This window comes from Streptomyces sp. NPDC043870 (genome assembly GCF_056435785.1).
Genome location: NZ_JBWKDT010000001.1, coordinates 388,085 through 445,755 on the forward strand (window position 1 = coordinate 388,085; position 57,671 = coordinate 445,755).

General features: G+C 71.2%; 46 protein-coding genes and 1 pseudogene (2 of these 47 running past the window's edge). 24 read left to right on the top strand and 23 right to left on the bottom strand.

The features are described 5' to 3' along the window. The 3 genes in view from hmgA to AC0699_RS01815 are tightly spaced (at most 24 nt apart) and all read left to right on the top strand, a layout consistent with a single transcriptional unit that may run on beyond the window. Positions 1–178, top strand: partial view of a homogentisate 1,2-dioxygenase gene (hmgA, locus tag AC0699_RS01805; RefSeq protein WP_478654377.1) — the final stretch only. It extends 1,151 nt beyond the left edge of the window; the window shows 178 of its 1,329 coding nt (coding positions 1,152–1,329); its start codon lies beyond the left edge, outside the window; the stop codon is at positions 176–178. A gap of 24 nt (positions 179–202) precedes the next feature. After that, positions 203–952: a GntR family transcriptional regulator gene (locus tag AC0699_RS01810; RefSeq protein WP_478654379.1), complete on the top strand. Its 750-nt coding sequence runs from the start codon at positions 203–205 to the stop codon at positions 950–952. A gap of 8 nt (positions 953–960) precedes the next feature. Beyond that, positions 961–2,148 (top strand): type ISP restriction/modification enzyme, encoded by a 1,188-nt coding sequence (locus AC0699_RS01815; protein ID WP_478654625.1) that lies wholly within the window; start codon positions 961–963, stop codon positions 2,146–2,148. Between the two features lie 173 nt (positions 2,149–2,321). Here AC0699_RS01815 and AC0699_RS01820 read toward each other — a convergent pair whose 3' ends face one another. After that, positions 2,322–3,029 carry a TetR/AcrR family transcriptional regulator gene (locus AC0699_RS01820; protein ID WP_478654381.1) on the bottom strand — a complete coding sequence of 236 codons (708 nt, stop codon included), beginning with the start codon at positions 3,027–3,029 and terminating at the stop codon, positions 2,322–2,324. Positions 3,030–3,093: 64 nt separating this feature from the next. On the opposite strand from AC0699_RS01820, the gene AC0699_RS01825 reads away from it, so the two are divergent. The 5 genes from AC0699_RS01825 (at position 3,094) to AC0699_RS01845 (ending at position 11,887) form a co-directional block, all read left to right on the top strand. Beyond that, positions 3,094–4,032 (top strand): ATP-binding cassette domain-containing protein, encoded by a 939-nt coding sequence (locus AC0699_RS01825; protein WP_478654383.1) that lies wholly within the window; start codon positions 3,094–3,096, stop codon positions 4,030–4,032. Further along, complete coding sequence (locus AC0699_RS01830) at positions 4,029–4,805, top strand: ABC transporter permease (protein WP_478654386.1); 777 nt, start codon at positions 4,029–4,031, stop codon at positions 4,803–4,805. Before AC0699_RS01825 ends, AC0699_RS01830 begins: the two co-directional genes overlap by 4 nt. Before the next feature lie 82 nt (positions 4,806–4,887). Beyond that, on the top strand, positions 4,888–6,114 hold the full coding sequence (locus AC0699_RS01835) for a CaiB/BaiF CoA transferase family protein (RefSeq protein WP_478654389.1): 1,227 nt from the start codon (positions 4,888–4,890) through the stop codon (positions 6,112–6,114). A 300-nt stretch (positions 6,115–6,414) separates the two neighbouring features. Further along, complete coding sequence (locus AC0699_RS01840; protein ID WP_478654391.1) at positions 6,415–10,503, top strand: Pls/PosA family non-ribosomal peptide synthetase; 4,089 nt, start codon at positions 6,415–6,417, stop codon at positions 10,501–10,503. A 76-nt stretch (positions 10,504–10,579) separates the two neighbouring features. After that, entirely contained in the window at positions 10,580–11,887 is a 1,308-nt protein-coding gene (locus tag AC0699_RS01845; protein ID WP_478654393.1) for a M1 family metallopeptidase, read from the top strand. 202 nt (positions 11,888–12,089) lie between these two features. On the opposite strand, the gene AC0699_RS01850 is transcribed toward AC0699_RS01845, so the two are convergent. Beyond that, entirely contained in the window at positions 12,090–12,356 is a 267-nt protein-coding gene (locus AC0699_RS01850; RefSeq protein WP_453666219.1) for a hypothetical protein, read from the bottom strand. A 244-nt stretch (positions 12,357–12,600) separates the two neighbouring features. On the opposite strand from AC0699_RS01850, the gene AC0699_RS01855 reads away from it, so the two are divergent. The 4 genes from AC0699_RS01855 to AC0699_RS01870 all read left to right on the top strand — a co-directional run bounded on the left by AC0699_RS01855 (position 12,601) and on the right by AC0699_RS01870 (position 19,337). Further along, complete coding sequence (locus tag AC0699_RS01855; RefSeq protein WP_478654396.1) at positions 12,601–14,127, top strand: DUF4331 domain-containing protein; 1,527 nt, start codon at positions 12,601–12,603, stop codon at positions 14,125–14,127. Beyond that, on the top strand, positions 14,124–15,431 hold the full coding sequence (locus tag AC0699_RS01860) for a tetratricopeptide repeat protein (RefSeq protein WP_478654398.1): 1,308 nt from the start codon (positions 14,124–14,126) through the stop codon (positions 15,429–15,431). The genes AC0699_RS01855 and AC0699_RS01860 overlap by 4 nt, the downstream gene beginning before the upstream one ends. A 449-nt stretch (positions 15,432–15,880) precedes the next feature. Next, positions 15,881–17,503, top strand: a complete 1,623-nt coding sequence (locus tag AC0699_RS01865) for a HoxN/HupN/NixA family nickel/cobalt transporter (protein ID WP_478654400.1) — start codon at positions 15,881–15,883, stop codon at positions 17,501–17,503. A gap of 58 nt (positions 17,504–17,561) precedes the next feature. Further along, positions 17,562–19,337, top strand: a complete 1,776-nt coding sequence (locus tag AC0699_RS01870) for a serine/threonine-protein kinase (protein WP_478654403.1) — start codon at positions 17,562–17,564, stop codon at positions 19,335–19,337. Here the strand turns inward: AC0699_RS01870 and AC0699_RS01875 are convergent. Then, complete coding sequence (locus AC0699_RS01875) at positions 19,321–20,127, bottom strand: SGNH/GDSL hydrolase family protein (protein WP_478654405.1); 807 nt, start codon at positions 20,125–20,127, stop codon at positions 19,321–19,323. The two genes, AC0699_RS01870 and AC0699_RS01875, sit on opposite strands and share 17 nt — an antisense overlap. Positions 20,128–20,377: 250 nt before the next feature. Between AC0699_RS01875 and AC0699_RS01880 the strand changes: the two genes are divergently transcribed. The 5 genes from AC0699_RS01880 to AC0699_RS01900 all read left to right on the top strand — a co-directional run bounded on the left by AC0699_RS01880 (position 20,378) and on the right by AC0699_RS01900 (position 25,015). Then, complete coding sequence (locus tag AC0699_RS01880; RefSeq protein WP_478654408.1) at positions 20,378–20,773, top strand: hypothetical protein; 396 nt, start codon at positions 20,378–20,380, stop codon at positions 20,771–20,773. 328 nt (positions 20,774–21,101) lie between these two features. Further along, entirely contained in the window at positions 21,102–21,980 is an 879-nt protein-coding gene (locus AC0699_RS01885; protein WP_478654411.1) for a glycosyltransferase family 2 protein, read from the top strand. A gap of 5 nt (positions 21,981–21,985) precedes the next feature. Then, positions 21,986–23,038 (top strand): glycosyltransferase family 2 protein, encoded by a 1,053-nt coding sequence (locus tag AC0699_RS01890; protein ID WP_469772708.1) that lies wholly within the window; start codon positions 21,986–21,988, stop codon positions 23,036–23,038. A gap of 44 nt (positions 23,039–23,082) precedes the next feature. Then, positions 23,083–23,847, top strand: coding sequence for a polysaccharide deacetylase family protein (locus AC0699_RS01895; RefSeq protein WP_478654628.1), 765 nt, complete (start codon positions 23,083–23,085; stop codon positions 23,845–23,847). Between the two features lie 73 nt (positions 23,848–23,920). Continuing rightward, a complete protein-coding gene (locus AC0699_RS01900; RefSeq protein WP_453661305.1) occupies positions 23,921–25,015 on the top strand; it encodes a DUF5925 domain-containing protein in 1,095 nt (364 codons plus the stop codon). A 79-nt stretch (positions 25,016–25,094) separates the two neighbouring features. Here the strand turns inward: AC0699_RS01900 and AC0699_RS01905 are convergent, their stop codons facing one another. After that, positions 25,095–25,469, bottom strand: coding sequence for a GntR family transcriptional regulator (locus tag AC0699_RS01905; protein ID WP_478654414.1), 375 nt, complete (start codon positions 25,467–25,469; stop codon positions 25,095–25,097). 81 nt (positions 25,470–25,550) lie between these two features. Between AC0699_RS01905 and AC0699_RS01910 the strand changes: the two genes are divergently transcribed. Next, positions 25,551–26,471 carry an N-acetyltransferase family protein gene (locus AC0699_RS01910; RefSeq protein WP_478654416.1) on the top strand — a complete coding sequence of 307 codons (921 nt, stop codon included), beginning with the start codon at positions 25,551–25,553 and terminating at the stop codon, positions 26,469–26,471. Then, complete coding sequence (locus tag AC0699_RS01915) at positions 26,452–26,943, top strand: ribonuclease FAU-1 family protein (protein WP_478654419.1); 492 nt, start codon at positions 26,452–26,454, stop codon at positions 26,941–26,943. Before AC0699_RS01910 ends, AC0699_RS01915 begins: the two co-directional genes overlap by 20 nt. Here the strand turns inward: AC0699_RS01915 and AC0699_RS01920 are convergent. From AC0699_RS01920 to AC0699_RS01940, 5 genes are read right to left on the bottom strand one after another with little or no spacing between them, the layout of a single operon-like run. Further along, positions 26,918–28,021: a methyltransferase domain-containing protein gene (locus AC0699_RS01920; RefSeq protein WP_478654421.1), complete on the bottom strand. Its 1,104-nt coding sequence runs from the start codon at positions 28,019–28,021 to the stop codon at positions 26,918–26,920. The genes AC0699_RS01915 and AC0699_RS01920 overlap by 26 nt on opposite strands. 38 nt (positions 28,022–28,059) lie before the next feature. Next, positions 28,060–28,506: a GNAT family N-acetyltransferase gene (locus tag AC0699_RS01925; RefSeq protein WP_478654423.1), complete on the bottom strand. Its 447-nt coding sequence runs from the start codon at positions 28,504–28,506 to the stop codon at positions 28,060–28,062. Next, complete coding sequence (locus AC0699_RS01930; protein ID WP_478654426.1) at positions 28,503–29,999, bottom strand: tripartite tricarboxylate transporter permease; 1,497 nt, start codon at positions 29,997–29,999, stop codon at positions 28,503–28,505. Before AC0699_RS01930 ends, AC0699_RS01925 begins: the two co-directional genes overlap by 4 nt. 3 nt (positions 30,000–30,002) lie before the next feature. Beyond that, on the bottom strand, positions 30,003–30,551 hold the full coding sequence (locus tag AC0699_RS01935) for a tripartite tricarboxylate transporter TctB family protein (RefSeq protein WP_478654428.1): 549 nt from the start codon (positions 30,549–30,551) through the stop codon (positions 30,003–30,005). Continuing rightward, positions 30,548–31,531: a Bug family tripartite tricarboxylate transporter substrate binding protein gene (locus AC0699_RS01940; RefSeq protein WP_478654430.1), complete on the bottom strand. Its 984-nt coding sequence runs from the start codon at positions 31,529–31,531 to the stop codon at positions 30,548–30,550. The genes AC0699_RS01935 and AC0699_RS01940 overlap by 4 nt, the downstream gene beginning before the upstream one ends. 231 nt (positions 31,532–31,762) lie before the next feature. Here AC0699_RS01940 and AC0699_RS01945 point away from each other — a divergent pair, with 231 nt between their 5' ends. Next, the gene (locus AC0699_RS01945) at positions 31,763–32,440 is read left to right on the top strand and encodes a response regulator (RefSeq protein WP_478654630.1); all 678 of its coding nucleotides are present in this window, start codon (positions 31,763–31,765) and stop codon (positions 32,438–32,440) included. Positions 32,441–32,724: 284 nt separating this feature from the next. Here the strand turns inward: AC0699_RS01945 and AC0699_RS01950 are convergent, their stop codons facing one another. The 4 genes from AC0699_RS01950 to AC0699_RS01965 form a co-directional block, all read right to left on the bottom strand. Further along, positions 32,725–33,186, bottom strand: a complete 462-nt coding sequence (locus AC0699_RS01950) for a hypothetical protein (protein ID WP_478654433.1) — start codon at positions 33,184–33,186, stop codon at positions 32,725–32,727. 81 nt (positions 33,187–33,267) lie between these two features. After that, entirely contained in the window at positions 33,268–35,091 is a 1,824-nt protein-coding gene (locus AC0699_RS01955) for an alpha/beta hydrolase (protein ID WP_478654436.1), read from the bottom strand. A 7-nt stretch (positions 35,092–35,098) separates the two neighbouring features. Next, positions 35,099–35,554, bottom strand: a complete 456-nt coding sequence (locus AC0699_RS01960; RefSeq protein ID WP_478654438.1) for a hypothetical protein — start codon at positions 35,552–35,554, stop codon at positions 35,099–35,101. 144 nt (positions 35,555–35,698) lie between these two features. Continuing rightward, the gene (locus AC0699_RS01965; RefSeq protein WP_478654441.1) at positions 35,699–35,842 is read right to left on the bottom strand and encodes a hypothetical protein; all 144 of its coding nucleotides are present in this window, start codon (positions 35,840–35,842) and stop codon (positions 35,699–35,701) included. 711 nt (positions 35,843–36,553) lie between these two features. On the opposite strand from AC0699_RS01965, the gene AC0699_RS01970 reads away from it, so the two are divergent. Beyond that, the gene (locus AC0699_RS01970) at positions 36,554–37,558 is read left to right on the top strand and encodes a lytic polysaccharide monooxygenase auxiliary activity family 9 protein (RefSeq protein ID WP_478654444.1); all 1,005 of its coding nucleotides are present in this window, start codon (positions 36,554–36,556) and stop codon (positions 37,556–37,558) included. A gap of 41 nt (positions 37,559–37,599) precedes the next feature. Here the strand turns inward: AC0699_RS01970 and AC0699_RS01975 are convergent, their stop codons facing one another. From AC0699_RS01975 to AC0699_RS01995, 5 genes are all read right to left on the bottom strand, one after another. Beyond that, a complete protein-coding gene (locus tag AC0699_RS01975) occupies positions 37,600–38,466 on the bottom strand; it encodes a hypothetical protein (protein WP_478654447.1) in 867 nt (288 codons plus the stop codon). 119 nt (positions 38,467–38,585) lie between these two features. Then, positions 38,586–39,206: a hypothetical protein gene (locus AC0699_RS01980; RefSeq protein WP_478654450.1), complete on the bottom strand. Its 621-nt coding sequence runs from the start codon at positions 39,204–39,206 to the stop codon at positions 38,586–38,588. A 117-nt stretch (positions 39,207–39,323) separates the two neighbouring features. Next, positions 39,324–40,187, bottom strand: a complete 864-nt coding sequence (locus AC0699_RS01985; RefSeq protein WP_478654452.1) for an esterase/lipase family protein — start codon at positions 40,185–40,187, stop codon at positions 39,324–39,326. Between the two features lie 315 nt (positions 40,188–40,502). Next, positions 40,503–41,486, bottom strand: coding sequence for a DNA polymerase Y family protein (locus AC0699_RS01990; RefSeq protein WP_478654455.1), 984 nt, complete (start codon positions 41,484–41,486; stop codon positions 40,503–40,505). Beyond that, positions 41,483–45,034, bottom strand: a complete 3,552-nt coding sequence (locus AC0699_RS01995; protein WP_478654457.1) for a DNA polymerase III subunit alpha — start codon at positions 45,032–45,034, stop codon at positions 41,483–41,485. The genes AC0699_RS01990 and AC0699_RS01995 overlap by 4 nt, the downstream gene beginning before the upstream one ends. A 288-nt stretch (positions 45,035–45,322) precedes the next feature. Between AC0699_RS01995 and AC0699_RS02000 the strand changes: the two are divergent. Then, a pseudogene (locus tag AC0699_RS02000) lies at positions 45,323–45,538 on the top strand (TetR family transcriptional regulator C-terminal domain-containing protein); the annotation flags it as partial. A gap of 133 nt (positions 45,539–45,671) precedes the next feature. Continuing rightward, entirely contained in the window at positions 45,672–46,862 is a 1,191-nt protein-coding gene (locus AC0699_RS02005; RefSeq protein WP_478654459.1) for an AI-2E family transporter, read from the top strand. 81 nt (positions 46,863–46,943) lie between these two features. Here the strand turns inward: AC0699_RS02005 and AC0699_RS02010 are convergent, their stop codons facing one another. After that, positions 46,944–48,029: a S1 family peptidase gene (locus tag AC0699_RS02010; RefSeq protein ID WP_478654632.1), complete on the bottom strand. Its 1,086-nt coding sequence runs from the start codon at positions 48,027–48,029 to the stop codon at positions 46,944–46,946. 381 nt (positions 48,030–48,410) lie between these two features. Between AC0699_RS02010 and AC0699_RS02015 the strand changes: the two genes are divergently transcribed. Beyond that, entirely contained in the window at positions 48,411–49,280 is an 870-nt protein-coding gene (locus AC0699_RS02015) for an alpha/beta fold hydrolase (protein ID WP_478654462.1), read from the top strand. Between the two features lie 61 nt (positions 49,281–49,341). Here AC0699_RS02015 and fxsT read toward each other — a convergent pair whose 3' ends face one another. The 4 genes from fxsT to fxsBH form a co-directional block, all read right to left on the bottom strand. Continuing rightward, positions 49,342–53,271 (bottom strand): FxSxx-COOH system tetratricopeptide repeat protein, encoded by a 3,930-nt coding sequence (gene fxsT, locus AC0699_RS02020; protein WP_478654465.1) that lies wholly within the window; start codon positions 53,269–53,271, stop codon positions 49,342–49,344. Next, positions 53,255–54,631: an FxsC protein gene (gene fsxC / locus AC0699_RS02025; protein WP_478654468.1), complete on the bottom strand. Its 1,377-nt coding sequence runs from the start codon at positions 54,629–54,631 to the stop codon at positions 53,255–53,257. The genes fxsT and fsxC overlap by 17 nt, the downstream gene beginning before the upstream one ends. Positions 54,632–54,711: 80 nt before the next feature. Continuing rightward, entirely contained in the window at positions 54,712–55,497 is a 786-nt protein-coding gene (locus tag AC0699_RS02030; RefSeq protein ID WP_478654470.1) for an AAC(3) family N-acetyltransferase, read from the bottom strand. Beyond that, positions 55,487–57,671 carry the 3' portion of a radical SAM/SPASM protein FxsBH, inactivated beta-hydroxylase extension form gene (gene fxsBH, locus AC0699_RS02035; protein ID WP_478654472.1) on the bottom strand. It continues 29 nt past the right edge of the window, so only the last 2,185 of its 2,214 coding nucleotides appear in the window; its start codon lies beyond the right edge, outside the window — the gene reads right to left on this strand; it ends in the stop codon at positions 55,487–55,489. Before fxsBH ends, AC0699_RS02030 begins: the two co-directional genes overlap by 11 nt.

A 57,671-nucleotide genomic window follows, 5' to 3' on the forward strand; every position in this document is an offset into this window, starting at 1 on the left:
GACCTTCGACCGGGCGAGCGCCGCGGAGCTGAAGCCGCAGAAGATCGACGACGGGCTTGCGTTCATGTTCGAGACCCGCTGGCCGGTGACCGCGACCGCTCAGGCCGCGAACGCGGACCACCTGCAGAAGGGGTACGACAGCGTGTGGCAGGGTCTGGAGCGCCACTTCCGGTCCTGATGCCGGATCTGATACGGAGTTGCCGTGACCGCCTTCGCCCCCGACTCGCTCGTCCTGAACCGAAAGCTGCCGCTCTGGTATCAGGTCTCGCAGTCGCTCCGCGCCTCCATACTCGGCCGCCGGCCGCACGATCCGCTGCGGCTGCCCACGGAGGAGCAGCTCGCCGAGCACTACGGCGTGAGCGTGCTGACCATGCGACAGGCGCTCAAGGAGCTGGAAGCGGAAGGCCTGATCAGCCGGCACCGGCGGCGCGGCACCTTCATCGAGCCGGGGGCGCGGCGGAGCGCACCGAGGCGGCTGCTGGGCTCGATCGACGCGATCGTGGCCCAGCAGTCGGGCGAGCGTACGACGATCCTCGGGCATGGGCCGGGGGCCGTCCCGGGTGATCTCGCCGAGTTCTTCCCGGGCGCCGACGAGGTCGTGACGTACCGGCGGCTGCGGTGCGACGGCGAGACCGGCGAACCGACCAACTGGGCGGAGAACGCGGTACGGCCGGACATCGCGACGGGCCTCGAGGTCGCGGACCTGGAACGCTGGCCGATGACAAAGGTGTTGCGCGATGTGGTAGGGGTACGGATCAGCCGCATCACGGACACGGTGGAGGCCCGGCTCGCCGACCCGGAGACGGCAGAGCTGCTTCAGGTGCCCCTGCTGTCGCCGATCCTCCACTACACCGGAGTGACGTACGACGAGGAGGGGCGGGTGGTCGACGTGGCGCGGATCCGGTACCGGGGGGACCGTTTCTCGTTCTCGGTGACCGTCGAGGCGGAGTGATCGCCGCCATGCTGCTGGACGACCTGATGCCCTGGTCCACCGGGCCGATGCGGCTGGGGCGGAGCTGGGTGGTCGCGCCCGGCGTGCGGACCCTGCGGGCCCGGTGGGATGCGGTGGTCGCGGCCGGGGGCGCGGAGCGGGCGGCCCTGTTCCGTGAGACACGGGCGCGGAGCCTGGGCAGTTCGGTCGCCGCCCTGCCGGGGCAGACCGCCGGCACCTCACGGTTCGCACGGGAGTACGGGCCCTGCCCACAGCCGGTACGGATCGCGCACGGACCCTTCGACGAGCAGTGGCTGATCCCCGACCACCGGCTGATCGACGTCGCACGGCCCGAGCTGTGGCGCGTCGCCGACGGGCATCAGCTGTTCGCCGTGGAGCAGGGGTACGTGCCGGCGGCGGATGGCCCTGCGCTGCTGGTGTCGGCCGTTCTGCCGGAGGGGCGCTCCCCCGCCGGCCGCCCGGGTCGCATACGCCCGCTGTACCGCAGACCCGGCGGGCGTGATCCGAATCTCGCGCCGGGACTGCTGCCGCTGCTCCAGGCGCGGTACGGGCACCCGGTGACCGCCGAGGACGTGCTGGCCTGGGCCGCTGCCGCCGGACGGGCGACGCCGCGGGGCTGCGAGGTGCCCCTGACCGCCGATCCGCTCGTGTGGGCCCGCGGAGTGGAGCTGGGGCGGCGGGTCGTCGGGATTCAGCTGCGCGGCGCCCGCGGCGGTGACCGGCCCAGGCTGCCCGGCGGGCGGCGGCCCTATGTGCGGGCCGCGATTCCGGCCCGGCCGGGGACTCTGTCGTACGACCGCGAGGAGGAGGCTCTGTTCCTCGACGCGGGGCGGATCGCGCCGGTGCCGTCGGAGGCCTGGGACTTCCAGGTGGGCGGTGTGCGGGTGCTGGAGCACTGGTTCGAGCGGCGGACGGCCGAGCCGGAGCCCGGCACGCTGGAGGCGATCCGGCCCGCCGGGTGGCCGCAGGAGTGGACCTCGGAGCTGCTGGAGCTGATCACGGTGCTCGCGCTGCTGGGCGAACTGGCCGCGGAACGAAAGAACTGGGCGGCGCAGGACTGGGCGGCGCAGAAGCCGCTGCCGGACGAGGAACTGCGTGCAGCGGGGGTGCTGCCGGTGGACGGCGCGGCCCGGCGCCCCGCGTCCGTACTGGACCATCAGGAGGAGGGGCCCGAGGGCCAGTTCGCGCTCCTCTAGGCCGTGTTTGAGAACTAGCGCCGTCCGCCCGCAGGGCGGGGCTCGAGGCGTCTGGTGCGTGCAATCGCAAGGCGGAGGATCATCCTCGTACTGGACGTACTTGGATGACTCCGACAACGCAGCGAGTGTGCGTGCCAGGCGTCGCGGGCCAGGCGGGAGTTCTCAAACACGGCCTAGGGGGCGAAGGAGTCGAGCACGCGGGTGAGGACGCGGTCGAAACGCTCGTCCGCGTCGGGGGGCGCGCCGCCCTCGGCGAGCAGCGCCGCCAGGCGCGGGTAGGCCCCGGTAGCCACCGCGTCGAACAGGTACGCGCCCCGGACGGCCTGTTCCTGCTCCTCGGACCAGGGCAGGGAACGGCTCCGCTCGGCGATGGCCAGTTCATTGGCGACGGTGCACATGACCGTGCCGTTGACCATCGCGATCAGCTCCATCTTGGTGCCGTACGGCGCGTCGAGGCCGTCCAGGCAGCCGAGGCAGTGCTCCAGATAGCGCAGGGCGTTGGGGCTGTATCCGTAGACGGTGGACATCAGCCGGGCCAGCCACGGGTGGCGGTGCATGATCGCCCGGGTCTGGCGGCCGAGCGCGAGCATGTCCGCACGCCAGTCGCCGGTCGGGGCGTCGAGTTCGTACTCGCCGCTGACCATGTCGATCATCAGCTCGTACAGGTCTTCCTTGCGCGGTACGTAGTTGTAGAGCGACATCGTGCCGCAGCCCAGCTCACCGGCGATGCGGCGCATGGAGACCGCGTCGATGCCGTCGGTGTCGGCGATCCGGACCGCGGCCGACGCGATGTCGCCGCGCGTGTACGCCGGTTTCGGGCCGCGGCCCGTGCGCTCGGGGCGCGCCCAGATCACTTCGGGTTCGGCCGCTCGGCCCGCCATCGATCATCACCTCGCCCACCATCTTAGTTACGTACGCCGTACGTAGTGAGGTATGGTCGGCTGCATGACAACTACGTACGCTGTACTTAGTGAAGGGCTGGAGAAGCGGTTCGGCGAGGTGCACGCCCTGCGCGGGCTGGATCTCGCCGTACCGGAGGGCAGGGTCTGCGGAGTGCTGGGGCCGAACGGCGCGGGAAAGACGACGGCCGTACGCGTGCTGACCACACTCCTCGCGCCGGACGCCGGCCGTGCCCGGGTGGCGGGGCACGACCTGGTGCGCGACCCCGCGGGCGTGCGCCGGCGGATCGGCGTCACGGGGCAGTACGCCTCGGTCGACGGCGACCTGACCGGCGCCGAGAATCTGCGGCTGTTCGCGAAGCTGCTGCGTGCGCCCCGGTCCCGGGCGGACGAGCTGCTGGAGCGCTTCGGCCTGACGGAGGCCGCGGGCCGCCCCGCGCGGACCTGGTCGGGCGGCATGCGGCGCCGGCTCGATCTCGCCGCGAGCCTGCTCGTACCGCCCGCGGTGCTCTTCCTCGACGAGCCGACGACCGGGCTCGATCCGCACAGCAGGAGCGGAATCTGGGACGCCGTGCGGGAGTTGGCCCAGGACGGCACGACCGTGCTGCTGACCACGCAGTACCTGGACGAGGCCGACCGGCTGGCCGACGACATCGTGCTGATCGACGAGGGCCGGGCCGCGCACCGCGGCACGCCGGGCGAGCTCAAGGCGATGATCGGGAGCTATGCCGAAGTCGTCGTCGCCCACCCGTCGGGGCTGCATGCCGCCGCCTGCGTACTCGACCAACTGACGGGCTCCGAGCCCGTCCTGGACGCGGAACGGCGCTCCGTCGGCGCGGTCTGCGGCGACATGACCCTCACTCTGCCCCGTCTGGTCCGCGAACTGGACGCGGCCGGGGTGCTGATCGTCGATGCCGCACTGCGCCCGCCGACCCTCGACCAGGTGTTCCTCCGCCTCACCGACCGCAAGGAGCTTGCCGTATGAGCGCACTCGTCCACGACGGAACGGCCGTACTCGGGCGCCATCTGCAGCGGATCCGGCACGCCCCGGCCATGGTCGTCATGACGCAGACCATGCCGGTCGTGTTCCTGCTGTTCTTCGGATACGTCTTCGGCAGCGCGCTCGCGATGCCGGGCGAGGAGTACCGGGCGTTCCTGGTGCCGGGCCTGCTGGTGGCGACCGCCGCGAACGGCATCATGACCGGGATGTTCACCGCGGCCCAGGACTCGCACCGGGGTGTGATGGACCGCTTCCGCACCCTGCCCATGAGCCGCGCCGCGGTGCCGCTCGGCCAGGCGGCGGCCGATCTGCTGACGACGGCCGTGGGGCTCGTGCCGCTGCTGCTCGTCGGGCTCGCGATGGGCTGGCGGATCGAGGGCTCCGCGACGGAGGCGCTCGGCGCCTTCGGAGTGCTGTTGCTGTTCCGCTTCGCCACGACCTGGGTGGGCATCCTCCTCGGTCTCGCCTCGCGGAGCGAGGAGGCGGCGGGCCAGCTGGGCAGCGCGACCTTCATGCTGCCGCTGCTGTCGAACGCGTACATCCCGACGGACAATCTGCCGTCCTGGCTGCGTACGCTCGCGGAGTGGAACCCGATCAGCGCGGTGACGACGGCGGTACGGGACCTCTTCGGCAACGCGGCGGCACCGGCTGACGCCGCCTGGCCGGTCGCCCATCCGGTCGCCGGAGCCGTGGCCTGGTCGGTCCTGCTCATCGTGGTGTGCGCACCCGCGGCGGTCCGCCGGTACACCCGCAACTGACCGGAGACCAGCCGGAGGCCGGGCAGGGGCCGGCAGACCGGAGGGTGACAAAGGTGCGCCGTACACGATAGGTACGGCTGTCATGAGCCAACAGCCACTGCCCCTCGACGGCGTCACGGTCGTCGCCGTCGAACAGGCCGTTTCGGGCCCCTTCGCCACCCGGCAGCTCGCCGACCTCGGGGCCCGCGTCATCAAGGTCGAGCGCCCGGACGGCGGAGACTTCGCCCGGGGCTACGACACCGCGGCCCAGGGGCTCGCCTCGCACTTCGTCTGGTGCAACCGCGGCAAGGAGTCCCTCGCCGTCGATCTCAAGGATTCACGGGGGATCGAGGTGGTCCGCAGGCTCATCGCGGACGCCGACGTGTTCGTGCAGAACCTCGCCCAGGGCGCGGCTGCCCGGCTCGGCCTGGACGCGGCCACCCTGTGCGCCGCGCACCCCCGGCTGATCGCGGTGGACATCTCCGGATACGGCGCGGACGGCCCGTACGCCCCCAAGCGCGCCTACGACATGCTCGTCCAGTGCGAGGCGGGGCTGGTGTCCGTGACCGGCACGCCGGAGCAGCCGGTGAAGGCGGGCATCCCGGCGGCGGATGTCGCGGCGGCGATGTACGCGTTCTCCGGCGTGCTGGCGGCGCTGCTGCGCCGGGGCACCACGGGGCGCGGCGGGCCGGTGGAGATCTCGATGCTGGAGTCGCTCGCCGAGTGGATGGGGCATCCGCTGCACCACGGGATGCACGGGGGCTCGGCGCCGGCACGCACGGGCGTGGCGCACGCCGTCATCGCGCCCTACGACGCGTATCCGACGGCGGACGGCGGGCAGGTACTGCTGTCGGTGCAGAACGACCGGGAGTGGCGGCGGCTGGCCGAGCAGGTGCTGGGCCGCCCCGACCTCGCCACCGATCCGGACTTCGCGACGAACACGGCGCGTACCGCGAACCGCGCGAGGACGGACGCCGCGGTCGGCGGGGCGCTGGCCCGGCTGGACGCGGCCCAGGCCGTGGCCCGGCTGGAAGCGGCGGGCATCGCCTGCGCCCGCCTCAACACGGTCGAGGACCTGGCGGACCATCCACAGCTGGCTGCCCGCTCCCGCTGGCGCGATGTGCCCTCGCCCACGGGTCCGCTGCGGGCGATGCTGCCGCCGATCACCTTCCCCGGTGGTCCGGAGCCGCGCATGGGCGCGATCCCGGCCCTCGGCGAGCACACCGACACCCTGCTCCGCGAGGCGGGCCTGACGCCCGAGCAGAGGGCCGAACTCCACCGGGACGGGGTGGTCGTGACGGGTCACGCACCCGACGGACGCCCTGAGTGACCGATTTGCGCGTGCCCTTCACCACAGCGGGACAGGCCGGCACCGGTCGGTAGGGACAGCGTCACGTTCCGCGATCCAGGCCTGTGAGCTGCAGCGATGCCCGTTCCGGGGCCCGTCGGCCCGGCCGCCGGGCCATTGCGTCGCCGTGGAGCACAACAGGCAAGTCAAATGATCACTGGATAAACTCCTCGTTTGCCGTGCGCGGAACATGGATTCGCAGCGCACTCGCCACGACGACGGAGAGTGAGAGATGCGTATGAACGGGCCCTGTGCAGAGCCGGCCGGCGATCGGCGCACTGTATGACCGTCGCCCCGGAGCCCCCGACCCTCCTCGACCCCCTGCTCGACGAGGCACCGGCGCCGGCTCTCTTCGCCGCCGGGAGTACCCCGGCCGAACGAACCCTCCTCGACATCCTCGACGAGACCGCCCGCCGCCACCCGGAGGCACTCGCCGTCGACGACGGCGCCACGCCCCTCACGTACCGCTCCCTCCTCAGCGAGGTCGAGACACTGCGGCTGCGGCTCACCGCGGCGGGAATCGGCACCGGCGACCGGGTCGGCGTCCGCGTCCCGTCCGGGACCGCCGATCTGTACGTCTCGATCCTCGCCGTACTCGCGGCCGGCGCCGCCTACGTCCCCGTCGACGCCGAGGACCCCGAGGAGCGTGCCGAACTCGTCTTCACCGAGGCCGCGGTCAGCGCCGTCATGGGCGCGGACCGGAGCATCGCCCCGAGCGGCGCCCCCGGTGGCACCACCGGCCGCCGCCCCGGCCCGGACGACGACGCCTGGATCATCTTCACCTCCGGCTCCACCGGGAAGCCCAAGGGTGTCGCCGTCAGCCACCGCAGCGCCGCCGCCTTCGTCGACGCCGAGGCGCGGCTCTTCCTGACGGGCGCACCGCTCGGCCCGGGCGACCGTGTGCTCGCGGGGCTCTCCGTCGCCTTCGACGCCTCCTGCGAGGAGATGTGGCTGGCCTGGCGGCACGGCGCCTGCCTGGTGCCCGCCCCCCGCTCCCTCGTACGCACCGGCCTCGACCTCGGCCCCTGGCTCGTCGAACAGCGCATCACCGTCGTCTCGACGGTCCCCACACTTGCCGCGCTCTGGCCCGCCGAGGCACTCGACGACGTACGGCTGCTGATCTTCGGCGGCGAGGCCTGCCCGCCCGAGCTGGCCGAACGCATGGCCGTCCCCGGGCGTGAGGTCTGGAACACCTACGGCCCCACCGAAGCGACCGTCGTCGCCTGCGCCGCCCCGCTGACCGGCGAAGGGCCGGTACGGATCGGGCTGCCGCTGGACGGCTGGGAGCTCGCGGTCGTGGACGCCCGGGGCGAGATCGTGGCGCTGGGCGAGACCGGTGAGCTCGTGATCGGAGGCGTCGGCCTCGCGAGGTACCTGGACGCGGCCAAGGACGCCGAGAAGTACGCACCGCTGCCCGCGCTGGGCTGGGACCGCGCCTACCGCAGCGGCGACCTGGTCCGCGCGGAGGCGGAGGGCCTGCTCTTCGTCGGCCGCGCGGACGAACAGATCAAGCTCGGCGGCCGCCGTATCGAGCTGGGCGAGATCGACGCGGCGCTCCAGGCCCTGCCGGGCGTCGCGGGCGCGGCTGCGGCGGTCCGCACGACGGGCGCGGGGCACCAGCTGCTGGTGGGCTACGTGGTGCCGAGCCGCGGCGCCGAGACGTCGTCCGACGCCGAAGCCGTCGAGGACGCGGCCGCCGGCCCGCGGGCCGGCACGGAGTCGGGCGCGGAGCCCGGCACCGGGTCAGGCATGCAGTCGGGCACCGAGTCCGGCACCGGGTCAGGCACGCAGTCGGGCACCGAGTCCGGCACCGGGTCAGGCACGGAGTCCGGCACCGAGTCGGGCGCGGAGTCCGGCATCGAGTTCGACGTGGCCGATGCCACGGCCCGGCTCCGCAAGGAGCTGCCCGCCGCGCTCGTGCCCGTCATCGCCGTCGTGGACGATCTGCCGACCCGGACGTCCGGCAAGGTGGACCGCGATGCGCTGCCCTGGCCGCTGCCGGGCAGCGGACCGGACACCGCCGGCGGCGATGCCGGCTTCAGCGAGACCGAGGCATGGCTCGCCGAGCAGTGGGCCGAACTCCTCGGGACGCCCGTCACCGGACCGGACGCGGACTTCTTCGCCAACGGCGGTGGCAGCCTCGCCGCGGCGCAGCTGGTGTCGCGGATCCGGGAGCGGTTCGCCACCGGGTCCGTCGGCGACATCTACCAGAACCCGACGCTCGGCGCGCTCGCGCGGACACTGGAGGCCGCCTCCACGGGCGGCGCGAAGGTCCGCACGGTGCGGCCGGTGGCCCTGCGCACCGGTGTCACGCAGATGCTGCTCATGCTGCCGCTGCTCACTGTCGCCGGACTGCGGTGGAGCGTCGTGGCCGCCGCCGTCAACAACGTCGTCGGGCTGCCCTGGGCACCCGCCGTCTCGTGGTGGTGGGTCGCGCTCGGCTGGCTGCTCGTCGTCAGCCCGCCCGGGCGGATCGTGATCGCGGCGGGCGGGGCACGACTGCTGCTGCGTGGGGTGCGTCCCGGCACCTACCCCCGCGGCGGACGCACCCATCTGCGGCTGTGGACCGCCGAGCGGCTCGCCGAGCTGAGCGGCGCTACCGGCCTCGCCGGCTCCTGGCTCACGTACTACGCCCGGGCACTCGGCGTGCAGATCGGCGAGGACGTCGATCTGCACGCCCTGCCGCCGGTGACCGGCATGCTGCGGCTCGGCAAGGGAGCCGCCGTCGAGCCCGAGGTGGATCTGTCCGGTCACTGGCTGGACGGCGACCGGCTGCACATCGGCACCGTACGGATCGGGGCCGGCGCAACCGTCGGCGCCCGCAGCACCCTCTTCCCCGGCGCACGGGTCGGCAAGCGGGCCGAGATCGCCCCCGGCTCGGGTGTGACGGGCACGGTCCCGTCCGGCGAGCGCTGGTCGGGCGTCCCCGCCTCGCGCAAGGGCAAGGCGAATCGCCGCCTCACTGAGGGCCGCCCCGTGCGCCGGCGCCGCTGGACCGTGGTGTACACGGTGACCTCGCTGCTCCTCGGACTGCTGCCCGCACTCGCGGCGCTGCCGGGTCTGCTGGTGATCGGCTCCTTCGTGGGTGGCCGTACCGGCCTCGGCGAGGCCGTGGTGGCGGCGCTGACGGCCGTACCGTTCGCGACGGCCGCCGCCATGATCACGTACGCGCTGCTGATCCTCGTCGGGGTGCGCGCACTCTCCGTCGGGCTGCGCGAGGGCTACCACCCGGTCCACGGCCGGGTCGCCTGGCAGGCATGGGCGACCGAGCGGCTGATGGACATGGCACGCGTGCATCTCTTCCCGCTGTACGCGAGCCTCTTCACGCCGGTGTGGCTGAGGGCCCTCGGCATGAAGATCGGGCGCGGGGTCGAGGCGTCGACCGTTCTCGCGCTGCCCGCCATGACCACGGTCGGCGACGGGGCGTTCCTCGCCGACGACACGATGGTGGCCTCGTACGAGCTGGGCGGCGGCTGGCTCCACATCGCCGAGGCACGCGTCGGCAAGCGTGCCTTCCTCGGCAACTCCGGGATGACGGCCGCGGGCCGACGCGTGCCCAAGCGCGGCCTTGTCGGTGTGCTGTCGGCGGCCCCGAAGCGGGCGAAGGCGGGCTCCTCGTATCTCGGCATGCCGCCGATGAAGCTGCCCCGGGCGACGGAGGAGAGCGAGCAGAGCCGCACCTTCGCCCCGCCGCAGCGGCTGAAGTGGGCGCGTGCGTGCGTCGAGCTGTGCCGGATCGTGCCGGTCATGTGTGCGGTGGCGCTCGCCGTGCTCGCGCTCGCGGCCTTCGATCTGCTGGCCGGCCGCTTCGGTTTCGCGGTCGCGGTGCTGAGCGGCGGCGTGCTGCTGGCGGCCGCGGGCCTGGTGGCGTGCCTGGTCGCCATCGCGATGAAGTGGCTGCTGGTCGGCCGGTTCAAGGCGGTCGAGCACCCGCTGTGGTCGTCCTTCGTATGGCGCAACGAGCTCGCCGACACCTTTGTGGAGGTGCTCGCCGTGCCGTGGCTGGTCGGCGCGACCGCCGGTACGCCGCTGATGAGCCTGTGGCTGCGCGGCCTCGGTGCCCGCATCGGCCGCGGCGCCTGGTGCGAGACGTACTGGCTCCCGGAGGCCGACCTCGTCACCATCGGCCGCGGTGTCAGCGTCAATCGTGGCTGCGTGGTGCAGACCCACCTCTTCCACGACCGGATCATGCGCATGGACAATGTCGTCCTCGGAGCGGGTGCGACACTCGGTCCACACGGCATCGTGCTGCCCGGCGCGGTGCTCGGGGACCGGGCCGCGGTCGGGCCGGCGTCGCTGGTGATGCGCGGGGAGAGGGTGCCCGCGGACACCCGGTGGCTGGGCAACCCCATCGCGGTTTGGAAGAAGTGAGCCCAGCCGCAACCGCACAGCGCGGGCACAGCTCAGCACGGGCACAGCACAGGGCAAGACCGGAGGACGCACGAGGGTGACCGATTCCTACCTGCCGCAGCACGGTGACAGCGGCTATCGGACGACGGAGTACGACCTGGAACTGGACTACCTGCCGCACACCGGCCGGCTCTCCGGGCGGGCCAGGATCACCGCCGTCGCCGAGCGTGCGCTGCCCGAGGTCACCCTCGACCTCGGGCAGTTCCGCCTGGGAAAGGTGCTGGTGGACGGCGGCCGCCCGGCCCGCTACACGCACCGCGGGGACAAGCTGCGGATACGGCCGGCCCGGCCGCTCCGCGCCGGCGCCGGCTTCACCGTCGAGGTGCGGTACAGCGGCATCCCGCATGCCGTTCGCACCCGGGAGTGGGGCGACATCGGCTGGGAGCAGCTGCACGAGGGCGCCCTGGTGGCCTCGCAGCCGCACGGCTCCAGATCCTGGTTCCCGTGCAACGACCGGCCCGACGACAAGGCCGCCTACCGGATCGCGGTGACCGCCCCCACGCCGTACACCGTGATCGCCAACGGCGCCCTCACCTCCCGTACGATCAGCGCCTCCACGACGACCTGGGTGTACGAGCAGCCCGCGCCGATGGCGACCTATCTGGCGACCGTCCAGATCGGTCCGTACGAGCTGGTCGACGTGCCGCACGCGGGGGCGGTGCCGCAGCCGGCCGCCGTGCCGCGCGCACTGCTGGGCCGCTTCGAGCACGACTTCGCACGCCAGCCCCAGATGATGACGGTCTTCCAGGACCTCTTCGGGCCCTACCCCTTCGACGACTACGCGGTCGTGGTCGTCGACGAGGAGCTGGATGTGCCCGTCGAGGCACAGGGCCTTTCGATCTTCGGTGCCAACCATGTCGACGGCCGGCGCGGCAGCGAGCGGCTCGTCGCGCACGAGCTGGCACACCAGTGGTTCGGCAACAGCCTGACCGTCGCGGACTGGCGGCACATCTGGCTCAACGAGGGCTTCGCGAAGTACGCCGAGTGGCTGTGGTCCGAGATGTCCGGCGGCCCGTCGGCGACGGCCATGGCGGCCAGGTCCCGGGCCCGGCTCGCGCTGATGCGGCAGGATGTCCGGATCGCCGACCCGGGGTTGCGGCGCCTGTTCGACGACCGGGTCTACGAGCGTGGCGCGCTCACTCTGCACGCGCTGCGCACGGAGATCGGGCACGCGGCCTTCGTGGGGCTGCTGCGGGAGTGGACCGCGACCCACCGGCACGGTGTGGTGACGACGGAGGAGTTCATCGCGCTCGCCCGGCAGCACTCCACGCGGCCGCTGGACAAGCTGTTCACGATGTGGCTGTACGAGACGAAGCTTCCGGCCCTGCCTCAGCAACGCCGCTGACCCGGGTGGGGAGCCCTGGGCGTACGGAGTCGTGTGCCCCGTGCTTCGGTACGGAGTCTTGAGCCCCGTACTTCAGGTTCAGGGACTCAAGAACGGGGCGGGGCAGGGGTGGTCGGGCCTTGGAACCGGGCCGGTGAGAAGGGGACGGGTGCGCGTGAACGGTCACGCGTGCCCGGCGCCGCCGGCCGGCCACCCCGCCGGCCTACTGGCCGCGGCTGCCGAAGAGCGAGCGCCGAAGCCTGCGCAGCGGCGCGAAGAGCGAGACGCGCGCGCTCTTGCTGCCGCGGGTGTGCGCGACATCACGCGTCGTCAGCTCGAGCATCAGCGATGTCGCCTCGGCCGCCTCGCGCTGCGGCACGGCAGGTCCGCCGAGCACCGCGAGATGGCGGTCGAGACGCGAGCTGGTCGCGCTGCTCCCACATGTGATCGCAGGCACTCGCGGCCTGCTGCGCACCGTTATCTGTTCCATGTCACTCCCCACCCGTACGAGGGCACCCGGCCCGGGCAGGTTAACCCTATCGCCCCGCGGTGACACTCGTGTATCCCGGTCGCCGGATTCAGCACACTCGTACGGTGGTTGACGACTACGCGGTGAATCCATCTGATTCCAGGGCGAGTTGGACAGTTTTCGAAGTCGGCCAATCCACCCGCCCATCAGTCCCGAACACCTGTCACCAGGCAGTGCTCAACTCCTCGTACAGGACGGGACGGACATGATCTCTCTCAACAGGAGCACACGGGGGCGCAGGAGTCTTGCCGCGCTCATCTGTGGTGCGCTGGCAGCCGGGGGGCTCGCGGCCGCCGGCGTGAGCACCACCCTCGCACCGGGGTCGGCGAACGCATCGAGCCACCGTGAGGCCCCGCTGATCTCCGGTCAGCCCCAGTACGACAACACGGACGTCTACGCGTTCGTCAGCCCGGACCGGCCCGACACGACGACGATCGTCGCCAACTGGCTGCCGTTCGAGGAGCCGGCCGGCGGCCCGAACTTCTACCGGTTCGCGAACGACGCCCGCTACGACATCCACATCGATTCGGACGGGGACGCCCAGGGCGACCTGCTCTACCGCTGGACGTTCCACGACCAGGTCAAGAACGGCGACACGTTCCTGTTCAACACGGGTCCCGTGACCAGCCTGGACGACCCGGACCTCAACATCACGCAGAGCTATGACATCGAGCTGCTGCGACTGCGGAACCAGCATGTGATCTCTACCACCAAGATCGCCGACGATGTGCCGGTCGCCCCCTCGAACGTGGGCAAAGCGTCCATGCCGGACTATGCGCAGCTGCGGCACCAGGCGGTGCGCAAACTGCAGGACGGCAGCACGGTGTTCGCGGGGCAGGCCGACGATCCGTTCTTCCTCGACCTGCGTGTCTTCGACCTGCTGTACGGAGGCGACCTGTCCGAGGTCGGCCGGGACACGCTGAAGGGCTACAACGTCAACACCATCGCGCTGCAGGTGCCGTCGGACCACATCCGGCAGTCGGTCGGACAGCCCGTGGTCGGCATCTGGTCCACCACCCACCGCAGGAACGCGAGCGGCGACTGGACCCAGGTCTCACGGCTCGGTATGCCACTGGTCAACGAGGTCGTCCTTCCGCTCAAGGACAAGGACAAGTTCAACGCGTCCGCGCCGTGGAACGACGGCGACTTCCTGAAGTCCGTCACCAATCCCGAGCTCCCGAAGCTCATCGAGGGCATCTACAAGATCGAAGCCCCGGAGGAACCGCGCGACGACCTCGTGTCCGTGTTCCTCACCGGGGTCAAGGACCTGAACCAGCCGCCGAACGTACGGCCGGCCGAGGCGCTGCGCCTGAACACGGCGGTCCCGCCCACGTCCGCGCCGAAGCGGCTGGGCGTACTGGACGGCGACAACGCCGGCTACCCGAACGGGCGCCGGCTGACCGACGACGTCGTGGACATCTCGCTCCAGGTCGTCGAGGGCGAACTGCTCGGCAAGAAGAACGACCTGGGCGATGCGGTGGACGCGAACGACCAGGCGTTCGGCTCGGCCTTCCCGTACGTGGCGCTGCCGACGTCGGGCTCGGACGGGCCTCTGGCCAAGGGCGCAGGCAATCGCAGCCAGCTCAACGGAGGCTCCGCGCTCACGGCCGGCGACGCCTCGGGCAACCGTACGGTGCTGGCCGCCTCGGTGGCGGCGGCGGGCGCGGGGATCGTGCTCGTGGGTCTGGGCCTCGCGTGGTGGCGGATGCGGCGGCGCGGCAGGTGGTCATGAAGCCAGGCACGGGTGCGGCGTGGCGGCTCGGAGCCGGGGTCGTGGGACTGGCGTTCGTGCTGACAGCCGTGGGAGCGGTGGTGGGGGGCGCGAGAGAGCTGCCCGTCCCCACCGCTCCGGCGGCCGCCGGAGCCGCTGTCGGTCAGGGTGTGCGTCCCCTGCAGGCGCATCTGAAGGCGCAGCCGAAGGATGCCGGCGCCTGGGCGGCGCTCGGCGCCGCGTACGTCGAGGAGGCCCGGGCCGACGGCGACCCCTCGCGCTATCCCCAGGCCGAGCAGGCCTTCGCCCGCTCCCTGCGGCTGCGGCCGGACGACAACGCCGAGGCGCTCGCCGGCCGGGCCGCCCTGGCCGCCGCGCGGCACGACTTCACGGCGGCGCTGCGGGACGCGGACCGGGCGCTCTCCGTCAATCCGTACAGCGAGCGCGGGCTCGCCGTACGGATCGACGCTCTCGTCGAACTCGGCCGCTACGACGAGGCGTTGAAGGCGGCGGAACTGGCGGATGCGCGGCGTCCCGGCATCCCCGTCTTCACACGCTTCGCGTACGTCCATGAGCTGCGCGGGGACACGTCGGAGGCGCGGCGGGTGCTGGATCTCGCAAGGGGGTCGGCGAGCGCGCGTGGCGATGTCGCCTATACGGCTACCGCGCTCGGTCAACTGGCCTGGTCGCAGGGCGCGTACGACGAGGCGTTGCGGCACTGCGGCCTGGCTTTGAAGGCCCAGCCGGGGAATCTGGAGGCGCGTGAGTGCCGGGCGCGGGCGACGGCCGGGAAGGGTGATCTCCCAGCAGCTGTCAAGGAGTTCGAGGAGATCGTCGAGCAATCGCCGTTGCCGGGACGTCTTGTGGCGCTCGGTGAGCTGTACGAGGCGAGCGGCAAGCATGAACTCGCCCAGCAGCAGTACGCGGTCGTCGGCACCTGGACGGGTCTCGCCCGCGCGGGCGGCGTGAACCCCGACCTGGACACAGCGCTCGCCGCAGCGGATCACGGCGACCGCGCCGAGGCCCTGCGCGCGGCCCAGGCCGAATGGCAGCGCCGCCGCACCGTGCACACCGAGGACGCACTCGCCTGGGCCCTGCACCGAGCGGGCCGTTCCCAGGACGCGCTCCCCCACGCCCGCCGGGCGACCGGGACCGGCTACCAGAACGCCGTGTTCCTGTACCACCGCGGCATGATCGAGCGGGCCACGGGAGACAAGACCGGCGCACGGGCCTCCCTGTCCCGTGCGCTGGCGCTCAACCCCGCTTTCTCCCCCGTCGGTTCCGGCGAGGCACGGCGCGCGCTGGACGGTCTGGAGGCGTCATGAGGAACGACATCGGGAGCGTGGTCGCCGTGGTGTTGATCGCCGTTGCCGCGATGGCGGCCGGCGCGCGGGGCTGCCTGGCGCGCGTACGGCCGCCAGGGGGTGTCGTGCGGTTCGGGCCGGACCGGCGCGTGGCGTCCGGTGCATGGGGTCTCCCCAGGCCCGCAGGGGCCGAGGGGACGCATCGCAAGGCGGAGGACTCCTCGGAGGTCGGGTGTCCCCCCGCCGGAGGCAGGGGGAGAGTCATGGCGGAGTCACGGCGACTGACGACGACGCGACCAGGGCCTGTCGTTCGGATCAGGCCGGATCAGCGCGCGGGGTCTGGCGCGTGCAGCTGCGAGACGGAGGAAGGAGCCGCTGCGGAGCTTCGGCGACCGACGACCGGGGGCACCTCCCGGGCCCGCAGGGCCCAGGGGGAGCGGCGAGGTGCGGCAGCACGGCACGCGAGCCCGGTGGGATCTGCCGGCCCCGGCGCGTCGCCGCGAGGCACGGGGCGGCGCGCCCTGGCCGCCGTCGCGGCGGTCGGGGTCGCGGTCGTCGCGCTGCTGGCCGCAGGCGCGGCACCCGCAGCGGCGCACCCTCTGGGGAACTTCACGGTCAACCGGTACGACGGACTCGTCGTCGGCGAGGACGAGTTGAAGGTCGACCATGTCGAGGACCTGGCGGAGATCCCGACGGCCCGGATCCGGCCGGAGCGGTTTCCGGCGGGTGGCCTCTCGGCTTGGGCGAAGGAGCGCTGTTCGTCGGCCGCGGGCGAGGCGCGGTTGAGTGTGGACGGGCGGCCGGTCGCCCTCGCGGTCGGTGCCGCCCGGGCCGAGATCCGCCCGGGCCAGGCGGGGCTGCCCACGCTCCGGGTGGAATGCGCGCTGAAGGCTCCGCTGCCGGGCGGGACGGCGCGTGTCGGCTTCCGGGCCGGCGGTGCCGACCGGGCCGGCTGGCGGGAGATCACGGCGCGGGGCGACCGTACGACGCTGACGTCGTCGGACGTGCCGGAGGACTCCGTGTCACGCAGGCTCTCGGCGTACCCGGCGGGGCTCCTCGACTCCCCGCCGGAGTGCACGACCGCGGCCCTCACAGCGGTACCCGGGGGACCGGCGCTCGCCGGCGGACCGGCACCGGCGGCGCCGCCGTCGGTGCTGCCGCGCGGGGCCGACCGCTGGACCCAGGCCCTGACCGAACTCGTCGAACAGCGCGACCTCACGGTGCCGCTCGGCGCGCTCGCGCTGGCCATCGCACTGGGCCTCGGCGCGCTCCACGCTCTCGCCCCGGGGCACGGCAAGACGCTGATGGCCGCGGCTGCGGCAGCCGGCGGCCGCAGTTCCCTTCGGGAGGTCCTGACGCTCGGCGCCTCCGTGACGGTGACGCATACCCTCGGCGTCTTCGCCCTCGGCGCCCTCATCGCGGCGGGCTCGGCCGTGGCGCCGTCGGTCGTCGGCTGGCTGGGCGTGGCGAGCGGGATGCTCGTCACGGTGGCGGGTGCGCTGCTGGTGCGCCGGGCGTGGCACAACCGGGCGCACCAGCACGGGCACACCCATGTCCACTGGCTGGGCGGCGGGCACCATCACCATCACGACCACGACCACGACCACGACCACGAGCGCGCCGACGACCACGCACCAGGGCACGAGCACCGCCACGACCACGCCCACGCGCCTGCACACGACCACGAGCCTGCGCACGAGCACACACACGAGCACGATCGCGACCGCGGGCACCGGCGCGAGCGCGGGAAGCCGCAGCCGCTGCGGCGGAGCGTGCTGCTCGGGTTCGCGGGGGGCCTGGTACCCAGCCCGTCCGCCGTGGTCGTGCTGGTCGGGGCCGCCGCGCTCGGGCACGCCTGGTTCGGGTTCCTGCTCGTCGTCGCCTACGGAGCCGGTCTCGCCCTCACCCTCACCGTGGCCGGGTTCGCCGTCGTACGGATCGGGGCGCGAGTGGCCGCGCGGCTGGCTCGGCGGCGGACGACGGGGCGGCTGGCCGGCTTCGTCCAGCGGTCGGCTCCGCTGAGCACGGCCGTCGCCGTATTCGTACTGGGATGTGGATTGGTGCTGAGGGGGGCCGCAGGAGCCATGAGTTGAGCTAGCTTGGAGGGGTTTCCACCGTGATGGTCGCTCTGCTGCGGATGGGGGGCTCGTCATGAGCGAAGTGCCGGGCGACGATCGGGACGACGCGATGCTGGTAGCGGGGCGGTACCGGCTGCTCGGCCGGCTGGGCGAGGGCGGCATGGGCGTCGTGTGGCGGGCCCGCGACGAGCTGCTGGGGCGGGAGGTCGCGGTCAAGGAGGTCCGGGCGCCGGCCGCGCTCGACACCAGCGACGTACGGCGGCTCTACGCACGCCTGGAGCGCGAGGGCTGGGCCGCCGCCCGGATCTCGCACCGCAATGTGGTCACGGTCTACGACGTGGCGACCCAGGACGGCCGACCGTGGATCGTGATGGAGCTGATCCGCGGTCTGTCGCTCTCCGAGGTCCTCGATGCCGAGGGGCCCATGACCCCGCAGCGCGCCGCGCACATCGGCGCCGAGGTCCTCGCCGCGCTGCGCGGCGCGCACGAGGCGGGGGTGCTGCACCGGGACGTGAAACCGGGGAACGTGCTGCTCGCGAACGACGGCCGGGTCGTCCTGACGGACTTCGGGATCGCGAGGGTCCAGGGGACGTCGAACCTGACCATGACCGGCGAACTGGTCGGCTCGCCCGAGTTCCTCGCACCGGAGCGGGCCCTCGGCCGCACACCGGGCCCGGAGTCGGACCTCTGGTCGCTCGGCGTGCTGCTGTACGCGGCGGTCGAGGGGCATTCGCCGTTCCGCCAGAACACACCGCTCAGCACGCTGCGCGCGGTCGTCGACGAGGAGTTGCCACCGCCGCGCAGGGCGGGAGCGCTGGAGCCGGTCATCGCGGGACTGCTGCGGAAGGATCCGGCGGAGCGGCTGTCGGCCGAGGAGGCCGAGCGCCGGCTGCGGGTCCTGGGAGCCGGCGGTACGCCGCGTACCGCTCCCCCGCCCTCCTCCGGACCGCACGCCATGACGGTCACCTCGGCCACACCCACCGCACCCACCGCACCCACCCCGCCCACCTCACCGGCCACGCCGGTCGGGTCCTTCGGACCACCCACACCCACGCCGTCCACCACCACGTCACCGGGCCGTCCGCGGCGTGCCGCGGTCGTGCTGACCGCCGGGATCGCCGTCCTGCTCCTGTCGATCGGCGGCCTCACCTACGCCCTGGTGAACGGTGGCCTCCCGGACGGCGGCGGCAAGGGCAAGGGCAGCGACAACAGCAGCGGCAACAGCGACGGCGGCGGCAGGAATGGTGGCTCCACGAGCGCCGGTGCCACGGCCGGTCCGGGTACGACCGGGGGCGGCTCGTCCGCCGGTACGCCGGGGCCCGCGGACAGCACGACGCCGGGCGGCCACAGTTCGGCGACGATCGCGCCGCCGCGGCAGAGTGTGAAGGTGTACGTCCGGGCGGTGCACGGCAGCTACAGCGGGACCTGCCCGGCACCCGAGGCCGAGGCGCCCGCCTTCAGGGCGACGGTCACGGTGGGCCGTACCCCCGTCTCCGTCGGGTACCGCTGGGTGACCGAGAGCGGCAGGAGTTCCGACGCGGGCTGGAAGACGCTCGACTTCCCCTCCGGGGAGGGGAAGTCACGGCACGTCAATCACATCGAGCTGACGTACGCGCAGGGCTCGACGCACCACGACCGGATCCGGGTGGAGGTCCGGAGTCCGGTTGTGGCGCGGTCCAACTGGGTGGCGTTCTCGGTGACGTGCGAGCCGGAGTCGCCGACGGGCGACCCGGGCGGATCCACGGACGGTTCGACGGAGGGCTCCACCCAGGGTGCCACTGGCGGCGCCACCTACGGGGCCTCCGGCGGACCTTCCTATCCTGCGGTTTCGGTTACGCCGCCGCCCTGAACGGTGGCAGATAGCCGCCCGACTGTCCGGACGCGGTGGGGTGGTACGACTCGCTGATGTTCAGCCAGTTGACACTGTGCAGCCACGCGGAGCCGGAGCAGATCTCGTGCCCGGTGAAGGCCGGTGCGACATCGGCGAAGGTGAATCCGTGGTCGGCGACGCGCTTGGCGATGGCGGCGTTGAGATGGTCGGCGCCACCATTGATCGCGGCGCGCTCGTTCTCACTGAGCCCCGCGAGGCAGCTGCCGCCGAGCTTGTAGAAGCGGGGGTAGCCGAGGACGACGACACGCGCGGCCGGCGCCTTGGTGCTGATCGCGCTGTACACCGAGTCGAGCCGCCCGGGCAGTGTGGTGTCGACGTAGCGCTTCGCCTCTTCGACACGGGCGATGCAGTTGGCTTCGGACTGCAGCACACAGGTGGTCATGACGTCGGCGAAGCCGGCGTCGTTGCCGCCGATGGTGAGGGAGACGAGGTCGGTCGCGGAGTTGAGCGGAGCGAGCTGACTGCTCGTCACATCGTTCGTTCTGGCACCCGAGCAGGCGGTGAAGGCGAAGGACGAGGGTGAGTTGGCCGCCGCCCAGAGTGCGGGATAGGCGCGATTGGTGCGCTTGCAGTTGCCGCTGCCGCTGATGTAGGAGCCGGCGCCGAGGCCCGAGGAGTACGAGTCGCCGAGGGCCACGTAGTCGACCGCCGCCGCCTGCGCGGCCTGCGCCGTTCCGGCCCCGCTGAGGGAGAGGACGACGCCGAGGAGGAGTGAGGATGAGATTGCCGCGATTCGGGACAGTTTCATGGAACCTCCCATTAGCAGGATCTCTGCTCAACTGTCGTAGCATGTCCCATAGTTCACCGGAAGTGTTCATGCCAAGAACAATCGGCGAGCGGTCGCCCGCCGAGCACGGACGCACCACTTCCTGACACCCCGGAAGCACCGCTCCGCAAGCACTCCTCCGGAAGAGCTCCTTGACGGCCCGTCGGGCACTGCGCAGCATGGCAAGCCTCAGCATCCAGGCAATCCGCCATCTTGAGGGGCAAACACGCCCATGCAGACGATCTTCACCAAGCCGGCCGTACTCCGGACGGACGTCCTTCCGGTGCTCGCGGGCGGAGCATGTGCCGCGTCAGCAGTGGGCGCAACACTGGCGCTCGCCGGACTCGATTCACCCCTGCGCGCGCCGTTCGCGCTCTTCTACCTCGCCGCCGCACCGGCCGCCGGGCTCGCCGCGGCGCTGCGCCCCATGCCGCCGGCGGCCCGTATGCCCCTGTCCGCGGCCGGTGCCGTCCTGATCGACCTGCTCGTCGCCCAGTCGATGCGGGCGCTGGAACTGTGGTCGGTGATGAGCGGAGTCACCGCTGTCGCAGCGATCACTTTCTTACTCTTTGTCATCGGAATGCGGAACAGTCTTGCGCATTTCCGTCCGTGGAGGAAAAAGATGTAAAAAGGTGAGCCCTCGTTCCAGGTCTTGCCATACAGTCCTAATCATCAATACCGTCGTACATCCACCCGCAACGGTCCATCGTGCAAGGCGACTCCAGGGGAGGAGTCGAGCGTCGCGATGACTCCGAGGCGGGGCGCGGTAGGGGGGTGCCGTGCTCGGTCATGCACTTGTGCCGAGTCGCGTGCCGCGCGGCCAGCAATACCAACTCACCCAACCTGCACGGGGATCGATGCCGTCCTGGCCATGGTGAGAACCCCCCTTTCGAACCGGACACTCATCCGGACCGCCCGGGGGTGGGCGGTCCACCGGACGAGAGGGAAACCGACTCATGAGCTCGTTCCTGCGCCCGGCGGTCCCGGGTCAAGATCCGCTGACCACAGCCACCACAGCCACCACAGCCACCGCGACGGCGACCGCCACGACAACGCTCGGCCGAATACCGGCCCAGTACCGTCCGATCTCCTCCCATCTCGCGATCGCGCCGCCGGTCAGCGTCGTGATCCCGGCCATGAACGAGGCGGAGAACCTTCCGTACGTGTTCAAGACACTGCCGGAATGGATCCATGAAGTCGTCCTCGTCGACGGCAATTCCACGGACAACACCGTGAATGTGGCCAGGGAACTGTGGCCCGACGTCAAGGTCGTCAAACAGGCAGGAAGAGGCAAGGGCGACGCGCTCATCAGCGGCTTCGCCGCCTGCACCGGCGACATCATCGTCATGGTCGACGCGGACGGCTCCGCCGACGGCCAGGAGATCGTCAGCTACGTCTCCGCCCTGGTCGGCGGCGCCGACTTCGCCAAGGGCTCACGCTTCGCCAACGGCGGCGGCACCGACGACATGACACCCATCCGCAAGCTCGGCAACCGCGTCCTCTGCGGAATCGTCAACGCCAAGTTCGGCGCCCGCTACACCGATCTCTGCTACGGGTACAACGCCTTCTGGCGTCACTGCCTCGACAGAATCACCCTGGACTGCACCGGCTTCGAGATCGAGACCCTGATGAACATCCGGGTCGTCAAGGCCGGACTGCGGGTCCAGGAAGTGCCCAGCCACGAGTACCTGCGCATCCATGGCGTCAGCAACCTCAGCGCCGTACGGGACGGGCTGCGGGTCCTCAAGGTGATCCTGCAGGAGAAGGGCGTCCGCCGCACCGCGCGCCGTGCGCCCGCCATCACCCTCAAGGCCCCCCGGGGAGAGGTCTCTTGAGTCACGTGAGCAACGCGATTCACCGGCGCTTCTCCGTGGTGATCTGCGTCTACACCGAGGACCGGTGGGAGGACATCCTCGCGGCGGTCGACTCGGTACGGAAGCAGTCGCTGCCGGCCCTGGAGACACTCCTCGTCGTCGACCACAACGCGGCGCTGCTGGAGCGGCTCGGCAACGAGTTCAAGGGCTGCGGGACCGCCACGGCACAGGGAGAGGTACGGGTGCTCGCCAACGCGGGCCCCCGCGGCCTCTCCGCCGGGCGCAACACCGGAATCGCCGCGGCCCGCGGCGACATCGTCGCCTTCCTCGACGACGACGCCGTGGCCGAGCGCGACTGGCTGCGCTGGTTCGACGAGGGCTACGACGATCCGCGGGTCATGGCCGTCGGCGGGCGGACCGTGCCGGCCTGGGCATCGGGCCGCAGACCGGCATGGTTCCCCGAGGAGTTCGACTGGGTCGTCGGCTGTACGTACCGGGGGCTGCCGCGCGGACGTGTCCGGGTGCGCAACGTCCTCGGTGGCAACGCGTCCTTCCGGCGTGCCGCCTTCGATGCCACGGGCGGCTTCGCCACCGGCATCGGACGCGACGGCGACAAACGGCCGCTGGGCTGCGAGGAGACCGAGCTGTGCATCCGGCTCAGCCGTGCTCTCCCGCACGCGGTGCTGCTGATCGACGACCGCGCCGTCATCCACCACAAGGTCCCCGCCGGGCGCGAGAGGTTCGGCTACTTCCGTACCCGTACCTACGCCGAAGGCCTGTCCAAGGCGCTGGTCTCGCACAGCGTCGGCAGCGGCAAGGGCCTGGAGACCGAGCGGCGGTACACCACCCGGGTGCTCCCGGCGGGCGTCGCCCGCGGGCTGCGCGACGCACTGCTGGGGCGCCGGGGCGGAGCGGGCCGGGCCGGCGCGATCGTCGCCGGTGTCGCCACCGCGGCGGCGGGCTACGCACTGGCGAGCGTGCGCACCCGCGCCGGGGTGGCGTTCTCGCACGGCCCGATCACCGCCTACGCGCCCGGGGGCCGGACCGGCCCTGGCACGGGAGGTGAGTCGTCACCGTGAACCAGGCCGCGACCCGGGCCGCGGACCAGGCCGTCCCGATCCTCATGTACCACGCGGTCGGGCACCGGCCCGCACCGGCGACACTCGGACTGTCCGTATCACCGGACGCCTTCGCCGAGCAGATGGCGCTGCTCGGCGAGCGCGGATTCACCCCGATCACGACGGCCCGGCTCGGTCAGGCCTGGCGACGCGGGGAACCGCTGCCGCCGCGGCCCGTACTGATCACCTTCGACGACGGCTACGAGGGTGTGCACCGGCACGCCCTCCCCGTCCTTTCCGAGCACGGCTTCGCCGCCACCCTCTTCGTGTCGACCGGATGGCTGCGCGGCGCGCACGAGGAAGGCGGCGCCCTCGACACCATGCTCGACTGGGACCAGGTAAGGGATCTGGCCGCCGCGGGCACGGAGATCGGCGGCCACACCCACACCCATCCGCAGCTCGACCAGCTCGACGACGCCCGGCTGCGCTTCGAGACCCTGCGCTGCAAGGAGATCATCGCCGAGGAACTGGGAACGGATCCGGTCTCGTTCGCCTACCCGTACGGCTACTCCAGCCGCCGCGTCAGGCAGATGGTGCGGGCGGTCGGCTTCACCCAGTCGCTGGCCGTGGGCAATGCGCCGGCCCGCCGGCGTCAGGGACCGTATGCGCTGGAGCGGGTGACCGTACGGCGCTCCACCGGCATCGAGGAGTTCGAGCGGCTCGTCGAAGGCCGGGCCGTCACACGCAATTTCGCCCGGGACCGGGCGCTGACGAAGGGCTACGCCGTCGTGCGGGCAGCCCGGAGGGCGGTGCGGCGGCTCCACACATGAGTGCGAAACCGGTACGTAGCGCCACACGCCAAAACATCGTGCGCGGAGGACCGCAGTGCCGGATCATGGCGCCATGACTGCCAACCCTGAGGACGCTCTGCCGATCCGGCTCAACGTCGACGACAGCGATTCGCCGTCGGACGTCGTCGACGCGCTGTTCCTCGGCCGCTTCGCGACGGGCGAGCAGCCGTATTCGCACAGTTCGACGATCGACCGCGTCAAGCCCGGCGCCACGCTGCTGCCGCCGGGCGCCCGGGTGCTGCGCGCCGCGCGCGACGACGACCGCAGCGCCACCCTCGCCGACGGCGACGGCTGGACCCTGTTGATCTCCCGCTGGAGCCGCGGTGCCGACGTCACCGTCACCGCGGTCAGCTCAGAGCTCGCCGAGAAGATCCACCAGCAGGCCACGGACGGCGCCCAGGACGAGCCGGAGCCGCAGCCCGAGAACGTGACGATGGGCTTCTGGTACGTGTCCCCGCGCCGTGGCCCGCACCGCACCACCCGCCAGATCAGCGCGGGCACCTGGGCCGAGATCAGGCCCAACTACACGGCGCCGGTGGCCGATGCGATGGACCGGCTGATGAAGGTGACACCCGACGACATCGCGGGACGGCTGCTGCTGTTGCACGGTCCGCCGGGTACGGGCAAGACATCGGCCCTGCGGACGCTGGCCCGCTCCTGGCGGGACTGGTGCCAGGTCGACTGTGTGCTCGACCCGGAGCGGCTGTTCAACGATGTCGGCTATCTGATGGACATCGCGATCGGCGAGGACGAGGGCACGGCGAAGAGCCGCTGGCGGCTGCTGCTCCTGGAGGACTGCGACGAGCTGATCCGCGGCGAGGCCCGGCACACAGCGGGCCAGGCCCTGTCCCGCCTGCTGAACCTGACGGACGGGCTGCTGGGCCAGGGCCGCAACGTGCTGGTCGGCGTCACCACCAACGAGGACCTGGAGCGGCTCCACCCCGCGGTGGTCCGGCCGGGCCGCTGTCTGGCGCGCATCGAGGTCGGCTCGCTGACCCGCAACGAGGCGGTGTCCTGGCTCGGCACCGAGGAAGGCGTGGGCCGCGAGGGCGCGACGCTCGCCGAGCTGTACGCGCTGCGACGCGGGACGACCCCGGCGTCGGTCCCGTCGCAGCACGACGGGGCGGACGCGGGGCTGTATCTGTGACGCAGGGTGCGGGCAGTCGTTGCGCTGTGGCTCACCCCGATACTTCGTCCTGGGAGAGGAACGACTGCCCACCACGAGGTCAGGCCTCGTAGACCGCCCGTAGCGCGTCCTCGACCGCCGACGCCGCGTCCGCCCGGGACAGCCCGAGACGTCGGGCCTGCTCGGCGTACGCCTGGGCCGCCGCCGCGGCCTGGCGTTCCGCCGCTTCGCCCGCGGCGGCCACGAAGGTGCCGTTGCGGCCGCGGGTCTCGATCACCCCGTCGCTCTCCAGGGCGCGGTACGCCTTGGCGACGGTGTTCGCCGCGAGCCCGAGCTCCTCCGCGAGGCCCCGGACGGTCGGCAGTTTGTAGCCGACGGGCAGCCTGCCCGAGCGGGCCTGTGCCGAGATCTGGGAGCGGAGCTGCTCGTAGGGCGCGGAGGCGGAGTCCGTGTCGATGACGATTTTCAAGGTCACGGAGTGATTGTCGCGCACTTCGGCCCCGCCGCCGGAAAATGGGAGGCATGCGCGCAGGGCTCGCGCGTAGCGTGCGGATCCATGACTGTGATCGTCCGGGATTTCCGCCCCGAGGACGCCGAGGGATTCGCCGCGGTCCGGCGCGCAGCCCTCCCGTTCATGCTGGCCAGTGCCGCATCCGTGAGCTTCGACGTGACGCACGCGCACCCCCGCGCGCGATACCGGCCGTTGGTCGCCGAGGAGAGCGGCGAGATCATCGGCACGGCGCAGGTGGGGCTCGCGTACGACAGTCCGGAGCCGGGCGTCGGCTACGCGAATGTCTACGTCCATCCGGAGCGGCGCGGGCGGGGCGCGGGGTCGATGATCGTGCGTGCCGCGGAGGAGCACCTCACGGAGGCGGGCGCGACGAGCGTCTACTCCTGGGTGCTGGACGAGCCGGCGAACCGTGCCTTCGCCGAGCGCTGCGGCTACCGGGCGAGCCGTTCGGCGCACTTCCTCCGCCTCGATCTGGCGGGCGGGGACCTCCCGCCGCTGCGGACGCCACCCGCCGGTGTGCGGATCCTCTCCGGCGCCGATTTCGCGGCCGACCCGCGGCCGCTCTTCGAACTGGACGCGGAGACGACGGCGGACGAACCGAGCGATGTCGGTGTCGAGTTCACGGACTACGGGCACTGGCTGACCGAGACCTGGGACCATCCGCTGGCCAGCCGTGAGCTGACGTCCGTCGCGGTGGTGGACGGCCGCCCGGTGGCGTTCAGCCTGGCCCGTACGGACGGCTCGACCCGCTACGGCACGGTGATGACGGGCACGGCCCGCGCCTTCCGCGGGCGGGGGCTGGCCAAGCTCGCCAAGAACGACTCGCTGCACCGCGCCCGCGCCGCCGGGTTCACGCAGGCCTTCACCGGCAACGACGCCGGCAACGGCCCGATGCTGGCGATCAACAAGTGGTTCGGCTACGAGATCTGCGCGACGGAGGTACGGCATGTCCGCACGCTGGGTTGACGTCGTCCTGGTCAAGGCCGGCCGTACGAAGATCCGCTACCCGGCGGAGGTCGTCGCCGACGACGGCACCCGCGTCACCGTCCGCGCGCCCTGGGCCGGTGCGGGCGTGCGGGACTTCGGGTTCGTCCGCTTCGAGCCCGGTGACCTCTTCACGGAGCACTACTGGCGGGACCGGTGGTACGCCGTGAAGGAGGTGCGCGGGCCCGACGGCACGCTGAAGGGCTGGTACTGCGACATCACTCGGCCGGCCGTCGTCTCCGGTGAAGAGCTGGTCGTCGAGGATCTGGACCTGGATCTGTGGGTGTCGGCCGACGGTACGCAGATCCTCCGACTGGACGAGGACGAGTTCGCCGAGAGCGGCCTCGCGGTCACCGATCCGCGGGCCGCCGAGGAGGCCGAGCGCGCCTTGGACACGCTCGAACTCCTCGCCCGGGAGGGCCGGTTCGTCACGCTGCTCGACCGGCAGCCGTAACCGGGAGCGGCACCGCCCGCTGCGGCAGGCCGGGATCGTACGCGATCGGGTCGTCGTCCTCGTGCCAGTGGACGACGAACCGCTCCCCCGTGCGGTACGCCTCGAACCCGGCCCTGCAGTAGGCCACCATGTCGTCCGGGAGCGCGGCGAGCGGATGCCATGCGAGCTCGGAGCACTTGTGGGGCTCCCGGTTGTACGGCTCGCCGCCCGTGCCGTACTCCGCTTCGAAGAACCAGCCCGTCCGGGGCGGATCTCCCGGCCCGCGGTGCTGCATCACCAGCGCGACGCGCAGATCGTCCGGCGCCAGCTCGATCCCGATCTCCTCGAACGCCTCGCGCGCCATCGCCTCGCGCACGTCCTCACCGTCCTCGACGTGCCCGGACGGACCGTTCCACAACCCGTCCCCGTATCCGGTGCCCGCCCGGCGGGCCAGCAGGACCTCGCCGCCCCTGCGCAGGACGAGATGGACGTCCACGACCTCGCTGTGCCGTCGGGACGGTGCCATGTACGCCACCAGTGCGTACCGCTCGTCGTCCACCGCACGGCCCCACAAGGCCGGGTCCTGCGAGAGCCGTTCGAGCCGGACGTGGTCGGTGAGCGGCGCGAGGGCCGTGGTCAGCCGCTGCGCCGGCAGCCCGGTCTCGCCCCAGACCCCCTCGACCAGCACCAGCCGCCCTCCCGGCCGCAGCAGCGCGGCCCACCGGCCGAGCGCCGCCTCGGGGTCGGGCAGCGCCCACAGGACATGGCGGACCAGGACGACGTCGAACCGCCTCTCCCCCACCGGGGGCCGGTCCGCCGGGCCGACGAGCACCTCGGCGCTCGTACCCGCGAGCTTGCGGCGCGCGGCCGCGGCCATGCGCGGCGCGAGATCCACGGCGGTCACCCGATGGCCGTGCTCGGCGGCGAGGAGGGCGAGGCTGCCCGTACCGCACCCCAGATCGAGCACGTCCGACGGCTCGCCGGGCAGCCAGTCCGCCATCCGCGCGGCCCACGCCGCGCGCACGGCAGGATCCAGCAGCCCGTGATCGGGCTCGTCGTCGAAGGTGTCCGCGGCAGCGTCCCAGTCGATCGTCGTCATGCGTCCGATCCTCGCAGCCACCACTGACAACGGGCCGCTCAGAGAAGGGGCTTGCGGTAGTGGATGCGGTCGTAGGGGCCTTCGATGCGCCGCTCGACGACCTGGTAGCCGTACCGCGCGTACATCTTCTGGTTCTCCCACATCTTCGCGTTGGTGAGCAGCCGGACCTCGGGCAGGCCGAGCTCCCGTGCGTGCGATTCCACGAAGGCCAGCAGGCGCCGGCCCAGGCCCGTGCCCTGGGCGTCGGGGTGAACGGCGATCGAGTCCAGGTAGAGGTGGTCGGCCGCGGGGATCAGGACCAGGACGCCGACGATGGGATCGCCCGTGACGTACACCCTCCCCGCCGCCACGTTCGCCGTATGGTCCGCTTCCATCGGGGCCGGTACGAGTCCGATCCGTTCGATGTAGTGGTGGTAGGCCGCGTCGGTCACGGCCTTCACGCGCGGTATGTCGGCATCGGCGGCGGGGAGGATGTCGTCGGTCATGCCGTCACATTACGACGGCGAGTGATCAGCTTCTTGAGCAAGGGCCACGCCAGCAGCACCACGATCACGGCGTACACCGCCACCGAGAACGGGGTGTTGACCAGGCCGGTCACGCTGCCGTCGCTGATCTGGAGCGCGCGGCGCAGCTGCTGCTCGGCGGCGGGGCCGAGGATGACCCCGATGACCGCGGGGAGCACGGGGAGCCCGTACCGTCGCATGCCGAAGCCGATCAGGCCGATGATCAGCAGGATCACCAGGTCCAGCGTCTCGCCGCCCACCGCGTACGCGCCGACCGCCGCGAAGAACAGGATCCCCGCGTAGAGGTACGGCCGCGGGATCCGCAGCAGCTTCGCCCACAGCGGTGCGAGCGGCAGGTTGAGCGCGAGCAGCAGGACCATGCCGACGAAGAGCGAGGCGATCAGACCCCAGACCAGGTCCGGTTCGCGTTCGAAGAGCAGCGGTCCGGGCTGGATGCCGTACTGCTGGAAGGCGGCGAGCATCACGGCCGCGACGGCGGTCGTCGGCAGGCCCAGGGTGAGCATCGAGACGAGCGTGCCCGCGGCGGAGGCGGACGCCGCCGACTCCGGTCCCGCCACACCTTCGATCGCGCCCTTGCCGAACTCCTCCTTGTGCTTGGAGAGTCGCTTCTCGGTGACGTAGGAGAGGAACGTGGGGATCTCCGCGCCGCCGGCCGGGATGGCGCCGAACGGGAAGCCGATCACAGGTCCGCGCAGCCATGACTTCCAGGTTCTGCGGACGTCGGACCTGCCGAGCCACGGCCGCCCGACGGGAATCGCCTCTCCGGCGGTGCGTCGCAGATGCGCGGCGACCCACAGCGCTTCGCCGATCGCGAAGAGTCCGACGGCGACGATGACGACGTCGATGCCGTCGGCGAGCTGGAGCGAGCCGAAGGTGAGCCGCTGCTGCCCGGTCATCTGGTCCAGGCCGACCAGGCCGAGGGTGAGACCGATGAGCAGCGAGGCGAGCCCTCGGATTCTCGACGAGCCGAGCACGGACGTGACGGCGATGAACGCCAGCACCATGATGGCGAAGTAGTCGGGTGCGCCGATGTCGACGGCGAGTTCGGCGACGGTCGGGGCGAGGGCCACCAGCAGGGTCGTGCCGATCATGCCACCGGCGAAGTGACCGACGGCGGCCGCCGCGAGCGCCTGTGCGCCGCGGCCCGACTTGGCCATCGGGTTGCCTTCCATGGCCGCGACGACGGCCGCGCTCTCACCGGGTGTGTTGAGCAGGATGGATGTCGTGGAGCCGCCGAACATCGCGCCGTAGTAGATGCCGGCGAACATGATGAAGGCGCCGGTCGGTTCGAGTCCGTACGTGACCGGCAGCAGCAGCGCCACCGCCATCGCGGGTCCGATGCCGGGCAGAACGCCGATCGCCGTGCCGAGCAGCACGCCGAGCGCGGCCCAGAGGAGATTGACCGGCGTCAGCGCCGTCCCGAAACCGTCGAGGAGGGAGTTGAGCGAATCCATCGGCTAGAGCACCCCCATCAGCGGGCCACCCGGCAGCGGAACCCCGAGCAGGTTGTTGAAGACGAAGAAGGTGATGAGGGAGAGAACGGCCGCGATCAGCGGGTCGCGGTGGAGGTGGCGGCTGCCGAGCGCGTAGGCCGAGCCCCAGAAGAGCAGCGCCCCGGAGACGGGGAAGCCGAGCGGGCCGATGAGGACGGCGCCCGCGAGGAAGACCCCGGCGAGCAGCAGCACCGTACGCCAGTCGCCGGGCTCGGACAGGTCGATGTCCTCGCCGCTCTCGGACTCTCCGCGACCGCCGCGCAGTACGTCGACGGCGAGGAGTGCCGCGACGAGGAGCAGGCCGGTGCCGACGACGACGGGGACGGTCCTGGGCCCGATCGGACCGCGTTGTGCGATGTCGACGTCCATCGTGAGCGCGTCCGTCAGCACGAGCACCCCGATGAGGAACAGCAGCAGGCTGACGCCGAGTTCCGAGTGTTCCCGCACCCAGGAGCGGCGTGACGCCGACGTGGCGCCGGTCGTGGTTTCCGTCGTGGTTTCCGTGCTGCTCACAGCCCCAGCTCCTTCAGCACCGTGTCGACGCGCGTGTTCTGCTCGTCGAGGAAATCGCCGAACTCGTCTCCGGGCAGGAAGGCGTCGTCCCAGCCGTTCTTCTTCATCGAATCCCGCCACTGCTCGGAGTCGTGCAGCTTCCGGACGAGGCCGATGAGCTTGTCGCGTTCGGCGTCGGAGAGCCCGGGCGGGGCGACGATGCCGCGCCAGTTGGTGAAGTCGGTGTCGAGTCCGGCCTCACGGAGGGTGGGGGCGTCCAGTCCGGGCACCCGCTTCGGGCCGGTCACAGCCAGCAGCCGCAGCTCTCCCGACTTGATCTGGTCGAGGTACTCGCCGACGCCCGAGACGCCGAAGGCGACCTTGTTGCCGAGGATCGAGGCGAGCAGTTCGCCGCCGCCGTCGAAGGGGATGTAGTTGACGGACCTGGGTGCGATGCCCGCGGCCTGCGCCATCAGCATCGGGGCGAGATGGTCGGGCCCGCCGGGCGAGGAGCCGCCACCGACGGGCAGTTTGCCCGGGTTCTTCTTCCAGGCGTCGATGAGGTCCTGGACGGTCTTGTACGGGGAGTCCTTGGCGACCACCACGATGTCCTGCTCCTCGGTGAGCCGGGCGATCGGGGTGGTGTCGGCGAGACTCTTCGGCGACTTGTTGGTGTGGACGGCGCCGACCACCCCGAGGCCCATGGACATGGCGAGCTTGCCGTTGCCGTGCTCGCCGACGAGCCGCGTCAGGCCGACGGTGCCGCCGGCCCCGGGCAGGTTGAACACCTCGATGTTGTGGGTGAGCCCGGCGTCCTCGGCGTTCTTGGCCGCCGTACGGGCGGTGATGTCGTAGCCGCCGCCGGGCGAATTGGGGACCATGAAGCGCAGGCCGGGAATCTGGGTGCCGGTATCGGCGCCACTGCCGGTGGTGAGCAGCGGCGGGCCCACGAGCACCAGCAGCGCCGCCCCGAGCAGGGCGAGTGGAGTGCGCAATCGCACGCGTGCCGCCTTTCGAGCAGATCAGGGACCTTGTGAAGTGGCCCACATGTTGCCCGGGCGTTAAGAAGCTGTCTCTCTTCCGGAATCAACGGACGTTGTGGTCCTTGCGGTCGCCGCTTAGCGTGTCGGCGTGACGCTGCGCTTTCCCGGGGGACCACCCCCGGACCCCCGGTCGAAGAGCAGAAACCCAGGGCTGACCGGACCGGCTTCGCGAGGTGACTCCCGGTGAACGTGCTGGTGGTGGACGACGACTTCATGGTCGCGAAGCTGCACAGCCGCTACGTGTCCGTCATGCCCGGTTTTACGGTCGTCGGGGTGGCGCACAGCGGCGCCCAAGCGCTGCGCGCGGCCGACCGGCTGCACCCTGATCTCGTGCTGCTGGACATCTATCTGCCCGACATGGACGGCATCCGTGTGCTGCGCGAGCTGCGCGCGGCGGAGGGGCGCGACAAGGACCGGCAGCCCGCCGACGTTCTGTTCATCACGGCCGCCCGCGACGCCGGAACGGTCCGCTCCGCACTGCGCGCCGGCGCCCTCCACTATCTGATCAAGCCCTTCAGCCAGGCGGCGCTCCAGGAACAGATGAGGCATGTGGCATCCCTGCGGACCCGGCTCGACGCACTGGACGAGGCCCGCCAGGAGGACGTCGACCAGATCTTCGGCACCCGCCCACCCGGCTCCCGCGAACTCCCCAAGGGCCTCGCCGCCCACACCGCCGACCTGGTCGACCGCGTCCTCCGCGCCCACCCCGAGGGCGTCTCGGCCTCGGAATGCGCCGAGGCGGGCTCCCTGTCCCGGGTGAGCGCCCGCCGTTACCTCGAGTACTTCGCGGAGACGGGGCGCGCGGAGGTGACGCTCAAGTACGGGGGAACGGGGCGTCCGGAGCGGCGGTACCGGCGGCTCGGGTGAGGTTGCGGCGGCGGTCCGGGGAGGCGTGAGCGCCGCCCTGGACAGTGCGGACATGGGACTGCCAGGTGTTGGTCAGGGGTTGCGCAACCGCCCGTACCGGTCTCGGCGCCCATGATCGCGTTTCGCACCAAAACGACGGTATTCGTGACAGCGATGGTGGCGACACCATGCCTGACTCGACAATTGGTCGAGTCGCTGCCCTAACCGCCCGGGCCGATGGTCGGACACGCTCCTCACCCCAATGAGTGCCAGAGCCACGCACCCATGACTAGCCCGTCCGATCCTCAGAAGCGTTCGACCTTTTCGCCGTCCGGGACCTTGTAGCAACCGGACACCAGGTTCAGGCTCAGCCTCGGCGGGTCATCCTTGGCCATTTTGATGACCCTGACGCTGGCCTTCTTCTCGTCGTTGTCGGCGGTCAGGTTGATGTTTCTGTTCTTGCTGGTATCCGGTCCGTATTCGACGATCTCCCACCCGTGCTTGGGCAGTTCTCTCTTGAGCCGCTCCATCGCCTCGCCGAGGTCGCTCGCCGAGGCAGGGGTGAAGCTCCACGGATGGAAGATGCGGAAGTATGTCTTTGTGTCCTTGCCTGAGCAGTCCATCACTCCCGGAAGGCTGTCTGACGCCTTTCCCTTCACGCCGATCAGGTCGTAGATACCGCTGGAGACATTTTTCATCGTGTCGGCGGCGTCTCCCGAAGTGCTCGTGCCCGCGAACGGGACGCCATCGCTCTTGTCGTCAGTCATTCCACATCCGGTCAGGACAGTGAGTACAAGGGGTACCGCGAGCACGGAGGCACGCGTTCTGGTCGTCACGTCTGAGCTCTCCTACTTCGAACGCATTACTTCTTCACTCGTCAATGGGTTGGGCGGCGGCTCCAGGCGCACGTTATCGCCCTTCCCCACTACCACCAGGGCCTGATTCAGCAGACTTGTCGACCCCTCATCCCAGTAGCCGCTGTGGCCTTCGGTGTCCGTGGTCATCTGGTTGGCGCCGAATTTCTCATCGCTGGGAATTCTGAAGCTGTCCCCGCCGTGTCCATAGCGGCCGAGATCCGGGACCACGTCCCCCTTGGCTTCCTCGTTCCACACATGGCCCTTGGGGACATCCATCTCATCGGCACCCGACACCTTGACGCCGGGGCTGCCCGCGAAGATGACGTCATCGGCGTTGAGGTCCCCTGTCTGGGCCGCCGCGCCGACCAGGGTCGTCCCGTACGAATGGCCGATCACGGTACGGTGCGGTGCCGTATCGCCGGTGTGCGACGTTTCCAGACCGTCCAAGAACCGGTTGAGCGCCGGTGCGCCGTCGTACGCGTAGTGCTCGAACGGGGCGTCCTTGGGTACGGAATCAGGCGCGTCGTATCCGAGCCAGGTGATGGTGGAGACGGACTTACCACCGGCATTGTCGTCGGCCGATCTCCACACACTGACCGAGCGGTTGATGTCGCCCTCGATCTTTCCGAGCTCCGCTGTCGTACCCGGCACGTAGACCGACTGGTGATCCGCGGTGTCCGGGTTTCCGTTGGCGAGGATCGCGCGGCCGTCGCCCTCGGTGCTGAAGCCCAGCAGATACGCCTCGGGTAGTCCTTCCTTGCCGGTCTGGTCGAAGCGGTTCTGGATCGCGTCCATGCCGTCGATGGACTTGTGGGCGCTCTTCCGTGCTTCTTCCCATTCCTTCCACGCCACGCTGTCGACCTTGACCCCCTTCATGATGGTGCCGGTCATGGGGTTGATGTAGTCCGTGTACCGCGTGGGCTCCGGATGCTTCTTGAGCCAGGTCTCGTATTCGACCTGCGCGGCACCTCGGGCCTCGGCGAGCACCATCCGGTTCGCGTCGTCGCGTACGGCGGAGGGAAGGCCGTCGAGCGCTCCGATGCTCGCGGGGTGCATGGAGACGTAGGCGTCGCGCTGCTCCTGGGAGAGACCGTTCCACCAGTTGGCGTTGTCCTGGGGCAAGTTGTTCTTGGGCGGTGGCTTGATCGTGTCGAGGTAGGCATCGGCCGCGTCGCGCACGCCCCCCGTGTCCGACGTGACGTCCGTCCAGTCCCGGGCGGACACTGTCAGGTCGTCATCGGCCTTGAGGGCTTGTATTTTCGGCGCCCACTTCGTGTCCGCGTCCGTGCCTTCCTTGAGCGCGTCGGCGATCCGGTTCGCGTACCCCATCGCCTTGCCGTAGTTCGGGTTCGGGTGGATGTTCGCCGCCTGGCGCTCCAGGGCATCGGAAGTCGGGCTGCCTCCGGCACTCCCCGTCACCGTGCCGCCATCAGCGACCTTCTCGTCGCCGGGCTTCTGACCCGCCGGAAACGTGACCGAGCCGTCCCCGTTCACCGTGCAGCCGTCCGCCTGGGCGTCCCCGATCGCCGCGTCCAGCTTCCGCTTGGCGGCCGCCATGTCGTAGGCGAACCCGTTGAGGGCCGTGCTGATCACGCCGCATTCGGCCTGGATGTAATGGAAGTTCTTCGCCAGGGCTTGAAGCTGCTTCTGTGCCGCCTCCGCTGCCTCACCCTCCAACGTCTTGCGCATGCCTGCGGCCACGGTGTTCTCGACGCGCTCCTTGGCTGCCTGGGCCACGTTGCCCATGGAGAGGTACCCGTCGGCGGCGTCCTCGTACTCGGAGGGCTTGAAGGCCTTGAGGGTGGCATAGTCCATCCCGCCGTCACCGGCCCTTCGCCTGGCCGCCGACGGCGTCCGTGTCCGCGTACTTGAGGTTCAGCTTGCCCATCTCGCCCTTGACCGCCTCATCGGACGTCAACAGGTCGCGGCCCACCTGCTGCAGGATGCTCTGGAGTGAGCCGCACCGCTCGCTGACGCTTTCGGCGTACTTCTTCCAGGAGTCGTACACGTCCTTCTGCGCGGCCGCGCTCAGACAACCCGTGGTTGCGCCGAGCCCTGCCTGGCCGTCCTCCAGTTTGGTCAGCCCGGCGCCGATGCTCTGGCGAAGGGAGCCCACCCCTTCGCCGGCCGTGGCCCACGCCTTCTTGCTGGACTTCAGGCCGCCTGTCACGGCGCTGGGCCCGGAGCTGGGCTCAACCGGAACCTGGTTGAGCCGCATCGCAACGGACTGCCGATCGGTCACATCGGCTTTTATCTGTTCCCACTCGTCCCACGCCATGCGTAGCCCCCGTTCACCCCTGCGGATCACACCAGCCAAGAACACTACATCGCACCAGCAACACACAGCCCATGAGTACCTGTACGTATGCGAATGAGCACCTGCCCCGGGACTGACACGAAAATGATTCCCTGATCGGGTGGGTCAGGCTGTGATCGGTTCGAAGCGGATGGTCAGTCCAAGGCTGTTGGCTTCCTTGATCATGCGGCGCATGGCGCGTTCGGGATCGCGGCGAGTGAAGTGGTCGGCTCCGACGAAGTCCCTGATTTTGACGGCCAGTTGAGTCATCTCGGGGCAGGCGACGGTGAGCCGTGCCAGGAGGTTGTGATGTTCGGTCTTGAGGTTGTCGGCCGGCGGGCGCGTTCGAGCAGACCCACGCCCTGGTCCAGCAGGCCGTGGACCTGGTGCCGGCGTTGAAGGGTGGTCTGGGCGCGAGGCCCCTCGTAAAGCGGCGAGTCCAGTACGGCGGCCCAGCAGCTGCTGTGCGCGGAGCCGCCAGATCACAAAGACGACATTGCGCGCAACGGGCCGTGGGGCAGGTGGATTGGCCGAAACTCAATGAGATCACTCCCCCAATTGCTGAGCGCGGTATCGGATTGCAGTCCCGAGGCAGACACCGCGGCACATCATCGGTTCTTCCACGTCTGTGCCGCCGCGTGGGCACAGTGGGGAGCTACATGGGGAGCCAAAGGCGGCGACAGGAGGTGGCTCCCCATGGAGGACCACGGACGATCGCGCCCCGAACCCCGTGGTCACGCGTGCGCTCTCCGCACCGTTCCTGAGCCCCCTCTTACCCCACCCTTAAAGCGAGCATAAGGATCGCCATCACCCCGTCCCAGCAGGCGATTTCGCGGTTTCGAGGGACTAGCTTGCTGATCGCCGGGGCGGGGTTCGAGCGTCGGTGCCGCTGATGGTTTCGGGGGGCTGTGCCGCCGCAGCGGACCCCGCGCCCCGGATCCCCCCTCCCCCCATACGCCGCTGTTGAAGGAGATCGTCATCATGACCGCTCGCCGTAGGGCCGCCGCCGTCGCCGTGCTCGGGGTCGCGCCGCTCGCGTTGACCGGGCTGGCCGCATCCCCGGCCGCCGCGCACGGGTCGATGACGGATCCGGTCAGCCGGGTGTCCGCCTGTTACGCCGAGGGGCCGGAGAGCCCGCAGTCGGCGGCGTGCAAGGCGGCGGTCGCGGCCAGTGGGCCTCAGGCGTTCTACGACTGGAACGAGGTCAACATCGCCAATGCGGCGGGCAACCACAAGCAGCTGATTCCGGACGGCAAACTGTGCAGTGCGGGCCGGGACAAGTACAAGGGACTGGATCTGCCGCGTGCGGACTGGCCGTCGTCGAAGCTCGCTGCCGGGAACCACACGTTCCGTTACAAGGGCACTGCCCCGCACAAGGGCTCCTTCGAGCTGTACATCACGAAGGAGGGGTACGACCCGTCGAAGCCGCTGAAGTGGTCGGACCTGGAGGCGCAGCCGTTCGCGAAGGTCACCGACCCGAAGCTGGTGAACGGGGAGTACGTCTTCGACGGCATCGTGCCGGGCAGGTCCGGGCGGCACCTGATCTACTCGATCTGGCAGCGGTCCGACTCCCCCGAGGCGTTCTACACCTGCTCGGACGTGGTCTTCGGCCAGGACAACGGTGGTTCCGCGCCCGGTGGCGCGCCGGCGCCGACCGCGTCCGCGCCCTCCGAGGAGCAGATCGAGGACGGCACGGACAAGTCCACGGTCGACCACGGCGGTCACGGCGGGGACGACCACTCCGAGCAGCCGTCGACGGCTCCGGAGACCACGGCCGCCCCGCAGGCGGAGACCACGGAGGCCGCGGACACCGCCAACGCCCCGGCTCCCAACAGTGCCGTTGAGAACCTTGCCGAGACCGGCGGCGACAGCAACACCCCGTACCTCGCCGTCGGCGGCGCCGCCGTCCTCGCGCTCGGTGCCGCGGTCATGTTCGCCACGGCCCGCCGCAAGGCCACCCCGGCCGGCGGTCGTCACAGCCGCTGACGCGGGCGGCACGGCGGTCATGAGCTCATGCCCGGCTCGCTTCACTGTGTGCCGGGCATGAGCTCCACGCGAATGCCGTCTCCCTCGTTGATGATGTACGTCGTGCCTGTCTTCCGGTTCCAGCCCACCGGCAGCAGGTAGTACCTCCCCCCGCGCTCGATCAGTCGCCGCAGCCCGGTGTAGCGGTATCGCAAGTGGGCGTCCTTGCCGAGGTCTTCGACGCGGATGCCGGGGCCGGCCAGGCTGAGGCGATCCGCGCTGAGGACGACGACGGCGGTGCGGTGGATGACGTTCCGGCCGGTCTGGCGGGCGTCGGCCACTCCGATCTGGTTGGCCGCGAGGCTGACCGCCCACAGGACGAGCGCACCGCTCACGGCCATCGCCACCGCCCTGCGCACCGGACTGGTGCCCTGGCTGTCCTCCTGTTCCCGGTGCGCCGCGCGTCGGTGCACCAGGATGACGCTCACGGCCAGCGCGAGCGCGGCCGCCCAGGCGAATCGCTGGAGCCGCCCGAGGACGAACACAAGGATTCCCGCGGGCAGCAGGACCACGTAGGAGTGCGTCACCGCGAGGGCCGCGTAGCGCAGGAGCGCGGCGGGCCCCGGAGGCAGTCGCAGCCGCGTCGGGGAAGGCGGACGAAGAAGGATCAGTGTGGTCAGGGTGACGACGACGACCACGGGTTCGCTCACCAGGTTCAGTGCCTGGATGGCCAGTTCGGAGAATCCGATGCCCAGGTTGAACGCGTCGACCCGGAAGTAGTCGTAGTACGCGGTGAGATAGACCGCGCCGAGGTAGAACATGACCGCGGCCAGGAGCGATGCCTCCGCCGCCAGGGTCCCGAGCATCCCGGGAGCGGCCCCCTGCGCGGGCTCGGCCGCCTCGGGCGGCCGGGCGGGCGGTCCCGGCACGGCACGGCCTGCCGGATCCGTCCGGCGCGTGGCCCTGCCGCGGATCCCGGGGCCGCGGACCAGGCGAGGGGGCCCATCGCCCCGGCCGGGAAGAAGGACGGGGCGCGGACGGCGGCCGGTCACCGGCCGCCCGCGGCGTCCGGGACCATTGTGTCCGCACTCTCGGACAGGCACGGCGTCGGCGTCGGGGAGTCGCCGGGCGGCGAGGACGGCTCGTCCGGACCGGGTGAGCTGCTCGGATCGTCGTCCGACGGGGAGGGCGAAGGCGGTTCGGCCGAATCGGAGGGGTCGGGCGACTCCTCGGGAGGCGGACACGTCGGAGTGCCGCCGGTACCGCCGTCGGTGGTTCCGCCTTGGTCACCCCCCTCACTGCCTCCGCCGGGGTCGATCCCCGTGCCGGGGGCGGGCGGCCGGCCCGCGTCGGTGGGCGGCGGAGCGGGGGGCGGTACCGGGTCACCGCCGTAGGCGTCACGGCCCCCGGCGGCATCGCCTGTGCCGTCGGAACCCGTGCCGTCGGAGCCCGTGCCGCTGCCCGCGCCGGACGTACGGTCGTCCGTCGTCCCCTCGCCGCGGTGCGGCGGTGCAGCACCGGTCGGTGCCGTGGACGGCGCCGCGGTGCGCGAGGGTTGCGCACTCGGCAGGGACTCACGCCGGTGGTTCTGCTCCTGTGCGCAACCGGACATCAGGAGCATGGCTGCCACTGCCGCCAGGGCGTGAAAGGACTTCCTCGAAAGCACCATCAATCGCCTCCCCCGTTACATGCATGGTAGAGCCAACGGGCGCGGCGCACCCGTTGCCGGCAAGCCAACTTGGCTTACCGGCAACGGGAGTTGGTGCCGGAGTGATGTGGAAGGGATTTACTCGAAGACGGACGCGCAGGTCGTCGGCTTCGCGTGCGCCGGGTCCAGCGCGTTGGCCACCTCGTGGAACGCGATCCGGTCGAGCAGGCCGATCGCCACGTGCTCCGAGAGGTCAAGGGCGCACAGATCCTGGAGCGTTACGTTGCGGACGTCCGGTCCGTCGAGGAACCCGGAGCGGTACGGGGTGACGACCTCGTCGTACTTCGTGGCGATGACGGTGTAGCGGACGCCCGGGACCGTGTCCCCGCCTGCGTTGAGCTTGGTCAGGAACGCGGAGCCCGTCATCTGGTCGGCGAGACCCGGGGTCTTCGAACTGAGCAGGTCCGCCGCGCCCGGGAAGTACTTGAGCAGGCCGGTGAGCCCGTTGAGCGTGGTGCCGTGGTTGTCGGGCGCCAGGCCGATGAGGGCGTTCACCTTGTCCGCACCGCCCAGGAACTTGAGGTAGTGGCGCGGCATCAGGCCGCCCTGGGAGTGGCCGACCAGATCGGCCTCGGCGGCTCCGGTCGCGGCGAGGACCTTGTCGACGTACGCGTCGAGCTGCTCGGCCGACTTCTCGATGGGGCCGAGGCCGTAGAAGAGCGGTACGCCGGGCAGCTGGCCGTAGTCGAGCGAGAAGACGCAGTAGCCGCGCTTGACGAGGTACGGCGCGAGGGCGAGCCAGTTGTCCACGGAGTTCCCGAGGGTGCCGTGGACGAGGACGACGGGGCGGGGGTGGGCAGCGGACGGCTTGCACGAGTAGTTGTTCCATCCGCTGCTGGGCTCGGCGGCGGTGGCGGTGGCGGTGGCGGCCGGAGCGAGTCCGATCGCCACCGCCAGCAGGACGGCGGTCAGCGGTCTGAGGGCACGCTTCAAGGACAGCATCGTGCGTTCTCCTTGCGGCTCAAGGGAATTGCGAGGCTGATGTGGGGATGTGGGGATTCACCCTGCGGCCCGGACCACAAGAAGAGGGCTGTGCTCATGTCAACGTACGCGCGAGTAACTAAGAGTGGGAAGTTACGCGTCGGTAAAAACTGAAAGAACCGGCAAGATCCGTGTCCGTTCGGTTACTCACAGACACAGCATCGGGTCGGCAAGACCCTGGAAGGCCCATGGAAGGCCCGTGGAAGGCTCACGAGGGCCCAGGCAGGCCCATGGAAGACTCCCCCCCCGGCTCCCCCCGGCGGAGTGTGCGCGGCGCTACGCGGCGAGCGAGCCAGGAATGACCGCCCGCGGGCCGTACTTGGCGCGAGCCCGGTCGGCCACCGCCTCCAGGCGGCGGGCCTTCTCGTCGGCCGGGTCGAAGGTGAGCTGATGCGCGGCCCGCTCGGCGGGGATCAGTCCTTCGGCGCGGAGCGCGAGGGCGCGCACCCGGGCGCGCTGCAGGCCGAGCGCGTCGAGGAGCCGGTACGCGGCGCCGGTGAGCGCCGCGGAGTGTGCGGTCGGCTCGGTCAGGACGCGCGACGTGGTGGTCGTGGTGCGGTCGGCGTAGCGCACGGTGAGCGTCAGCGAGCGGCACACCTGGCCGTCGCCGCGCATCCGGGCGCCCAGTTCCTCGGCGAGCGAGAGCAGGGCACGGCGGTGCCGGTCGCGGTCCAGTTCATCGCGGGGGAAGGTGCGTTCGGCCGCGACGGAGCGCGCGGCGGCGTTCGGGACGACCTGGGTGCGGTCGATGCCGTGGGCCTTCTCGTACACCTCGCGCCCGGCGCGCGCGCCGAGGATCCGCTGCAGTACGGCGAGGGGTGCGGCGGCGACCCGGTCGACGGTGTCGAGCCCGTATCCGCAGAGGGCGCGGGCCGTCGCGGGCCCTACGCCGTGCAGCGCGGCGACCGGCCGCCCGGCGAGGAACTCCGCCGCGTCGCCCACGACCAGGGTCGTGCCGGGCCCGGCGTCCCGCGCCGCCATCCTGGCCAGCAGCGGGTTCGGGCCGGCGCCGATCACACAGTCGGCCCCGTACAGGGCGAGCGCCCGTACCCGTATCACGGCGGCGAGCCCGGCGGCGTCCCGCCCGAAGTACCGCAGCGCGCCCCGCACATCGGCGAGCGCCCCGTCGGGCCCCACCGCCTCCACCACCGGGGTGAACGCCCCGAGCAGCCCGAGCAGCCCCGCGTACGCGGCCGCGTCCGGCGCCGACCCGTCCGCCCCGCGGAACCGCAGGTACAGAACCGATGCCTCTGTCGTCATCCCGCGCTCCCCGGACTCTGGTGCCACAACTTCCTCACCGCCGCGGTTCCTTCACCCGCGGGCCGGAGATCCGCCCAGGCGTTCATCTCGTAGCCGGTGGGCATGCGGATGCTGCGGCCGGCGGCCGGAGCGGTACCGGCGGCCGGAGCGGTACCGGTGGCCGGGTCGGTGGACGCGTCCGCCGCGGCCAGCCGCTGGGCCACCGCGTCCAGACCGCCCGTACGCCGGACCTCGATCAGGTCCGCGAGGTTCCACGCGGCGGAGCCGACCACGCTGAGGCTGCGGGGGCCGCGGCGCTGGACGACGCCGCGGACCAGCAGCAGCCAGGAGTGGAAGACGGTGTGGGCGCACGCTTCGTGGCTGTCGTCGAAGAAGGCCAGGTCGACCAGGCCCGTACCGTCGTCCAGGGTGGTGAAGATGACCCGGCGGCCGGAGCGGATCGGCGGGGTCTGGGTGGCGGCCTTGGCTCCCGCGACCAGCACCGTCGCCCCGTGCTCGACATCGCGCAGGCGCTTCGCGGGGATCGCGCCGAGTTCGTCGAGGAAGCCATGGTGGTCCGCCATCAGATGGCGGGACGCGTCCATGCCGAGGACGCCCAGTTCGGCGCTGAGCCGCTCGGCCTCGCTGAGGTCGGGCAGCCCGACGGACGCGGTCCTGCGGCCGCCTCCCAGGGGCAGTTGGCCACCGTGGGAGGCCAGGCCGCGCTGCGTACGGTGCAGTTCGGCGATGTGCAGCTGCAGATCGCGCCGGTTGGCGCCGAACGCGTCCAGTGCGCCGACCTGCGCGAGCCGTTCCGCGACCGGCCGCCCGGGGCGGGCCCGCTCCCAGAAGTCCAGCAGCGAGGAGTAGGGCTGTCCGGCCTCGATCCGTGCCGCCTCCGCCTCACTGATGCCGTGGACGTCGGAGAACGCCAGCCGTAGACCCCACACCCCCTTCTCCCCCTTCTTCCCCTCCTCTCCGGACACCAGTTCGATACGGTGAGCGACCGCAGACCGGTTCACATCCAGCGGCAGCACCGGCACCCCCCGCCGCCGCGCGTCCGCAAGCAGCAGCCGCTTCGGATACATCCCGGGGTCGTGCGTGAGCAGCCCGGCGTAGAAGGCCGCGGGGTGGTGGGCCTTCAGCCACGCCGACTGGTACGTCGGTACGGCGAAGGCGACCGCGTGTGCCTTGCAGAAGCCGTACGAGCCGAACGCCTCGATGATCTCCCAGGCCCGCGCGATCACTTCGGCCGCATATCCCTTCCGCTCCGCCTGCCGCGCGAACCACGCCTTGATCTCCCCCTGCGACTCCGGATGGGAGAGCCCGCGCCGGACCCGGTCGGCCTCGTCCCGGCCACAGCCGGTCATGATGTTCACCATCTCGATGATCTGCTCGTGGAAGACCACCACTCCGTAGGTCTCTCCCAGAGGTCCGGCCAGGTCGGGGTGCGGGAAGCGGACCGGCGCCCGTCCGTGCCGGGCCGCGATGAACGGCCGCACCATGTCCGCGGCGACGGGCCCCGGCCGGAACAGCGAGATGTCGACGACCAGATCGTGGAAGGTCGCGGGCTGCAGCCTGCCGACGAGATCGCGCTGGCCCGGCGACTCGATCTGGAAGCAGCCCAGCGTCTCGGCCGAGCGGATCAGCCGATACGTCTCCGGGTCGCCCGGCGCCACCTGCTTCGGGTCGTCCAGGTCGAGCCGGTGGCCCGTCGCCCGTTCGATCTCGGCGACGGCGTGCGCCATCGCGGACTGCATCCGTACGCCCAGCACATCGAGCTTGAGCAGCCCGAGGTCCTCGACGTCGTCCTTGTCGAACTGCGACATGGGGAAGGGGGAACCTCCCACGCCCGGAGGGCTGTGGGGGACTTCACCGCTGGTCGGCATCACCGGCGTACGCCGCAGCAGCGAGGAGTCCGAGATGAGCACCCCGCACGGGTGCATGGCGACGCCGCGCGGCAGCGCGTCCAGTCCTTCGACCAGCTCCCAGAGCCTGCCGTACCGGCCCCCGTCAGGCAGGTACTCCCGGGCCACCTCGCGCAGTTCGGGCAGCTCCTCCATCGCCGCGCGGGCATCGCGGGCCCGGATGTGCGGGAACGCCTTGGCGAGCCGGTCGATCTCGGCCGGGTCCATGCTCAGCGCGGCGCCCACGTCCCGGATGGCGTGCCGCACCCGGTAGGTCTCGGGCATGGCGACGGCCGCGACCCGCTCCTCGCCGAAGCGGTCGATGATCGCGCGGTACACCTCCAGCCGGCGCGCGGACTCGACGTCGATGTCGATGTCGGGCAGCGCGAACCGGCGCTTGGACAGGAAGCGCTCCATCAGCAGATGCTGATCGACCGGGTCGGCGTGCGCGATGCCGAGGAGGTGGTTCACCAGGGATCCGGCGCCGGAGCCGCGCGCGGCGACCCGGATGCCCATGCGGCGGATGTCGTCGACGACCTGAGCAACCGTCAGGAAGTAGGTGGTGTTGCCGTGGTAGGCGATGATGTCCAGCTCGGAGTGCATCCGCTCCCAGTACTCGCGCGCTTTCGGCATCCGGTCGTAACCGCGCAGCACCATCCCGGCGGCGGCGCGGGAGGCGAGGACGCGCTGCGCGGTGCGCCGGCCGGCGCCGACGAGATGCGGCTCCGGGTAGTAGGCGTACCCCATGCCCAGGTCACCCTCGGGGTCGACGAGACACTCGGCGGCGGTCTCCTCGGTGACGGCGAGCAGCCGGTGCGCCGCGTCGCGCCGCCATCCGGCGGCCTCGGCGATCAGCTCGGCCGCGCGAACCATGTCGTCCGCACCCTTGAGCCAGCGCTCACCGCTGTCGAGTCCCCTGGCCGGGTCGACCGGGACGAGCCGGCGGGCCGCGTCGAGGACGTCCGCGACCGGGCCCTGGCCGGGGTCGGCGTACCGTACGGCGTTGCTCAGCACGGCCCGTACGCCCTGCTCGGCGGCGAAACCGGCGGTGCGGGCGGCGAGCCGCAGCGAGCCGGGGCCCGTGCCCGCCAGACCGTGGTGCACGGCTTCGAGGCGCAGCGCGTCGCCGTACCGCTCCCGCCAGGGCGCGAGCAGCCGGGCGGCCAGGTCGGGGCGGCCGGCGGCCAGCGCCCGGCCCACCTCGGAGGCCGGCCCGAGCAGCACGGTGAGTCCGGCGGGGCCGCTCAGGGTGGGCCAGTCGACGGAGGGCCGGCCGTCGGCGGTGTGGGCGGCGGTGATCAGCCGGCAGAGCTCTGCCCAGCCGGCGGCACCGTCGCGGGCGAGGAAGGTGACCCGGGGTGCGGACTCGTCGATGAAGGCTCCGCCCTTGGCGGGTGTGCGCCGTCGCGCGGCGGCCGTGGGCGCGTGCTCCCGTACGGCGAGCTCGGCGCCGAACAGCGGGCGCACTCCCTCCTTGACGCAGGCCTTGGCGAAGCGGACCGCGCCCGCGAGGGTGTCGCGGTCGGTCAGGGCGAGGGCGCCCATGCCCCGTTCCGCGGCGCGCTCGACCAGCCGTTCCGGATGCGAGGCCCCGTACCGCACGGAGTATCCGGACGCGGTGTGCAGATGCGTGAAACCGGGCACCCGCACCTCCTGGATCAATCCGTTCTCACCTCCCCACCTCCACCATAGACCAAGTTTCGAACATTCGTACGATCCCCGTGGGGCTGGGCGGGTTATCCGTCGTTCGACCCCGCCCCACCTGCGCACATACCTGGTCCGTGCTGGGTGCGCTGCCGGGCGGTGTGACGCGCTGCGGGGCCTCGGACAGGCCCCAGGTCGCGCGGCCGGCGAGGCCCCCACCGGCGAGACGGGCGGGGCCCGGCCGGTGGAACCTCGTCCCGCCGGGGTGCCCGCCGCTCGGACCCGGAGCGCAAGCTCGATCTTGACCGGGGCCGGCAGCGGGACCTTGAGGCGCTCCTCACCGAGGGAGTGGACCGGTGCAGCTTCGTGCCCGGCCTCGACATGCCGGGCCGCGCGTCGGAACTCCTCGCGCTGCTCGACGGGTTGAGCACCCGGGTGGTGCTGGGGCAGCGGGGCGCCGACCGGCGCCAAGCCCTCGCCTCGGCCCGCTCGGCGGCGCAGCGGCTGGTCGAACGCGCCTGAATCCGGCCGGCCGATCGCATCTGCGCCCGGCTGGTCGAACGCGCCCGGCCCCTCCCCCGGTCTGCGGTGCCTTCGGGCGAATGTCGGGCCCGGTACGTTGGCCCGGGCGCGGCCGGTGGTACGAGTCGGGGCGATGCCCAGGCAATCCGCACAGCGACGACACCGGATCCGCACGGCGCGCCGCGCGGTGCGCGGTCCCGCCCGCCCGGTGTCCCGCTCCCCCGGGGAAGCCGCCGGGCCGAGTACCGGCCCACCGGTCTCCCCCGGGCTGCGGATCGCCGCCGCGTACGCATGGCGGCTCCTGGCGGTCGGCGCCGTCGTGTACGCCCTCTTCACGGTCCTCGGGCGCTTTCACGAGATCGGCGTCGCCGTCTTCCTCGGTCTCGTCGTCACGGCGATGCTCCGGCCGGTGGCCGATCTGCTGGCCCGCCGGCTGCCGCGACCGCTCGCCGTCACCGTGGCGCTGCTCGGCAGCATCGTCGTCGTCCTCGGCGTCCTGGCCCTCGTCGGTGAGACGGTCGCCCATGAGCGGGTCACGCTGCAGCGGGAGTTCGGCGCCGGGATCGGACGCATCGAAAAGTGGCTGGAGCAGCCGCCGTTCCGGCTGAACCCCGAAGCCCTCACGGACCTCCAGTCGAGGATCGGACAGTTCCTGTCCGAGCACCGGTCGAAGCTGATCAGTACGGCGCTCAGCGGCGCGGGCCGACTGGTGGAGGTGCTGACGACGTTGGCGCTGGCACTGTTCTGCTCGGTCTTCTTCCTGCACTCGGGCGACCGGCAGTGGGGGTGGTTCTGCGAGCAGTTTCCGGTGCCGGCCCGGAACCGGGTGTCGGTGGCGGGGCGCGCGGCATGGCGGACGTTCACCGGATACACCCACGGCATCGTGCTGGTGGCGGCGACGAACGCGATCCTGGTCGGGCTGGCGCTCTTCGCCCTCGGTGTCCCGTTGGCGGTGCCGCTGGCACTGCTCGAGTTCTTCGCCGCCTTCGTTCCGCTGATCGGCTCGCCCATCGCGCTCGCCGTCGCCGCGATCGTGGCACTGGCGGCCAAGGGCCCGGTCATCGCCGCGGTGGTCATCGCCCTGATCGTGGTCATCGGCCAGATCGAGGGACATGTGCTGCATCCGATCGTGATGGGCTGGGCCGTCCGGCTGCATCCGGTCGTCGTGGCTCTCACGGTCATCGGCGGGGCCATCGCCGCCGGGGTGATCGGCGCCGTCGTGGCCGTACCGGTGGTGTCCGTGATCTGGGCGGCCCGCCAGGCACTGCGCGCCACACACGGCCAGGCCCTGCCCTCTGGATCAGACCGGATCGGCCCGGCCTGATCCAGCAGACAGACCTGGGGCCCGGGCCGCCCTCAGGGGCGGCCCGGGCCTTCGGCTCAGCTCGGGCCGGTTCCCCCGGCGTCAGCCGATCTCGGCGCCGAACGCCTCCAGCGCCTCCGGAACCGGCTGGAAGAACGTCTCGCCGCCCGAGGAGCAGTCACCGCTGCCGCCCGAGGTCAGACCGATCGCGGTGTCGCCCGCGAAGAGCGAACCACCGCTGTCGCCGGGCTCGGCGCAGACCGTCGTCTGGATGAGGCCGTTGACGATCTGGCCGTTGCCGTAGTTCACGGTGGCGTCGAGGCCGGTGACTTCGCCGTCGTGCACCTGCGTGGTGGAGCCACTGCGGGAGACCTGCATGCCGACGGTCGCCTCGCCCGCCTTGGTGATCTCCTGCGAGCCGCCGTCGTAGAGGTTCACGGCGCTCGGGTGCTCGGTGTCGCCGCTGTACTTGACGAGCGCGAAGTCGTTCTCGGGGAACTGCGAGTCGACCATGGTGCCGATGGCGGGGCCGCCTGCCGACTCGGCCCACTCGCTGCCCGCCTCGCCGCAGTGGCCGGCCGTGATGAAGTGCGGCTCGCCGTCCTTGACGACGTTGAAGCCGAGCGAACAGCGCCCGCCGCCGCTGTGGATGGCGTCACCGCCGGCGATGAAGGGCTTGAACTCCCCGGCCGTCTTCTTCAGTTCCGCCTTCGCGCCGAGCCCCTTCACGACTCCCTGGAGTTTCGCCCAGTCGGCGCCCTTGACCGTACGGTCGGCCGTGACGACCACCTTGTTGGTCACCGGGTCGGTCGCCCAGGAGGTACCGGGAATGGTGGCACGGTCGGTGAGGGTCTGCCGGGCGGACTTCAGCTCCGCCAGCGAGTTCTCGACGATTCTGGCCTTGCCGCCCGCCTTGCGCACGGCGTCGGCCGCGGCCTCGTCCACCACATTCATCACCAGGGCCTTGGCCTTGGTGTCGTAGTACGCGCCCGCCGCGTCGCCGCCCAGGTCCTGGCCCAGGGTGGAGGCGAGGTTTCCGGCCGCTGTGGCCGACAAAGTCTTGACGGTGAACGAGGGCTTTTCCTCGCTGGCGTTCGCAGTCTGGAAGGTGACTCCCGCGGCAACGAGTGCGGCGACGGCTCCACCTGCCATCGCCGCGCGCCTCTTGGGTATACGTCGGTGGTTCAACATCGACCTCCTGTGGGGGCCGTGTTCGGGCAAGTGGGGTGCCCGGACACGGAGGATGGGGAGCCCACTATTCCGATACGCGTCGGTAGCACACAAGGTCGACTTCAGGACGCGCACACGACACCACCAATGCGCCCTCTGCTTCTTCACTACCGGCGGTCACCACAGGTCGGTTTCGTTTGCGAACACCCCGTGCGACAGGGCCATGGGCGGCCCGTAAGGACTAGTCCTGTCCAGATCTCGACGGGGAACGGGCTCACGGAGGGCTTCCGTACACCGCCCTCTGATGGGTAATCATCAAAGAGGCGGGGAATGCCAGGACAGTATTGCTGTACACGGCATATACGAAAGATCCGGACCCGATGGCGAAGGAGGCGGCGGGTGCGACGTCGGGTGCGCGCGTCGGACGGGCGGCATCTGATGGTGGAGCGCCTCGGGGACCCACGGGGCAGGCCCGTTTTCCTGCTGCACGGCACCCCGGGCAGCAGGCTGGGCCCGGCCCCGCGCGGCATGGTGCTGTACCAGCGCGGGATGCAGCTGATCGCGTACGACCGGCCCGGCTACGGCGGTTCGGACCGGTTGGCGGGCCGCAGCGTGGCCGATGTGGTCCAGGACGTACGGGCGATCGCCGACGCCCTGGGGCTCGACCGGTTCGCCGTGGTGGGCCGCTCCGGCGGCGCGCCGCACGCCCTGGCCTGCGCCGCGCTGTTGCCCGACCGGGTGACGAGGGCCGCGGCGCTGGTGACGCTCGCGCCGCGGGACGCGGACGGTCTGGACTGGTTCGAGGGCATGGCCGCCTCCAATGTGCTGGAGTACACGAGGGCCACCGTCGACCCGGACGGGCTCACCGCGCGGTTCATCCTGCGCTCGGCGGAGATCCGGCGGGATCCGGTCAGACTCCTCGACGATCTGCGCCGGGAGCTGACCGACTCCGACCGGATGGTGGTCGCGGACGCCGGTGTACGGACGATGCTGCTGCGCAACTACCAGGAGGCGCTGCGCACTTCGGCGTACGGCTGGATCGACGACGCCCTGGCGTTCTGCAGCCCCTGGGGGTTCGACCCCGCCGACATCACGTCGCCCGTGCTGCTGTGGCACGGCGAGAAGGACGTCTTCTCGCCGGTCGGCCACTCCCGCTGGCTGGCGCAGCGCATCCCGGGCGCGACGGCCGTACTGGAACCGGCCGCCGCGCACTTCGACGCGCTGCACGCCCTTCCCGGGATCCTCACCTGGCTGCTCGCCCCGCTCTAGGGCAATACATCTAGGGCCTGGTTCTCCCCCGCCGAGGGCAGGGGGAGAGCCGGGCCACCACTCACACCGCCAGCGGCTCCAGATCGCGGTGGATCCTGCGTTCGTCGCGGGCGATCCGGGTCAGCGCGTGGTCGTCGCCGAGCAGCCGGCCGAGTTCCTCCACGGTCTCCGCGCGCAACACCGCCGACTCGTCCTTGCGGCCGAGCGCGCTGAGCGTGACGCACATGTTGGAGGCGACGGCGAGGACCTCCGGGTGGTGGGCGCCGAGGACCTCGCGGAGCTTCATGACGGCCCGCCGTTCGGTGTCCAGCGCCGCTTCCAGTTCTCCCAGGTCCGCGCGGGCGTTGGCGAGGTTGACGGTGCAGAACAGTGTGTGGGGATGGGCGGTGCCGAGGACATCGGTCATCCTGCGGATGGTGGGGAGCAGCAGCTGTTCCGCCGCCTCGGGGTCGCCGCAGCCCCACTGGTAGATGCCGAGGTTGTTGAACGCGGCGAGGGTGTACGGATGCTTCTCGCCCGGCACCTCCCTGTACTTGTCGACGACCTCCTGCGCCAGATCCCGCGCGGCGACCGGCTCCCCGGCCGCGAACAGGTCCGCCGCCAGGTTCAGATCGCAGGCGAGCGAGTCCGGGTGATCGTAGTCGTAGCGGGCGCGGTAGCGGTTGCGCGTCGCCGTGGTCAGCCGGCGCGCGTCCTCCAGTCTGCCCGCCCGCCGCAGTGAGACGGCGAGGCTCTTGCCCGCGGCGAGGGTGCCGGGGAAGGCCCGGCCGAGGGTCTGCTTGTAGCTGTCGTAGGTACGGCTGAGCAGCGCCACCGAGTCCTCGTACCGGCCGACCTCGCGCAGGTCGCGGGCGAGTGAGGCGGCCGAGGAGAGGGTGTACGGATGTTCCGGGCCGAGCACCTCGGTGCGCCTGTCGAAGACGTCCTGGTCGATCTCGCGGGCGCGCGCGTACTGGCCGACCATGCGCAGGTTGAGCGCGAGGTTGTTGGCGGCGGCCAGGGTGCGCGGGTGGGACTCGTGGAAGATCTGGCTGAATCCCTCGTGGGCCTCGGTGGCCAGTTCCATGGCCTTGCCGTACTGGCCGAGCGTACCGAGGTCCATGGCGAGACCACTGGTGGTCATGTACGTGTGCGGATGGGAGGGGCCGAGCACGGCCTGCTGCCGCTCCAGGGTCACCTCGTCCAGCTCTCGCGCCTCCACGTAACGGCCCTGGGAGCGCAGGATGTTGGAGAGGTGGAAGCGCAGATACAGATACTGCAGGTCGTCGTTGCCGAGCATGTCCCGCCAGGAGTCGCGCAGTTCCTCGGCGAGCTCCCCCGCCGTCTGCCAGTCACCTCGCTTCCACAGATAGCGCACACGGTCGATGAGCAGCCGCCTGGTCTCCGGCTCGCTGCAGAAGCGGGCTTCGGACGGGCCGAGGTGCGGCCAGATGGTGTTGAACCGCGCCCAGGTCTCGGGGTTGTCGATGGGCTCGTCGTCGTCGGGGCGGGCACCGGCGAGGATCCGGTGGACGGCGTGCCGCGCGTCCATCTGCTCCTCCTCGCTGAGCTGGGCCCTGATGACGGCCTGCACCAGCCGGTGGACCTGGATGGAGTTGGAGATCTGGTCGACCTTGGCGAGGGCGAACCGGCCGATCTCCCGGATGACGCGGCCGAGTACGAGCTTCTCCTGGAGGGAGGAGTCGTAGGGCTTGAGCGCCTCGATCATCTCCTTGCTGTAGAGGAGGTTCGCGGAGATCGGCTCGGGGGCGAAGAACGCGCAGAGCTGGAGCAGCCGTACGGCCGCGGGTGAGCGTTCCTTGAGCCGTTCGATGGAGACGTTCCAGGTGGCGGCGACGGGCTCGGGGTATCCGGCGGGCTGGTTGAGCGCGAGGACGCGCGGGGCCTGCTGGCCGAGCTGCTCCAGATAGGCGGCGACGGGGGTGGCGGTCTCGGCGATCCACGCCGCGGCCTGTTCGACGGCGAGCGGCAGGTCACCGACGGCGCCGGCGACCTGGTCGGCGTCCTCGAGGGTGAGCCCGGGGGCGCGGCGCTGGAGGTGCTCGACCGACTCCTCGCGCAGGAAGACGTCGACGGGCAGCGCGTCGCCGTACTGGGACCAGGTCTGGTTCCTCGAGGTGACCAGGATGTGCCCGCCGGTCGGGAAGAACCGCTTGAGCTGCTCGGGGTCGTCGGCGTTGTCGAAGACCAGCAGCCAGCGGGATGTCGGCACACCGCGCCGCAGCAGGTCGATGGCCTCCTGGGAGGCGGCCGCCATGTCCTCGCCGCCCTGTGCGCCGAGCCGGGTGGCGAGATCGGCGAGACCGGCGACGACCTCGTCGGTCTGCTCCGAGGAGATCCACCACACCAGGTCGTAGTCGGCCATGAAGCGGTGCACGTACTCCAGCGCCACCTGGGTCTTGCCGACGCCGCCGAGTCCGTACAGGGTCTGCGGCTGCGGAAGGACGACGGCCATTCCGCCGCCGAGCTGGTCGCGCATCCGCTCCAGGACGACGGAGCGGCCGGTGAATCCGGGGTTGCGCGGGGGCGCGTTCCAGATCTTGGGGACGGTGCCGGGGAACCGCGGCCCGGGCGCGACCCCGTCGGCGAGCTGCACGGGCCGGTCGAGGGCGCGCAACAGCGCGGTGGTGGCGTGCACCTCGTCGAGGCGGAAGAGATCGACGGGGTTGCGGTCGATGTACGGGGTGGTGAGGCGTACGTCGCCGACGCGCAGCGGCAGCAGATGGCGCCGGCCGCCGCCGGGGTCCTCGGACGCGGCCCGTTCCCACACCTCGACGGCCCGTGCCGATTTGAGATACGCGCTGGAGAGCAGTACGACGGTGCGCGCGGCGTTCTCGGGGGCGGCGGCGCCGGAGCCGTCCGGGGAGGGTTCGGCGGAGACGTCGCGCGGTACGACGCGGAAGCCCGCACGGGTCAGGACGGATTCGATCCAGTCGGCCCACATCCGGTTCTCGGCGACGTAGCTGAGGAAGAGGTCGGCGGGCAGGGCGGGGCGGCGACGGGTGAAGGCGTCCCTGATCCGCAGCCTGACCTCCTCGCCGACCGTGGGCATGGCGGTGATCTCCTGGTCGGTGATGACGGCTGTGAGCCGTTCGAAGGCGGAGAGCAGGGAGTTGGTGAGTCCCGCCTCGTCGCCGAAGGTGGCCAGGGTCTCCTCGTAGGCGTAGTAGGGGCGGTACGGAATCTCCACCGCGCCCCAGTAGGAGGTGAGTTCGTCGCCGGCGAGCCCGGTCGGGAACCGGTCGAACTTGAGCCGGGCGAGGGCCCGTCCGGCGTCGGCCTTCTCCTTCTCGCCCTCGTCGATGCGCATGGGGACGGGGAAGATCCGGATCCCGCGGCCGCCGTAGCGTTCGTCGATCTGGCGGGCGACGGCGGCCGCTCCGTCGATGGACTGGTCGCTGAGGGTGAAGCAGTCGACGAGGATGTCGGGCAGATGGACGGTGCAGATGTCGGCGATGTCGCTGAGGCCGGTGCGGCTGTCGATGAGGACGTAGTCGTAGTTGGCCTTCATGTCGTCGCGCAGCGCGTCGAAGAAGTGCCCGCCGCCGAGCCGGTCGTAGAAGTTGTCCCAGTCGAAGGTGGAGACGGTCGCCGAGTACTCGCGGTTCTGCTTGCCCGCGGAGACGAAGTCGAGGGTGCCGCCTTCGGGGAACTCCCAGCCCAGGGCCTCGGGGGTGAGGGAGACCGCGTGCGGCTGGATGCGCGCGTAGTCACGGTGCCAGTCGTCGGGGCGCTGCACGGGGCTGGTGGCGGCCCAGGCGTATTCGGTGATCAGATCGATGACACCGGTGGTGGCGCCGAGCGTGGAGGGGTCGAGGAAGGGGTGGAAGAAGCGGTGCAGGCCGGGGGCTTCGAGGTCCCAGTCGACGGCGAGGACCCGCTTGCCGTTCGCGGCGAGTATCCAGGCCGTGTTGGCCATGGCCATCGTCCTGCCGGTACCTCCCTTGTAGGAGTAGAAGGTGACGATGCGTCCGTCACGACTGGCTGTCATCCGTGTCCTCCGCATCGGGCGCCTGGTCGAGCATGTCGTGGATGAAGTGCGTGGTGGCGTACTCGGCGGCCATCGGGCCGCGCAGCCGGGGGCGTTCGGTATGGCTGCCGCCGGCTGGTGGATAGACCTGGGCGTGTCTCAGGTACTGCTGGGCGGCGGCCTCCACCACCTGGGGGAGGATCTGGCCGAAGGCCTCCATGCTGGGTACGCCGCGGGCGGCGGCCCGGCAGGCGGCGCGGCCCTGGCTGAGCTTGGTCGGCAGGGTCTGTTCGAGTTTGGCGCTCAGTTCGCTCTCGGCGGCGCGGCTCTGGTGGTCGTCGCGGTTCCAGGGGACGACGACGCTCACCCAGGGGCGGTTCTCGGCGTCGAAGGCGGCGAGCCGCTCCCGTCTCTCGTCGTCCTCCAGGGCCCACCGGTCGACTATCAGCAACTCCGGTCTGGTCGGGGGCTGTTTGCTGTCGAGCGGAACCGAGTCGTGGTCGAACGAGCCGACCGTGGCCTGGTAGTTGAGCGCGCGAACGAGGTCGCGTGCGACATAGGCCAGGGGCCGGTGGGCGTCCGGGTAGTACGGGTTCCAGTCCTGGGGCATGTCGCCGTAGTACTCGGGGTTGCGCCCACCGGGCAGGTCGTGGCGGGTCGGCGCGGCGACGGTGACCTGGATGGGGCGGGGGCCGCCGGTGGGCGATCCGGCCGATGCCGGTGTGCCGAAGGCGCTGGGGGCCTGCCGGTAGTCGAGGGGCCGGCTGGGGCCCACGCCGGCGGTGTCGGCGACGCTGACGATGCGTTTGGCGAGTTCGTAGACCGCACGCTCGTACTCCTCGGCGAAGATACGGAGTTTGATGAGCCCGTAGAGCCCGTCGGTGACATAGCGGTCGCCGAAGGCCCGGTGATTGAACTGCAACCTCTCGGCGGGGCCGGGGAGTTGCTCGGGCGGCACCGGTACCCACAGGGCGGGCACGATGGCCTCCGCGGGCCGGTTGCTCTTGGCCTGGTGGTAGATGGCCCGCTGCGCGAAGGCGTACCACTCCTTGCCGCACATCTCGCTGGCGAAATAGCGAGGTGAGAAGAGCGGTACGAAGACACGGCAGGTGGCGAGCACTTCGCCGAGCCGCTCGGACCACCCCTCACCGGAGCGTATCTCCCGGTCCATGAATCCGGCCGGGGCACCGGCCGGAAGATCGGTCATGGCCATCACGTGGCCGCACAAATCCCGGAAAAGGCGCTCGACCCACATATCGGGGTCAGGCCCGCCGGCTCCGTACCTCGGCGTGTGCGCATAGCTCAAGAAGAAGTACGGCCGATGGTCCGCCGCTCGCTGCTGCGATGACGCGTGCACACGACCCCCGTCCTGTATGAACACTCACACTCACGACTGATGAAGTGCGAGCGAATTAATCATTCCGGAGCGGACCTCGCTCCATCCCCTCATCGTTCAGTCAATCAACGCCGCTTTTCGGACATCCACACCACGGCATGGTCCACGGCGTTCTTGATCGAGAACAACCTTGCGACTGTTCTTCCCAGTTGTCCCTTCTGCTCCACATTCCAGGCGAAGGCGGCTCCGACCGCCTCGAAATCGCTGTCGTCCAGGGAAACGTCCTCGTATTCCGTCCATTCCGGCCCGTCCGTCCCACGCACCACACAGCGATAGCGCCGGCGTGGTGCACCCGGCCGGTATTCCGCGAGGTGAAAGGCCGTGCACACGGCGAAACCCACATTGATCATCAATACGTCCGCCCCGGCCCGGTAGAGCGCACCCAGCGGCGACTCGGGTCCGAGATGGGAGTGGAGCGGATGCCGGGAGAGCAGCTCGTGCGCCCGCCGCCCGAGCGCGGCGAAGGACGTCTGGGGATGGGCGCTGCGCACCGCGCCCCGGGTGGTCCGTACGGACTCGGCCAACCGGCCCATCCCGGGGCACGGTGTCGTGGCGGGGTCGAAGGCGGGCATCGTGGCCCGGAAGGCCGCCGCCTGAGTGGGTGTCATTCCGGCCACCCGTCGCAGATGGGCGGCGGATGTCTCCGAGTTCTCCGGGGTGAAGGCGGGCACCACCAGCGTGCCGTCCTCGCCCAGCGCCGTCAGCAGTGCGTCGCGCAGTGTCCGTGCGTCCAGGCCGGTGCCACTGAGCCCGGCGTGGACGAGGACCGTCGATCCCTCCCGTAATCCCAGCCGTACCAGCTGTCGTACGAGCCTGTCGCGCTCATCGGCTTCATCGGCTTCATCGGTCACGGTCCGCCTCTTCCCGCAGCTGTGCCAGCAGACACTTCCCGGCGACGGTCAGTTCCGGCGCGCGGTCCAGGGTGTCCAGCGCCCGCAGGGCCTCCTCGGTGCTGTCCGGCTCGAATGCGGCGAGCCCTGCCCGTTCGTATGCCCCCGCCAGCAGCTCCGACACCGGAACGGGCGCCTCCTGCCAGGGTGCGGGGTGGCGCCACAGCCCGTCCTCGGCATGGAGGTCGGTGACTTCGACGAGCGCCTGGAACCGCGCCCTGCGATAGCCGCGCAGCAGCGCGGGCGCCAACTCCCGGGCGCTGCCCCGCACCGGAATGCCGAGCCCGCCGAAGCCGTGCCGGCCCACGGACGGTCCGGGGCCGTCGACCGGGGTCAGCGTGGTCAGCGATCCGGCGGCGGCCGCGGCCTGTTCCGGCGCGCGCTCCCGCAGCAGGACCCAGGCGTGGGCCAGCCGCCCGGTCCAGCCCGCGGCCTCGTCGAGGCCGAGCCGGGGCAGGGCCGGGGAGCCGAAGCAGTGCCGGTACGGGTCGAGGTCGTCGATCGCGAGATCGGGCGCACCGTCGCGGCCGAGCCTGCGCACGGGCTGCCAGCCGACGCCCGGCTCGTCGAGCCGGGCGACCCGCCGCTCACCGCCGGCGGACCGGACCAGGAAACCCTTCTCGACGGGCTGCACCTGAGCGGTGCCTCGGGCCTTCTCGCCGGTCAGCCGGAGCTCGCCGAGCGTCGGCAGGAGCAGTACGCCGTCGTCGTACGGGACCTGCACCGGGAGGTCGATTCCGCCGCGTACGACGGCGGCGGCGACCGAGGCAGCCAGCCGGCCGGCCGGCGCGGTGACGACTCCCGGCCGCTCCTCGTGCAGCGCCTCCAGGGCGCCGAGCAGCCAGCCGCGGGTGTACGGGTGGGTCAGTACGTCATCGAGCCCGCCGGAGCGCCGGTCGACGGTGCCTGCCAGCTCCCAGGCCCGGGCCCAGGTCTCGCCGCCGCGGCCGTCCAGTTCGCTGTTGAGTTCGGCGAGGAGGAGCCGCGTCAGCTCGTGCTGGTCGGCCCGCAGGGCGCTGTCGTCGGTCACGGCGGGCGGCACGGACCCGGCGGCGGTGCGGTGCTCGATGCCGCGGATCAGGGCTTCCAGGTCCGTGCAGTACACGGAGGTGTTGTCGAAGCCGGAACCGGAGCGGTAGCGATGGGTGTAGAGACCGCCGCCGCAGGAGCGGACGACGGGGCACTGCCGGCAGGTCTCGCTGACGCCGGCGAGACCGAGCTGACGGGCTCGGACGCCGGGGTGCGCGGCGACCTCGTCGAAGGAGTGGGTGTACACGTCGAAGCCGGTGGCGGCGGCGCCTTCGTAGGCGCTCTTGAGCGAGTCGACCTGCTCCAGGGTCCCGTCGGTCTCCACCACGACGAGATCGGTGGGCGCGAGTCCGAGCGATTCGGTGAGGCTCGGGCCGCCGGAGAGGGTGGACAGGACCGACGCGAAGAGCCGCACCGGCACCGGGCGGCCCTGCCGGTCCCAGCGGTCGAAGACGGTGAGGATCCAGTCGGCGTACGCGGTCGGGGAGCCGTCGGGCCGTGGGGGCGGCTCGTCCCAGGTGGCGTGCGGCAGCAGGTAGTCGATGCGCGGCGGATCGAGCTCCATCAGCGCGTCGTGCACGGCGACCGGGTCGTTGGCGACGTCGATGGTGCACAGGAGGCCGAGGTCGAGATGGCGGTAGCGGTCCTGGCGGAGCAGCTCGACGGCCCGGAGGACGAGGGGGTGGCTGCTGCGGCCGTCCGCGAAGCGGCGGTGGCGGTCATTGGCGGCCCTGTCCCCGTCGAGGGAGATGCCGACCCGGACGCCGAACTCGTCGAAGACGTCCAGATAGCGGGGGCTGAGCTGCAGGCCGTTGGTATGAATCCGCAGGTCGAGAGCGGCGATGCCGTCGAGGGCTGTCGTGAGCTCCTCGCAGATACGGCGGAGCCGGGAGGGACCGGCCAGTAGAGGCTCCCCTCCGTGCAGGATCACTGACACGGAGGGCAGGGCATGTTTCTTCGCATGCTCGGCCAGTCGCAGAGCTGTCCAGAAAATCGCCTCGTCAGAGATTGTCTTGGGGCGGGTACGCCAGCTCTGATCAGCGTGTTCGTAGATATAGCAGTGGTCGCAAGCAAGATCACATCTGCTGTGGACCTTCAGTACGATC

Coding starts and splice junctions, on each gene's coding strand:
- AC0699_RS01875 (WP_478654405.1), bottom strand. CDS start 20,127: ATGAAACTGTCCCGAATCGCGGCAATCTCATCCTCACTCCTCCTCGGC.
- AC0699_RS01860 (WP_478654398.1), top strand. CDS start 14,124: ATGAAGCCAGGCACGGGTGCGGCGTGGCGGCTCGGAGCCGGGGTCGTG.
- AC0699_RS01895 (WP_478654628.1), top strand. CDS start 23,083: ATGTACCACGCGGTCGGGCACCGGCCCGCACCGGCGACACTCGGACTG.
- AC0699_RS01850 (WP_453666219.1), bottom strand. CDS start 12,356: ATGGAACAGATAACGGTGCGCAGCAGGCCGCGAGTGCCTGCGATCACA.
- AC0699_RS01960 (WP_478654438.1), bottom strand. CDS start 35,554: ATGGCGTGGGACGAGTGGGAACAGATAAAAGCCGATGTGACCGATCGG.
- AC0699_RS01820 (WP_478654381.1), bottom strand. CDS start 3,029: ATGGCGGGCCGAGCGGCCGAACCCGAAGTGATCTGGGCGCGCCCCGAG.
- AC0699_RS01990 (WP_478654455.1), bottom strand. CDS start 41,486: ATGACGACAGAGGCATCGGTTCTGTACCTGCGGTTCCGCGGGGCGGAC.
- AC0699_RS01950 (WP_478654433.1), bottom strand. CDS start 33,186: ATGACTGACGACAAGAGCGATGGCGTCCCGTTCGCGGGCACGAGCACT.
- AC0699_RS01830 (WP_478654386.1), top strand. CDS start 4,029: ATGAGCGCACTCGTCCACGACGGAACGGCCGTACTCGGGCGCCATCTG.
- AC0699_RS01915 (WP_478654419.1), top strand. CDS start 26,452: ATGTCCGCACGCTGGGTTGACGTCGTCCTGGTCAAGGCCGGCCGTACG.
- AC0699_RS01900 (WP_453661305.1), top strand. CDS start 23,921: ATGACTGCCAACCCTGAGGACGCTCTGCCGATCCGGCTCAACGTCGAC.
- AC0699_RS02005 (WP_478654459.1), top strand. CDS start 45,672: ATGCCCAGGCAATCCGCACAGCGACGACACCGGATCCGCACGGCGCGC.
- AC0699_RS01980 (WP_478654450.1), bottom strand. CDS start 39,206: ATGGTGCTTTCGAGGAAGTCCTTTCACGCCCTGGCGGCAGTGGCAGCC.
- AC0699_RS01855 (WP_478654396.1), top strand. CDS start 12,601: ATGATCTCTCTCAACAGGAGCACACGGGGGCGCAGGAGTCTTGCCGCG.
- AC0699_RS01840 (WP_478654391.1), top strand. CDS start 6,415: ATGACCGTCGCCCCGGAGCCCCCGACCCTCCTCGACCCCCTGCTCGAC.
- AC0699_RS01920 (WP_478654421.1), bottom strand. CDS start 28,021: ATGACGACGATCGACTGGGACGCTGCCGCGGACACCTTCGACGACGAG.
- AC0699_RS01880 (WP_478654408.1), top strand. CDS start 20,378: ATGCAGACGATCTTCACCAAGCCGGCCGTACTCCGGACGGACGTCCTT.
- fxsT (WP_478654465.1), bottom strand. CDS start 53,271: ATGACAGCCAGTCGTGACGGACGCATCGTCACCTTCTACTCCTACAAG.
- AC0699_RS01965 (WP_478654441.1), bottom strand. CDS start 35,842: ATGACTCAACTGGCCGTCAAAATCAGGGACTTCGTCGGAGCCGACCAC.
- AC0699_RS01985 (WP_478654452.1), bottom strand. CDS start 40,187: ATGCTGTCCTTGAAGCGTGCCCTCAGACCGCTGACCGCCGTCCTGCTG.
- AC0699_RS01925 (WP_478654423.1), bottom strand. CDS start 28,506: ATGACCGACGACATCCTCCCCGCCGCCGATGCCGACATACCGCGCGTG.
- AC0699_RS01825 (WP_478654383.1), top strand. CDS start 3,094: ATGACAACTACGTACGCTGTACTTAGTGAAGGGCTGGAGAAGCGGTTC.
- AC0699_RS01835 (WP_478654389.1), top strand. CDS start 4,888: ATGAGCCAACAGCCACTGCCCCTCGACGGCGTCACGGTCGTCGCCGTC.
- AC0699_RS01910 (WP_478654416.1), top strand. CDS start 25,551: ATGACTGTGATCGTCCGGGATTTCCGCCCCGAGGACGCCGAGGGATTC.
- AC0699_RS01815 (WP_478654625.1), top strand. CDS start 961: ATGCTGCTGGACGACCTGATGCCCTGGTCCACCGGGCCGATGCGGCTG.
- AC0699_RS01885 (WP_478654411.1), top strand. CDS start 21,102: ATGAGCTCGTTCCTGCGCCCGGCGGTCCCGGGTCAAGATCCGCTGACC.
- AC0699_RS01870 (WP_478654403.1), top strand. CDS start 17,562: ATGAGCGAAGTGCCGGGCGACGATCGGGACGACGCGATGCTGGTAGCG.
- AC0699_RS01955 (WP_478654436.1), bottom strand. CDS start 35,091: ATGGACTATGCCACCCTCAAGGCCTTCAAGCCCTCCGAGTACGAGGAC.
- AC0699_RS01970 (WP_478654444.1), top strand. CDS start 36,554: ATGACCGCTCGCCGTAGGGCCGCCGCCGTCGCCGTGCTCGGGGTCGCG.
- AC0699_RS01930 (WP_478654426.1), bottom strand. CDS start 29,999: ATGGATTCGCTCAACTCCCTCCTCGACGGTTTCGGGACGGCGCTGACG.